Source organism: Candidatus Cloacimonadota bacterium, assembly GCA_012516855.1.
GTDB lineage: Bacteria > Cloacimonadota > Cloacimonadia > Cloacimonadales > Cloacimonadaceae > Syntrophosphaera.
Genome location: JAAYWB010000042.1, coordinates 1 through 44,250, shown reverse-complemented (window position 1 = coordinate 44,250; position 44,250 = coordinate 1). Strand labels below are relative to the sequence as shown.

Genomic DNA, 44,250 nt, shown 5'->3' with positions numbered 1-44,250 from the left:
CGAGCATCGACGCCAGCAAGGAATGATTATTCCAATGCCTCCTGTCGTCCATGCTCACTACGTTCGCTATACGCCAGGCTCCGGGGAAAATAGCGGTACAGCGACCGCCTGGACAGAGGTAGCAGCGCTCGGTTTGAACAATCCGGTTTGAAGAGAGCCGAATGAGAGCCCGAAAAAAGCAGCGGAGGAAGATATCCATCCGCTGCAATGTTAACAGGCCGGCAGGCAACTAAGCGCGCCAAGCCTGATTCATGTCCAGGTATTATTTCATCAGCAGCATTCTGCGGGTCTGGCTGGCTCCGGCGGTCTCCAGTTTGTAGAGATACACCCCCGAACTTACGGACTTTCCGGCTTCGTCGAGTCCGTTCCAGACAACGCTGTGCTTGCCGCCGGAAAGTTCTGAATCCACCAGGGTCCTGATCAGTTGGCCCTTGGTGTTATAGACGGCCAGGCGTGCCTGACCGCTTTGGGCGAGGCTGAAGGAAAGGGTGGTGCTGGGATTGAAGGGATTGGGATAATTCTGTTCCAGCGCGAAAGGCACGGCCACCGGATCGTTTGCGGCCACATAGCTGTCCGGGGCCAGGGTGGTGAATTTTATGGCCAGACCTGCCTGCAGGGGTGTGGCTGTGGGCGGATAGACGTTGCCGTGAGTGTAGCCGAGGCCAACTGTCTGGGTGTGGTTTTCGATGCCCACTGTGCAGTAATTGGTGGTGAGGCCGGGATTGTCCACGGTGTGGTACTGGACCACGATGTCGCCGTCACGGTCGGCCTGGGGATAGAGGATGATCTGGAATTTCTCCAGGGAGGCGTTTTCCATCAAGTCTATGTTGTATTGGTTGTAGGCGTCGTTCCATTGCACGATGTAGCGGTTGTTGGCGGCGTCGTGCCAGCGGATCAGGCGCATGTTGCTGAAGGTGTTGTCGCCGGTTTTCATGCCTTTGAGGTCGTCCCAATAGCCGGCGATCATGGCGTAAGGGCCCAGCGCGGCAGGGATGTAGCAGTTGTAGAAATCCACCATGTCGGTGGGCAGCAGCGAGATCCAGCCGTTTGAGCACATGGTTACGTGATTGTATTCGCGGCCGTAGAAGCGGAAACTGAAAGGCAGGTCAACCGTGAGTGAACCGTCGTCCATCACCTCCCAAACCGTCCCCTGCCCGCCCAGGGCGGGATCGGTCTCGATCCAGTTGTAAACCGGGGTTTGGGCAAAGCCGGCATCGAAGCTGTCATAGGCGAAATAGCCGTATTCGTCAGGTCCGGTGGGAGAAGTGGTGGCCGGCGTTCCGGCGGTGAGGCTATAGAAAGCGGTGTTGGAATATCCGTTTGAGCTCACCACCATTTTCATGGGCAGGTTGCGGCCATGCCAGGCTTCGGAGCCCACCGTGATATCGACGCTGAATGTCTTGGTCTCGCCGGGGCCGAAGTTGCCCAGGTTCGCGCTTCCGCCGTTCTCAAAGTTTGCCGCGCCGGTGAGGGAGACGCACTGCGCAAGGGCGTCGCTGAGGGGGCTGGCGCTGGTGTTCATCACCTGGAATTCCACGCTGGAGGTTCCGCCGATGGAAATGAGCCCGGAAGCGTTCAGGATGGTGAATTCCGCTCCGCCGCCATACATCTGGAACTGCTGTTCCAGGTTTGTCGCGGCGCTTTGCAGGGTGAAGGATATGTGCCGGCGGGGAACTATGTCCGCGTGGCCAGTGATGGTGAAATTGATCGATTGGGTTTCGCCGGCGGCCAGGGTGAAGGGGCTGTGGTTGTAGTCCACTGTCGCGTATTCGTCCGCGCTGATGTCAAGTTCATTCAGCGTGACTGGCGCGGCGGAGAAGTTTTTCAGCGTGACCTCAGCTTCGAAGACACTGTTTGGATTCAGGGTCTGCTGAGCCGCGTTGTTGGCGGTGATGCCGATCCCGGCGGGTTCGCTGGGGCTGAGGGTGCGCACCAGGGGCAGGAAATTCTCCTGCGACACCGTGATGGTCAGGTCTCCGCTCTGCTGAGGGTCAAGGGGCAGGATGGCGAAGCCGTTTTTCACCTGGGCGTGGGTGTAATTTATGCCATCACGGGTTCCGGTCACCATCGCGCCGAGGTTGGCCGGGGCGTTGATCCGGATGTGGGAGGCGCTGGGGGAGAAGGTCAGCCCGCCCTCGATCACGCTTTCCGGGATGCTTCCGGGCACCAGCACCCACATCTTGAGGCTGGGGTCCCCCTGGAGGTTGTAAACGTGGTAATAGAAGGCCACATACTGGTTGGGGCCGATTTCGTTGGGGAAATTCTTGTAAAGCTCGATCTTGCCCATCAGCACGCTGGAGCCGAAGCCGCGCACCCCATAGTCAAAGATGCTGCGAAAAGCGCCGCTGGAGATGGAGTTGTTCAGCCTGGTCTTGGTATGCAGGTCTGAGGGGCCAACAAAGGCCACGCAGCCGTTGGGCTGGGCCACGCTGCCCATCCGCATCCACTTTTCGCCAAAGCTGGGGTTCACGGAATTGGCGAAATCGCCTGTGTTGCAGACGATGGAAAAGACCACCGGCATGCGGGGGCCGTTGACCGTTGAATTGAGATCCGGATTGTGGAAGGAGGGGTAGTGCCAGCCGTTGGCGTCGCCCCAGCCCCGGTAGCTGACGAACTGCACGCCCTGGTTGATGGAAGCGGTGATGGAGGAGGTGCCCGGATAGGTGGGAGGGTAGAAAACGGTGTCCACAGCGGCGTATCCGTGATCCAGCATCTTGTCGCGCAGCCAGCGTGACATATGCACCGGGGAAACGGGCCGCAAGCCGCCTTCCGCGTAGTTTCCGGCCACTGCCAGACCGCGGGTCATCCAGGCGGTGTTGTTCATGAACGGAGTGCTTTCATAACTCACGGATTTGTTCGCCATGGTCAGGAATTCCGAGATGTCGTTGAAAGACATTCGGCCCACCAGCATCTCCGGGAAATAGTCATCGCCTTCCAGAAGCGTGTACTGGTGGTCATCGGCGTCGTTTTCCGCGTATTCCGGAGAGGGGTAAAATGCGGTGGGGATGGTGTAGGAACCCTGGCCCGTAACGTCGCCCAGCAGCAGCAGGTAATCGCAGTGATACTGCTGGTAGTGGTTTTGGATGAAGTTGCGGTAGTCGGTGAGGGTGCTGCCGATTTCGCCGGGATACGCCACGTAAACGTCAAATCCTTGCTGGCGTTTCCACTGCACGAAGCTGGTTTGGTAATTGGCCAGGTTGTCGTGGCTGAGAATCAGCATTTTGGGGCGGGCCACGGGCAAATCGCGCAGGTAGGAGGTGTCAAAGTTGTCCGCCAGTTCCCGGTAGGCGTCAATGAAGGCGGGAGAGACGCTTTGGGGCAGGGGGATGGGTTGTTGTCCGGCCAGGGAGAACTCCGCGTTCGTGAGGGTCCGGATGCTTTCTCCGTCGTCGATCTGGGTTTCGACGAGCACGGTGAAGCCGCGCATCTCGCGGAAGCTGAAGCTGTTGCCGACGCTCAGGGCGTCCAGGTTCCTGTTCTGTTCGCTGTAAAGGAAATTCCCGTTCCGGTCGAAAACCTTCCATTCCAGGCTCTGCACACTAAGCTCCACGCTTTGGAAGGGCAGGGCATAGGTGCGCGAAAGCAGGGTGGTTTCCGGAAACTCGGGATCATCGCTGTCAGTGGCTTCCAGAGGGGACAGACGCAGATTCTGCAGGCGCGCGGAGAGCCCGGAGGCGGTGGTTTGGCAAACATCCCCGGCTGCGGCGTAAAGCACGCCCAGGGAAAGCATTATGACTATCAATAAGTAATATCTCATTGGTATCCTCCCATGATACTGGTGATACCAGTATGCAAGTTTCATTCCGTAATCTCTCCGCTTTGATAATTAGGTGACATTTGGAAAGTTTCTTGCTTCAGTTATAATCTCTTAAAGAAGATAATTGGACAGATGATGAAAAAATCACTTGGATACACCCTGCTGCCCCTGCTGGCCGCGATAGCCCTTTTCAGTTGCGGGACCAACACCCCGTTGGTGCCCGGCGATAACGAGAGCATCCTGAGTTTCGGCTCCGACCAGTCTCTGGAAATTGTCACTTGGAACCTCCGCACCTTCCCCCTCGACCAGGCCAGCATCCAAACCATAGCCCAGATCATTCCCCAGATGCGGGCTGATATAATCGCCTTCCAGGAAATCATGGACAGCTCCGCTTTTCACGAACTCGCCAACCTGATACCGAACTACTCCGCCCATATCTATAACGCCACCAGCAGCTACCGCCTGGCTTATCTTTACGATACCCGGGTGGTCCGGGTAAACGACGTTTATACCATCTACGAGGGCCAAACCAATCCATTTCCCCGTGCGCCCTACGTCCTGGATTTCGACTTTCAGGGCCGGAACTTCAAAGTGATAAACAACCACCTGAAGGCTTATGGCGACAACTATATCGACGAATCCGACCCTTGGGACGAGGAATGCCGCCGCCGCCTGGCCTGCCAGATGCTGGACCAGTATATCGTGGAAAACCTCCCCAATGACAATGTGATCGTGGTGGGCGATATGAACGACCAGATCGCCGAACCGGAGGAATACAACGTGTTCCGGGTCTTTCTGGACAAACCGGAGGAATACCGCTTCGCGGACATGCACATCGCCCTGGCCCCTACTTATAACAATGTTTCCTACCCTCCCTACGTTTCCCACATCGACCACATCCTGGTCACCAACGAACTTTTCGACGCCCTCGACAATGCCAACAGCGTATGCCGCGTGATCCGCGTGGATGAATTCATGGGAAGCTGGCAAAATTACTTCAACCAGATTTCCGACCACCGGCCTTTGGGGGTGAAACTTTTTTTCTAAGGCTCTATTTGAAAGAGAGCCTTAAATGACCTTATCATGGAATCATGGGCCCAAAAATAACCTGTCCAGGGGAGGGTGCAACTCCTCCCTTTTTGTATAAATTCACAAATCAATCCAGTAGGGAGAAAGTAGGGAGAATGGCTTATAACGTACTCTGCATCAGGGTTTGGAGCCTATAGATTCACAATTCACAGCCCTCTATTACATAGAACTCCCCCAGGGGGGATGCAAATGGAATATATAATATAATATTATATAAAAGTATTAAATATATTATATATATGATATATCTATATTTCATAGAGATAGCTACTATCTTGCATATGCTATCTCTTGTTGCATCAGTCTGGATATAAGAGGGGCCGTATTTGTGAATCTATAGCCCTGAAACATATACTGGTAAAGGGTTTCAGGCTCATCTCCCTACTTTCTCCCTACTTTGGGATTTGTGAATTCATGGCCTTGTCCCACACCCACGTCATTCTGAGCTTGACCCGGAATCCAGTGTACATCCATTCATGGATCCCGGATCAATGTCACCTCGCGGGCTCGGTGACGTCCGGGATGACGTATATTCGGTTCTCCGGGCAATGCCTTTACGCGTCATTCCGGGCTTGACCCGGAATCCATACCAGCAGAATAGTCTATAAACCACCACCCAACCCCACACCCACGTCATTCCGGGCTTGCCCCGGAATCCAGACCGGGCGGAATAGCCCATAAACCACCACCCGACCCCACACCTACGTCATTCCGGGCCTGACCCGGAATCCAGTTTATCCATGATCCATTATCATTTTCCGCGATTTTCTGTGACGAATACCCCGTTTTGTTACCCACTATATATGGAGCCTTTGCCGTATCCCATTCACATCCTATTCATTTCCCGTTGAGTTCCTGCCTGTCAAACGGGAACTAAACGGGAGGCGAAAAAGAGGCGAGTGGGAAGGGGCAAAGGGCAAATCCAAAGCAAAGAAAGAGAGGCCCCGGACAAGCGGGGCCTCTGGCGGAAAAGGTTTTGAGATTATTGGGAAGGGGTCACTTCATCAGGACCATGCGTTTGCTTTGGACCTGGGTGCCGTCGCTGAGGCGATAGTGGTAGATGCCGGAGGAAACTCCGCGTCCCTGCTCATCGGTGCCGTCCCAGACGGCGATGTGGCTGCCCCTCTCCAGATGTCCGCTGGCCAGGGTTTTCACCTTTTGGCCGCGCATATTGAAGATTTCCAAAGTGTAGGATTTGGAGGGGTCGCTGATCTGGAAACCAATGCCGGTGCTGGGATTGAAGGGGTTGGGATGGTTTTGCAGCAGCCGGAAGGCTTCCAGGCCGGGAACCACGGGGTCGAGGCCGGTCACCGTTTCGTTGTTCAGTTTTTGGGCGTAGAGGCCGAGGATCTCGGTCTTGCCGCTGGAGCGCCCGTCCGCCCAGATCGCGTAGGCATCGTTGCCCAGGGTCACGATGATGGGATTGTATTGCATCTTGCCGGCGTCGGACAACACATCGCCGAAGGGCGAGGTCTGCACGAAGCTTCCGTCGGATTTGATATACTTGTAATAGATGTCGGATTCAATGTCGAAGTAATCCACCCAGGCTATCACCATCCCTCCGTTGTCAAAGCGGGCGAGGCCGGGGTTGGACTGGGTGCTGTCTTTCTGCACCACAAAGTTGCCGAGGTTGCCCCAGAGGGGTGATCCTGCCAGGGAATACTTCTGGGCGATGATGTCGTATTGGCCGCCGATGTTTTCGCACCAGGCAAAGACGATCTCGTTGCGGAAGCCGTCCTTGTCCACCAGGCTGGGCTTGTCCTGTTCACGCCCATAATCGGCCAGATTCACCCCCAGCGGGTCCCAGAGGCGTTCTCCGCCGGTGGAGAGGTGCTGCCCGTAATAGTTTTGGACAAAGTCACCGCGGGCGTCCTGCCACATCACGAAGATGCCCTGGTCGGTTTTTGTGGTGAGCGGGAAACGCTGGTTAGTGTCATAATTGGAATGGGTGGAGGCCATTTGCCCGGCTTCGGGCCAGCCATCCGCGGCGTTGCCGTCCAGGCCAACCTTTTTCACATACACGCTTTGGGTGAATTCGGAGGGTTTGTAGTTCTGCCAGGTGTAATAGTTTTCCTTGAGGTCGGTGATCACGCACTCGCTGTTCAGATCAGCGCCGGAGAGGGTGCTTACCATCACGCCGTCCGGACCCCACTGCTTCTGGTTGTTCTGGATCATCTGGCCATACACGTGATAGCGGTAGCTGGTGTTCACCTGGTCGTAGTTCGACCATCCCACATAGAAATTCCCGTCGAAATAGCTGATGCGGGGGTCTTTCTGGCTTAGCGGGTCCATTTCCGTCAGTTCCATCCCCGTGTCGCCCCACAGCCTGTTTCCGCTGGGATCGAGCAGTTGGAGGTAGATCTTTGGGTTGGGGTTGCGGTTGTCTTCCCAGGCTATGGCGATATGCCCGTCCGGGGTAACGGCCGCGCTGGGGGTGAGCTGGTTGTAGCCGGTGGAAAGGGTAACCGGCCGGCCGTTGGGTTCCAAAGCCACGCTGCCGTCGGGATTGAGGAACTGGAAATAGATCTGGTAGCCGAGGTTGGCGAAGCGGGTGTCCTGCCAGATAATCACGGTGTCGTTGGCCCGGGGCAGGAAGAGATAGTGGTCCAGCGGGGTGTCGCCGCTGAGGCCCCAGAAAACTTCCTCGCCGTTCAAGGCCAGTTGGGCGGTGCCGGCGGTGTTGTAAACCTGGTAGTAGATACCCACGCTGCCGTTGCGGATGTCCATCCAGTTGATGAAAACGTTGTCTCCCGCCACTTTCACCAGGGCGCTGCACTGCTGGTTGGGAGCGGAGCAGACGGGCTTGCCGTTTGCTTCCCAGAGGGCTGCTCCTGTCGCGGAAAGGTGCTGGGCATAGATGTCGTCGTTGGGTGTGTTGCCGTTGCGCAGGTCATCCCAAACGACGTAGCAACCGCCATTGCCATCGGAGGCCATGCGGGGTCCGACCTGGTCGAAATCCGCCACGCTGAGCGCCACGCCATTCGCATCCCAAAGCAAATTGCCCGAAGCGCTTACCTTCTGAGCGAAAAGGTCCGGATGCTGGTCGTTAAAGCGTTTGTCTTCCCAGATGATGATGACGGCGTTGTCGCTGGTGGCCACGATTCTGGGGTTTTGCTGCTGGGCGAAGACGGGGTTGCCGGAATCGCCATAAACGACGAAGGGATCAGGCCAGAGTAGTTGTCCGTTCAGATTCACTTTCTGGGCGTAGATATCGGGATCGGTGTTGCGCTGGTCCTGCCAGGTGAAAACGAAATCCCCTCCGGAGAGGGCGGCCATGCGCACTTTGCCCTGGTTGCCATCGGCATCGGAAAGCACCACCAGTTCAGGCCAGGCCATGGTGCCGTCGGGGTTGAAGCGTTTGAGGAAAATGTCTTCCGCGCCCACATAGCTGTGGGTGTAGGCTATCATCAGCCCACCCTGTCCGTCGGGCAGCATGGTGTTTTGTTCTTCGTCGCCGGTGCCGTTGGCAATGGGGATGCCATTCAAGTCCCAGACGGGGTTTCCGGAAGCGTCGATCCGCTGTCCGTAGAGGTCTTTGCTCGGGTTGCGTGAATCCGACCAGACGATGTAGGCGCCGCCAGCATTGTCTGGCTCCATGTTCAGCGCGATTTGGGTCTCCCCGGCGGTGCAGACGGGTTTTCCGCCCGCGGGCCAGAGCAGTTGGCCGTTGGCGTCGATTTTCTGGGCGTAAACGTTGCCGTCAAGGTCGTCCGAAAAGTCGATCCAGGCGATGATGAAATTGTTGTCCGAGGTCATGGTTATCACGGGATCTTCCTGGCGGTCCGGCTTGCCGTCGATCAACACAGGCTCGCCCCAGACCATGTTTCCGGCCGCGTCAACCTTCTGTGCCCAAAGGTCTCGCTCGCCCAGCTTGGTGTCAGACCAAACGTAAATGGCGCAGCCATCGGCGGTTTGAGTTCCGGTGCGGAACCATTCGATATTAACTCCCTGGCGGATGGGAACGGCGTCGTTCCAGACCAGGGAGGCGGTCAATGAAACTATGAATCCCAGTAAGAGGATGATCAGGACTGCATTTTTCACATGTCTCTCCTTGCTTGATGCTAAAATATGATAAGCCCTTCAGGGCCAGGTTTTTTGAATACGGTCATTCTGAAATATGCAATTATGCTTCCAAACGGCGAAAAACTGTTCGGCCGGCGACCACGGTTTCCTCCACAAGCCACTCGTGGCCCCAGAAGCAGAGCGCGGAGAGCAGGTCTTCATCCGGGAGCGCCGGGGAGGGTAGTCTCAGGAAACAGAGGTCCGCTTCCTTGCCTGGTTCAAGACTGCCGATCCGTTCCTCCAGGCCCAGCAGGGTGGCGTTGCCCAGGGTGATGTGGTGAAAAAGGCGTTCGGGTTTCAGGGAATGGGCGCTCTGGCGGAAATTGGCCATCTTGGCGTGGTAGAGCATGCTCAGGGCGGTCCCGGCCGCGACATCGCTGCCGATGCCGATCCGCAGCTTTTTGGCAGCCAGCGCCGGGTAGTTGAATTCGCCGCTTTTGAGGAAGAAATTGGAATCTGGACAGTGGGCAATTTTGCAGGCGTGGGCGGCCAGGATGTCCAGTTCGGCCTCGTCCAGATGAATGGCGTGGGCGAGGATTGTCTTGTCTGTGAGCAGTCCCAGACGTTCGTAAACCTGGGTGTAGGAGTCGGCTTCGAAGAGTTGGAGGACATGTTCAATCTCGCCGCGGTTTTCCGAAAGGTGGGTCTGAATCCAGGCACTTCTCGCGGAGGCAAAATCGGCTACGCGAGACATCAGTTCTTTAGAGCAGGAAAGCGCGAAACGCGGGGTGAAGACATATTCCAGCAGGGGGTTCCGGCCATGCCAGCGCTCAAACAGCTCCACGGAACGGGAAAAGGCGTAGTCCGTGGACTGGATCAGTTCCGGAGGGCCGTTGCTATCCATCATGGTCATACCGATGAAGGCCCTGGCGCCGGAGGACGCGGCACTGGCAAAGGCGGCTTCACAGGCTTCGGCGAAGGGCGCGGTGTAGATAACGGCGGTGGAGGTCCCGGCAGCGAAGAGGGCCTGGAAAAACTCGTCGGAGAGGGTTTTGGCGTAGGCGGGGTCCGCCGAACGGGCCTCTTCGGGGAAAACATGGCGTTCCAGCCAATTAAGCAACGAGGGTTCATAGGCGCCGCGGATTCGGTATTGGGAAAGGTGGACATGCACGTCGATGAAGCCGGGCAGGCAAAGCAGGTCACGGCGGTCTTCGCAATCTTTGTCCAGAGCGGGATCGAAGCGGCGGATGAAAGCTATTCCGTCCTCATCCCAGGCGATCACGTGGTCCCGGTAGATCACGGCGGCGTCGGGAGTGAGCGGGGTGAGCAGCTTGGTTCTAATCTTGCGCATGGATGATTTCCCTGATGGAGACGATTTCAGCATCGCCCAGTCCGAAATGCAGTTCCTGACTGCTTTGGGAGGAGGTGCCCTTAGCGGAGCTGAGCTCCCGCATCAGGCTGTATTCGCTGCCATCGGGGCGTTTCAGCTTCACTTCCACTCGGGTTCCGAAAGCGGGGGAGTTCGGATATTGGGAATATTCGGCGGGATCAGTGATCAGCACAACTTTTCCGTTGTCCCAGACAGGCTTAACGTAGAGGGCGCGGAATCCGTTATGGCTACGGTTGAAGAGGATTTTGGCGCCGTTGCCGCTGCCCACAACCAGATCGGTGAAGCCGTCCCGATCCAGATCCGCGGTGGCGTTGCCCCAACCGTTGAACACCCTCGCCCCGGCCAGGAAAGTTATGTCGGTGAAAGTGCCGTCGCCGTTGTTTTTATAGAGGTAGGAGCGGTCGTTTTGATAAACCGAGGTGATGAAGAGGTCCAGGAAACCGTCGTTGTCGGCGTCCAGCCAGAGGGGATCCGAGTGAAGTTCGTCGTAAGTGATGCCCGCTTCCCGCGTCACGTCTGTGAATTGCCAGTACCAGAGGGTGTCGACGCCGATCACTTTGTGGCATAAGCCAACGTTGCGAAGCAACTGGCTCACATCCGAAATCTCGATGTAGCGCGGATGGGCCAGGTTCGCGATGAAGAGGTCGAGGTCGCCGTCGTTGTCAAAATCCCCCCAGTCAGCGCCGATGCTGTGGCCGTACCAGCCATCCTTGTAACGTCCGCTCAGGCCGTCCCGGGCCGCCACATCCAAATAAAGGCTGTCGGCATGGTCCCAGCAGAAATTGCGGGTGAGGCGGTAATTGGTCACCAGGATTTCCTGCTCTCCGTCGTTGTCGTAATCAGCAGGCGCCACACCCCGTCCCGCCAAGCCCGGTTCCCTGGTGTAGCCGGGTGTTCGGAAACCCAGTTCCACGCTTTTGTCGCTGAAGTAGCCGCCATCGTTTTGCCAGAAAAAGTCAGGATATCCGGCCTGGACCTGCCAGGTTTCGTAGTTCGCGGTGTAAAGTGAGGGATAGCCTGTGCGGCCGGTGTCGATCCAGGCGGCGCCTTCGGTGGGAAAACGGTCATCGATCTCGCCGGCGCGCTCGTTTACCTTCACGAAGCGGCTGCCTTGCTGATTCTTCATCAGGGCTTCGCCGAGGCCTTCGGAGTTGTGGGAAATGGCCACGAAATCAAGCCAGCCGTCGAGGTTGAAATCTGCCCAAAGCCCACCGTTGGAATTGAGCCGGCTGATGTTCATGGAATCGCTCAGGGCCACGAAGTTCCGCCCCTGTTCATTCCGGTACAGGGCGTTGCCGTTGAAGAGCAGATCATTGTAGCCGTCGTTGTTATAGTCGCCGATGGCCACCCTGGTGTAGCGCTTATCCGGGAAAGGATGTTCCTCGAAAATGATGCCCCGGTAACCGGCCAGGGAACGCGCCCAGGTTATCAGCCCGGCCTCTATGCCCAGCTTCTGGCGTAGCTCTTCCAGGGCCGCAAGGCAGGCCTTGTCATACTTCCGGCGCGGCGAACCAAGTATCAGCGACCGCGTGAAGCTCCTGGCAGCCCGCAGAAGAAAGAAATCCTGGTTGGGCAACGCTTCGATCCTGCCCTGCCAATAGCTCAGTTCCGCCAGGTCGCCCCGGTCGTTGTTCGCGAAGGAAAGGGTCTGGATATCGCTGAGGAGCTGCTGGAAGGCGGGTCCGGCTGAGGGGATCAGCGCGGCGAGGTTTGTTTCGTCGCCATAGAGGTTGTGTTTGGCCAGGAGCGAGTAGTATTCAGCCTTGAGCCTGGTGAAGCGCAGCCGGGTGTTCCATTCTGCCGGGGTGAGAAGGTCATAAAGCACGCGCACCTTTTCTTCGCGTGAGTAGTCTTTCAGGGCGGAATCGAGCATGTAGGCCACCTGGTTGAGCAGCAGGGAGTTGTCCGGCCGGGAACGCCTGTAGGCTGGACTGAGCATGTAGATGGCGGAAATGTAAAGATGCAGGTCGGATTGGAATCCCTTTTCCTGGACGAGGGCTTCCATCTCGTCGTAGGCGCCGACGCTGGAAAGGTGGTAAAGCTTGTAGTAATAGGCCACCTGGCCCCACTCGGAGAGGGGATAGTCGCGTTCGAAAGTGTCAATGAGGGCCAAAGCCAGCGAATCGGAACTTTCCACACTGATCCGGTCGATCATTTCCCTGGCTAGGCTTTCTATCACTGGATTGTAGCCGCGAACATGGCGCAGCTCATGCAAAAAGTCTTCATCAGATGTCCCGTAGAGATGGTGGTCCAGTACGATTTGCTCGTCCGGTGAGGTGAATTCTTCCACCAGTTGCTGCCTCACTTTTTCGAAAGCAGCGTTGTCGATTTTGATTTGATCGGCAAGACGGAGCCATTCCAGCGCGTCAGCCAGGGAGTGATGGCCCAAAGCCAGCCGTTCGCGGCAGAGCAGTTCCAGTTCCGGTTCCTGGGTTCGTAGCGCGAATTCCAAAGCCAGGCGGACTTCCGTTTCAGGCCCGCAGATCAGTTCCTCCACCTTGCCGGAGTGCTTTCGCAATACTTCGAAGTTTTCGGTGGCCAGCAACCAGGAGAAATCCTCGGTGCTGATAGCGCCAAGCGCCGCAGCAAACAGCAGGACGAGGATAAGACAGTGTTTCATGGCTTATCCTTCAAAGTGGCGATGAGAGCGTTCATATCTTCAGCACTGAAGCGGTAGGTGGCGTTGCAGAAATGGCACTGGGGTTCGATTCCTTCCCGCATGGAGGAGAGTTCTTCTTCGCCAAGAAGCAGCAAAGCCCGTTCAAATCGTTCCCGCGAGCAGTTACATCTGTATTGGATGGGGCCAGCCGGCGTAAGCTCCAGCTCGCTTTCCTTCACCACAAAGCGCTTGAGGATATCCGGCAGGGAGAGGCCCATGTCCATCAGGTCTGAAACGTTGGGTGTCCGGCTCAGAGCGGCGGTCAGTTCGTCGGCAAGTTTGGGATCGGCATCCGGCATCTGCTGGATGATGAAGCCCCCGGAAGCCCGCACGGCGGCGGTTTTATCGATCAGCACGCCGAGGTTCACCACGGAGGGAATTTGCTCCGACTGATCGAAATAATGTGCCAGATTGAGCGCCAGTTCGCCTTCCGAGAGGACAGTGGTGCCGGTCACCGGTTTTTTGTTGGGAAAGCCGCGGATCACGCTCAAGGTGCCGGTTCCCAGTGCGCGTACGGGGAAAAGGTTTGCTTCGGCGTCGTCCAGCCACAGCCGGGGCTCCAAAGCGTAGCCACGCAGGTCGCCACTTCCGGAGCAGATCACCAGAGCACCTTTCAGCGGCCCGTCCCCATCTACCCGCAGCGAAACCTCGCCCTCAGCCAGTTTTAGGTCCATACTCAGCATCGCCACAGCAGGGATCATTTTGCCCAGCAGCAGCGTGTTCACCGGAGAAAGATCATGCAGGTCGCGTATCGTTTGGGCCGTTTGGGTGGACGACACAGCCAGCACCCGGAATTGCCCTGAAAAAGCGGTTCCCCGCCAAAGTTGGTCATTCATGTTGCATCCATTGGGTGGAGATTTCCGTGCCCGGGTAATAGTGTGAAAGTATCTGCAGATGGTCATCGCCGGCCCGGGCCATCCTCAAAGCCCCCACCTGGCACATTCCCACGCCGTGTCCCGAGCCCCGGCCTTTGATGGAGAGGGTTTCCGAGGGATAGATCCCCCCCCCGCCGTTGTCTGTTGTCACGAAACCGCCCTCAATGTAGAAAAAGGATGATTTAGCACCGCCAAAAGCCTGACGGATTCTGTATTCGCTGGTCAGTCGCACAGCTTTCTCACCGTGAAAGGTGATGTCTGTGATCCGCCCGGAAGCTCCGCGGCGGTTGATTACGAGATGGTCGATGTCAGCCAGTCCCACGTTTTTGGCCAGTTCTCTCCGCTTCAGTTGTCTGCTCCAGGCCAGAGCCGAAGCTTTCCAGGCGCTGTTGCCTTTTTCGGCTGTTTCCTCCAGGATCCAGCGCCTCGCGTCCGCTTCATCGGCAAGGTTCAAACCCGCGGCCGCCTCATCGCACAGCACTCCGCCGAGGTGAGGTAGGGGAGCCCCGTCCCAGATGGCTTTGGAGGAGTCGGTTCTGCCGCCGCAGCAGCTGTGGTAGGTGGCGTCGGCGATGCGGCCTTCACGGGTCAGAATCTCGCCTGCAGTTGAACTGGCGGCTAGGCGGACTGTCTCATTCTGCCTGTATTTGCCTTTGTAAACCTGGCAGTGGGTGGCGTTACAGAGATCGTAGCCGTCTTTTTTATGGCTGTTGCTCAGAAGCAGGCTCACGGCGTGGGTCCTGGCCGCCACCGCCTGGGCTTTCATTGCCTCCAGAGGCGCCTTGCTGCCGATCTCGTTGGCGATCACCCCGGCCACGTAATCTTCCAGAGGAAGCAGATGCGTTAGCACCAGCCTGCCCTCCACGCATTTCAGCAGGAATTCTCCGCTGAAGCCCAACTCATCCCCATTAAGGCAGAGGGGGTCCGCGGAACTGAGATGCAGCGGTGTTTCCAGATACCGGGCAGCCCCTTTGGCGCCTGTGACCCGGACCGTGGCATGAAGCAAGGGTATGCCCTGAACCTTCTCCTCGCTGACTCCGGCTTCCCGGGCGAATCTCAGCGCCGTCGCTTTGTCCGCGAAACTGTGTTCTGAATAGACCAGGTTTTCCCGCTTGATCACCAGGCTGGAATCCTCCCAGGCAAAGCTTTCCCTCAAAACTCCGTTGGAATCAGTGTCCCATGGTCTGCTGCTCTCCAGCCAGCTCCAACTGGATAGCGTGGCTGAGTTATCCAGGCTGATCCTGATGGGGGTATCGATACCGAGTGAGAGGGGTGATTCCCTTTCTGATACAACCACTTTGGTGGCTGCACTGCTTTCGGCTTCCAATTCGATGCTTGCCCCGGAACAGAGCAGCACCTCGATGTATAATTGTCCATTCCGGTACTCAGCAGCGGCCAAGCCTGTCAGCGATAAAGCCAGGCACAAAGCAAGCGCCACTTTAAATATCAGGGCAGTTCTCATTATTGTAGATCTATTTAACCACTGATCCAGGTGGACAGGCCTGGGCGGGGTGGACCAGCAGCAGGGCGTCCGGGGTGTTCACCGCCAGCACCATCCCCTGCGAAACGATGCCGCGGATGCTGTGGGGTTCCAGGTTCACCAGCATCAGCACTTGTTTTCCGGCTACGTCTTCAGCTTTGTAATGTTCGGCGATTCCAGCCACCAGTTCGCGCTGTTCGCTGCCGAGATCAACCTTCAGGCGCAGCAGCTTGTTGGTTTTGGGAACTGGGGCGGCTTCCAGGACTGTGGCCACACGGATGTCCAGGCGGTCGAAATCTTCATAGGAGATCTGGGCCTTGATGGGTTCTGCGTTATTGGGTTTTCCAGCCTTGGCAGCTTTCTCATGTAAGAGGGCGATTTCGGCCTCGATCGTGGCATCGTCCAGCTTGGCAAAGAGGGGCTTGGCTTCCCGCAGGATGTAGTCAGCGCTGAGATCCGGCTGTTCCCATTCTTGCAGAGGTTCCAGGCCCATCATATCGCGCAGGCGGTCCATTGAGACAGGCATAATGGGGAAGAGGGCCACGGAAACCAGCCTTAGCAGGGTGAGGCAGGTCCAGAGAGTTTCCTTCACCGCATCGGGATCGGTCTTGATCCCGGCCCAGGGCTTGCGTTCGTCGAAGAAGCGGTTGCCCAGGCGGGCGATTTCCATCACCAGCCGGGTGTTGGCTTTCACCTGATAGTCCTGGTAGCCGGAGTCGATTTGGTTGAACAAGGCTAAAGCCTCGTCCAGAACGGCTTTGGCGGCGGGACTTAGCTGCGGATGGGCGATTCTGCCCTCGAAGTTCTTGCCAGAGAAGGCGAAAACGCGGTTGGCCAGGTTGCCGAGCACATTGTTGAGTTCACCGTTCACCTTTTGCTGGAAATCGCGGAAGGAGAAGTCACTGTCTCCCTTTTCCGGAGCGATGCAGGCCAGATAGTAGCGTATGTATTCAGCGGGGAATTTGGCCGCGATTTCGTCAGCCCAGATAGCCCAGTTGTGGCTGGTGGAAAGTTTTTGCCCTTCCAGGTTCAGAAATTCGTTGGCGGGGATGTCATAAGGCAGGCAATAGCTTTGGTTTTGCCCCATAAGCACCGCTGGCCAGATGAGGGCGTGGAAGATGATGTTGTCTTTGCCGATGAAGTGGACCAGCCTGGTTTCGGGATCCAGCCAGTAGTCTTTCCAGCGCTCCGGCTGGCCTATGCGTTCTGCCCATTCCACGGTGGAGGAGATATAGCCAATGGGGGCCTCAAACCATACATAGAGCACTTTGTCGCCGGCATCGGCCAGAGGCACGGGCACGCCCCAGCTCAGGTCACGGGTGATGGGACGCTCCACCAGTCCCTGTTCCAGCAGGTTGAGCATGAAGTTGCGGACGTTTTCCTTCCAGTAGTCCTTTGTGGCGATCCAGCGTTCCAGATGCTCTTTGAAATCGTTCAATTGCAAATACCAGTGGGTGGTTTCACGAATTTCCGGTTTGTTCCCGCAGATTTTGCAACGGGGTTCGATGAGGGTGGTGGTTTCATAGATTTGGCCGCAAGCGTCGCATTGGTCGCCACGGGCGCCGGGGTCCTGGCAGCGGGGGCAAGTGCCTTCCACATAGCGATCAGGCAGATAGCGTTTGTCGTGTTTGCAATAGAATTGTCGCGTCACTCTGGGGATGACGTGTCCCTTGTCATAGAGGGCGCTGAAGAAATCCTGTGAAAGCTGGTAGTGGGCTGGCCGTGAGGTCCCGGAAAAGTTGTCGAATTCGATTTCCAGGGCGGCAAAAGCGTCCCGGATGGATTCGTGATAGCGTTTCACCACCTCGGCGGGGCTGACTCCTTCCTGGTCGGCGGAGATGGAAATCGGGGTGCCGTGTTCGTCTGTGCCGCAGATGTAGATAACATCCTCGTGATGCAGTTTCAGCCAGCGGACGAAGATGTCGGCAGGAAGATAGGCCCCGGCTACATGGCCGATATGGAGTTTGCCGTTGGCATAGGGAAGGGCGCTGGTCACCAGATATTTCATTTTTCTTCTCCAATGAAGGCCTGATGGAGTTTCAGGACGCAGGGGCGAGCCTGCTCCGAAGGCAGCATCAGTTCGATGGTCATGTCGCTGTGCTGAACACGGCGGATGCCGAAGGGGGCACAGAGTTCAAGGGTGCGGGCCAGCCAGCCGGGATCGAGGTTGATTCCCAAACCCACCAGGGTAACGTAACCGAAGCCGTCTTCCCAGGACAGCGCTTCAATATCATGTTGCCGCAGCAAATACTCCGCTTCGCCGCGGTATTTTTCCTCAATCATCAGCTCGATGCTGTTTTCGTCCACGGAGTATTTGAATATCTCGTTGTTCCAGTCCTGCAGCAGTTGCGTAAGTTTGGCGTCGCGGGCCAGTTCCAGGCGGATCAGGTTTTCCTTGTGCGCGATGGCCGTTATCTTGCGTTCTTCCATCATCTCTTCCTTGCTTGCTTTTTCTGTGTGGATCAGGGTTCCGGGCGCGAAACTGCGCGAATTTTTCACCTCGACTGGAATCTGGTATTTGCTGGCGAATTCCACCGCCCGGGGGTGCATCACTTTGGAGCCGTTATAGGCCAGCGCCAGCATCTGTTCATAGCCGATTTGTGGCAGCAGACGGGCTTCAGGAACCACCCGCGGATCGGCGGTGAAAACCCCGTCCACGTCGGTGAAAATCTCGCAGCACCCGGCTTGGAGGTAACAAGCCAAAGCCACCGCCGAGGTGTCAGAACCGCCCCGGCCCAGAGTGGTGATCTCCTTGGCCTGGCTAACGCCCTGAAAGCCTGCCACGATCACTATCTTGCCCCCGCTCAACTCCTGGTTGATGCGAAAGGCGTTCACGTTCAGGATGCGGGCATTGCCATGCTGGTTGTCCGTGATGATTCCGCTTTGTGATCCGGTGAACGAGATCGAGCCGAAACCTTCCTTTTGCAGGGCCAGCGACAGCAGCGACATACTTATCCGCTCACCGGCTGTGAGCAGCATATCCAGTTCGCGCCGGGAAGGGTGCTCCGAAATGCTGTAGGCAAGCTGCATCAGCTCGTCGGTGGTCTTGGCCATCGCCGAAACCACCAGCACCAGGGAATCTTCCGGACGCTTTTCCTGCGCTATCCTGCGGGCGATGTTCTGTATCAGGGCGGTGCTGCCCACGGAAGTACCGCCGAATTTTTTAACGATTATTGCCATAAACAAACACTAATTTCTCACTGGAAACGATTTGTCAAGACTTTTTCTGGCCCCACCGCCGATTCGCCTCAACCCCGTCACCACCATTGGCATTGCAAAGTGACAACGAAATCTGCAAATTGTGCAGCGAAAACTGCAAACTGTCGCATCGTAGGACATCCTTACTCATCCTTTCCAAGACCATTTTAGGTAGTTTCTGACAGGATTTCTGCAATTTAGATCACCGAAAACTTCAAATTCTGACACGAAATCTGCAAGCGCTAGATTGAGAAAGACCTTTGCACATAGGTAGTGCCAAACCTAGGGAAGAGTAGTGTTCTGCTCGGAAAGACCAATTATGCAAAGCTGTAATTAATTCTTGACAAATTAGATAGCCACATATATTGTTATCTTATCAAGAACAGGAGATTAACCATGCGCCAAGATAAGATGACCATGACAGACTACGACATTCAGAACCGACTGAGCCAGATAGAGCACTTTTTGCTTGAGTTCAAGGAGATGGTAAACTGGGACAAGGTAAAGAAGTATCTGGAGCCGCTTGATCCTCAGCGGACCAAGGTTGCCGGCAGAGATTCCTATGATCCAGTTAAGATGTTTAGGGTGATGTTGCTACAGGGCTGGTATGATCTTTCCGATCCTGAGATGGAGTTCTATCTTCGCACCAATCTTCTGTTCATGAACTTCTGTGACTTCAGCATAACCGAGAGTACCCCTGATCATTCGACAATCAGTCGTTGGCGCGACCGTTTGACAAAGTCCGGCTTGTATAAGACCGTGTTTGAGGGAATCATGGGCGAATTTCACGAGATGGGTTTGGAGGTCAAGAAAGGCAAGATGGTTGATGCGACCCTGATCACCTCGCAGGCCCGCCCTCGTAAGAAGGTTTACATAGAGACAGAGCCAACTGGCGATGAGGCACAGTCAGAAGAATCAACTCCCACCTTTGAAGCAACAGATGTGACAGTTGAGGAGTCAGTCGATCAAGATGCCCATTGGATGAAGAAGGGGAATCAATCGACCTATGGCTACAAGGGGCACGTATTGACTGACTCCAATGGAATCGTGGAGAACATCATCGTCACTCCTGCCAATGTGCATGACACAGTGATGTTTCCGGACTTGATCTTCAACACAGCTCTTGAGGAGGGAGACATCATTCATGCTGATAAGGGTTATCACAGCGAAGCCAATAAGGAACTGCTCAGAAACAATAATCTGGTGGATAAGATCATGCACAAACGCAAGCGGAATGAAGCCGAAGATGATGCCAACAAACAACGCAACAAGGCTATTTCTCAGCATCGCTACGTCATCGAGCGTACCTTTGGCTCGCTGAAGCGAAGCTATGGCTGGTCGAGGTCAAGATACCTGGGGCTGGAGAAAACGACTTGCTATCTCTACATGAGGTGCCTGGCCTACAACATCAAACGGGCAATGAAAATTCTTTCTCTAAGTCCTGCATAGGAGAGGTGCGTCCAGATTCTGTGAATTGGGTTTGAAAAAGGGCAATATTGGTTGGGTTTGGTACGAAACAGCAGGATAATTGGCGTTTCTCCCTCAATTCTTGTGAAAAATATCCTGAAGTTGTGGATAACTTTCCGATCTCTGCTTTGTCGTGTCAGCTTGGAACAATTACGCAAAGGTCTTTCATAGTTATTGCTTCTCCGTTTTGCATTGTCTAAACAACTCTACTACGTCATTCTTGGAAAGGAATCTTGAATTTGCGACTCGTTGGGGTGTTATCCACGACAGAAACACGTTTCTGTACTTTTTTTCTCCATACACATTACTTATTGGGAGAACATAACACTCTTTCTTAACTCTAGTAAGTCCGACTATGAATTCACAGATCTCATAATCCGCTATCTTGGTGGGGTCCTTGGGGATATCTCCATTATTAACACCCAGAAGAAACACATAGTCTGCTGCCAATCCTTTAGATCCTTGGTACGTAACAAACTGAATCGGATAAGAGCTGTTGGAAGAACTATCAGACTCCTCACCATCTACTTTCCTAAAATAGCGAACTATCTTTTCCTTTATGGGTACTCCAAAGACTACTTCTAAGTTCGCTTCAGCTGCAGCACTCTCTTGAGCTCCTATAAACTCTCTAATCAAATCTACATTAGCTTTGTGTTTTTGTTTGTATTCTTCGGGCAGTAAATCAATGAGGGGAGTGTTGTTTAATGAATTATTTAGGATTCTTCTATGCTCCTTAGGGGGGGTGATTTTGTCAGAAAGTAGCAGTAACCTCCACCCGATGTTTGATGTTTCATCATCTAAAAGAATTCTATATCCTTCGCATAATTGGTCAATTTCAATGTTATTGTTCTGTTTCGGCTCGATGTATTCTGCAATGTTCTGCATTTTGCTTCGGAATATATTCAAGTATTTTGTTGTGCCTATGACCAGTATGAGTGGCTCAATTCCATCTCTATTTCTATAATCGTCTAACTCATCTTGCAGAATAGCCGAGATATACATGTTTAGAAAGACTTCTGCTGCATTTACCGAGGCCATGTTCAATATCTGAAGCTTTGGATAGTTCTCATTTACAATTTCTTTCCCTGGCTCAAAAGCTCTAAACGACTTATTGATCCTATTTTGAAGATATCCCTTTTTAACAGCATTTTCCACAATGTCACTTACGGACTCTACTATGACCTTAGGACATCTACTGCAAAAAGGCAGTTCAAATTTGGTGTATTCTCCTGATCGATACAAGCTTCTGAGGCTGTCTCCCAAATCGTACTTGCCATTATAAATAGCTTGATCATCATCACCTACTATCAGGATCTTCCCATGACTTTCCAATTGCTTTATGAAGGCAACTTCCAAAGCACTAAAATCCTGATATTCATCTATCAATATATTATCATAATCTGGAATTATACTGGGAGTTATTGTTGCCTTCTTCAGAATACGATAAATTGAATCATTGAAGCTTATTGCTTTGTAGTATGTAGCTCTTTTCAAGTATAATTTGAACAGAGGATTTCTTTCATCTAGCTTATGGAACAACTCGTTGAAAATATCTTCCTTAACCCCAGTATCCTCACTAATAATTGCACCTAGCATACTTACCATGTACCAGTCAGGAAACTGTCGGTTGAAAATGCCCATACAGAACTTGTGCAAGGTACAAACCTTTGCAAGGTCACTCAATCTGCAGTTCAAGTCATTCACAAGGCGGTTAATGAAGGTAAGCACTAAGTTGTTTGGTGTTCCTGATTGTTTGAGAATGAGTTCAAATGTTGTAGTTTTTCCAGTCCCAGGTCCAGCTACAATGACTTTCTTGGCAGCGGTTGAATCGATTATTATCTGAGTATAGGCATGCCTGTCAATTTGTTGGTCACTTGATACTACAACAGTATTCATTGGATTTGTTACCAGTCCATGTTCATCATATTATCTACTTTATATTGTTCCCTTGAAATGAAGTCATTCGTGGTTTCGCTATCCCGGATTACCAATACGTACTCTTGTCTGGATTCTGGATCACATTTAATACTTAACCCTGATTTTATGATTGTAGTCGCATTAGGGTAAAGCTTCACCACAAGATTATCGAAACTATCCTTGATTTCTCTCATCTCAGAATATTGATGTTCAAGGTTCACGGGGAAGAATGGATAGTTCTGCGAACTCAGTGTATAATTACTGTATGACATGGGAATAAATCCAATATCCGGAATCAAGACATCACCGAAATAAGCTCTAGTTAGATAACCATGGGCTATTGGGTTTCGGACATACTTTATGAGTTGTGCGATTTTGTTCTTAATCTCTACATCCCCAGACATCAAGCTCATTAAAAGACTGTCAATCTTATCATAAATGCACTGGAATACAAAGCTCTTGATATCAATCCTAGAATTATAGCTATCCGAAAAGGGGTACAACAGAGTTAAAACATGCTCCATGTAACTAACAATATGAAGGGCATAGGAATTAATGAAGCAATCGGCTCTATGATCATTATGAGGCCAATCACTTCTATCGTTCAAATTATTCTCTATTTGATATTCCAAACATTCAAATGCTCTCTCAAACCTAATATAGTAGTTTGGGAGTATAACATTTCTTGCTGTTATACTTACTTCGGCATCTGCTATGAATTCACTTTGTGATTGAATTATCGCTTGCCTGATCTTAGTCTTGATCTCGGTATACACTTCATTATGATCGTCGGTCTCACTTTGATGAAATTCGAATGAGAATTTGTTAAGCACAAACGCGATCTCAATTTCTTTGTATTGCATGAACAGGATGAAAGCTACTTTTTCATGAGGTTTGTACCTTACTTTCATGCCAAGGAGGTGTTGAAATAAGTACAAAACCTCATATGGAGTAAATTCTTTTTCTTCCCGCATCACCATATTCAAGATTTCGTCTGAGGATTTAGTTGTTTGAGTAAAATCCTCCATTAACCTGTTAATTGTCGATTCGTTAGTACTCATAATCTCCATTCCACCTTTCTTCACGTTTTGTACCTGGGCGGTGTTTCACGCCCAGGTACTCCACGCATGTTAACTGCATATGCTATACAACATTACGAAGACCAACTACATGGCTAACCATAAGAGTGGCCATTCTCGGTCAAGGTAGTATTTCACCTAAGACCTTAGCCACTATACAGCTATCCATTGTAGGAGAGTTGCTATTATGTTTTGCATAATTCTCACCTCCTGTTTTATTTACTACGCGCGTAGCATGTTCTACTCAAACTCACTCAGGTCAAACTTGAGTGTGTTGCTATTCTCTTTGATGGTGCGCTGAGTGGCTTCATCGAAGCCTTCCAGGTTATCTGCTTTGATTTCTATCTGGATTGATGCAGATACTGCTGGTTTCTTGATCAGATGCATCACGATCTCATCTATGATAGTGGCAAAGTCTGTCTTGGCCCTGGTTGCATCGAGTTCTTTACGTCCATAATAGTGTAATCTGGTCTTAGGTTGGGTAGGTGGTGGTGTAGTGCCTCCAGTACCGGGTCCACCCTGACTACCAGGAGTACCCTGGCCTCCAGTACCAGCTCCGGGTGTAGAGCCATCTCCTTTTCCAACTAGTGTGTCACCTTCTGCTGTTTTTTGCTTATGCTCTGCGGCAATCCCAGGATCGATAAGGAGCAGTGAGCTATCATAGATAGGAGCGGTTGAGTTACCAAACGTGAATCCTATATACTGATCGTTATCATATCCATAGGCAAAGCCAAAGAACTCCTGGCTTGATGCGCCTGCGCTTATAGCAGCCTGGAATACACTATTGCTGCTCAAACGGGGCATATACAGATAGCAACACATGCTATGCCAGACATCCTGGGCTTTCATATGATGGGTACCATCCTTCCAGAACCATTTCTTGAGCAAATTGCTGAGATGGATGGGAGCCCACCCAGTAATCAGGTGTTCGTTTTCCTTGAGGACCTTCTCGACCTCAGCAGTTAAATTCTGAGCTGCAGCATTGATGGAAAGTGCCTCAAATCTATCTCCGGGTGCGTTACCCTGATCAGGGATCAGAAGCCACCGATAGGTATCACGAATCAGATGCTTAACTGCCTTTTCGGCATCTTCTTTTCCCGCTTTTGCCTGCCTTGTCTGGTACACATCGAGGTTGAGCTTCAGCATCTGGATATCCTTAAGAATCGAATCCCAAGCCAATAGGGTCAGGATCTGGTCTTTAAGTTTTCCTTGGTATTCACCATCAGCAGCCAGGAAGATTAAGCGATTCTGTCTCAGTCTTGGTTGTTCACCCCGATGAGTGAGGATATGTTTCGCACCTTCATAATCTGAGATGCCTTCCATAGCGAAACTTCCCCCGGAGCGCAGATAATACGCATCAGGAGGCAGCAAAACCAGCCTGAGAGAATAGTCATCAGGGATGTCTTCGCTGCGTGTGAAAACGTGCACTGCTTCGAATACACCATTGCTCAGTACTTTCTGCAATTGGTCCTTAATTACCGGGATCACATCATCCTTATCATTAAAACGACGTTTGCGATCCTCCATCTCTCGTCTGAGGTTAGGCCGGGTATCGAACCAGAATTGCTTTTTATCCGCATTGCTCAGATAGTGCAGTTTATCAACCAGCCTGTTCATGGCATCGCTAAACAAACCAATTACCTGGTCCGGCATCACAGAGCCCAACAGGATACGCTTATACTCAATACCTCTTGAGGTTTTAGCAGCATGCAGGGAGACCGCATGAGGTGCGCTGCCCAGGAAGATGGTGCGGGTCAGTTTCCTGCAAGCCTGAACCTGGCCAAACCTGGCTTCCGCATTCTCGATCAAATGAGGTTCCGACCTTGAACCGTCCACATCCTTTTCCAGCACAGGGTCCCATCCTTGAGGAAGATAATAAACCACCTCATTACGGACATCGGCATCATAAAGGGGCAGGTTACCCGGCATAATCAGGGGGTCTTTGTTGTTGTCTGTCCAGAGTTTATGGATTACCTTGGCCATCAGTTTCAATACACCCCTGGTTCTCTGGAAGCTTTCCAGGCTTGACCAATCGTCATAAAGCCGGTCAAAGATCTCCGGATGAATGGGATAGGCCTGCAGCATCCTCTGATAGTATCGGGTTTCCTGGGTTTCGTCGGGAAAGCTGTCCTTCTTTTCCAGATAGAAGTCAGTGAAAGTACGGCAAGTTTCTTCCATCCCATTCCTATCTGATATTTCTTTGAACAGCCTGCGTTTAACTATTTCAAAGGCTTCCTCTGTTGCCACGGGAGTCCAAATAGCCTGCACTCTGCCGAAGTAGCTTTTCAAAGCTGCCAGGGCATTGATCCCCAGCTGACTGCCAGCTTCCTTGTCCGACTCCGGCAAGGAAGCCAACATGATCGCATTTGGCACCACTTTCAGCGACTCCATCAGAGCCTGCATAAAGGACAGGTTTGAGTCATAACTGCCGCCAGGAAGACTTTTCCCAGATGCAAATTGCCTAACATAGGCCACCAGCTCATCGACTAGGATCACGCAGGGGGCATACTTGCTGATCAGGGGTATTAGAATCTCCTTGCCGGGGGAAGTACCATTGAGATCAGATTGTTTGACCATTTCATAAGCTTCAGGGCCGCCAAGCTGCCAGGCGAGTTCGCCCCACAATGTGTTTACACTTGTATTGCCGCGTTTTTTCACATCTCCTGGAGATAGCTGGTTGCCATCGATCACCACGATTTTCGCCTTAGGTAGCTCAGTTACACCCGCAGCATCAATAATGGGAGAGACCCCCTGCAACTCTGAAGCAGCTAGCTCACCTTTGGCTAGATGATAAACAGCCAGCATGGTATGGGTCTTGCCACCTCCAAAGGCAGTCTGCAATTGGATCACCGGCTCGCCGCCCTTGCCGCTTAGCCTCTGGATCACAGAGGTCAACAGCAGCCTCATACCTTCAGTTATGTATGTTCTTTGATAGAACAGAGCCGGGTTTTGGTATTCTTCGCTGGCTTTGCCCAGGTGAACCTGGGACAGGTCTGCGGCAAATTCTGATTGTTTGAAGGTGCCTTTCAGTACGTCTTGATGAGGAATTGCAATGTCTCGCCATGCTTTTATCATAATATCTCCTGATGCTTTTGCAGCGTTCCCATATTCGCAAGATTATTCATATCAATGAGTTTACCATGCTTGGCAAACAACTCGGAAGCTCTCGGAAGTTGATTTGTTCCGAGTTCAATCCAGGCAGCTTAGTTGTGCCCTCTTCCCTGGAAAGCAGATTTACTATTCTCAGCATGATAACTCCTCAGTCCTAGAACTCAGCCTCAATTTGACCACCCTCATCTGCACGTGCTTGCTTTTCGATGGAGAGCCAGGCTGTAACCAGATCGTTGTAAGGACGCGCATCTTCAGCCCAGCCTTTGCGTTCGCAAGTGGTATAGAGCAGGAAAGCCAGTTGGCGGGCTGTTTCGCAAATATGGGGGATAGCTTTAACGATCTCTGCGGCTGCGGATTCTCCCCTGGTTTGATGCAGACGGATGAGATGATGTAAAACCTCCCAGACTGGCATGCGGCTGTCTTTGGCGGGATTCCAGGTATCGGGATATTCTATTGGCCTCAGCAACTTAACCTTTCCACCTGCGGCTGCCAAGACACCGCTATCTCTGACGCCTTCAACTGAAACACCTTTGGCTCTGGCCAGAACATCTGCTTCACCATATACACCTTCACGCCAGCCATACTCGCTGAACCATTGCAGACAGAAACAGGTATCACTGTCCCAATCACCCTCCAATTCCTTGAAATAGTCGTCAATGGCTTTATTGATAAGAATGAGGGCAGTGCGGACAGTCATTGTAGAACCATCAGCCTCTAGAATGGACTTATACTTGGAAAATACTGCCATGCCCGGTCCTATGGCCGCTTGAGCGAGGTCAACTGGAGCAATTGGGCTTGATGTTTCACTTCCATTGATCATTGTATCCAGGGCTTCTGGGACATTTTGATTAAGCTCTTTCAAGAAGTCCTTTCGGTTTATTGATTCTGAATCAACCTTTCTCTTTCTACAGACCAAAATAATCGACGACGCAAGCATATTACTGCCGATCCCACTTACTTTATTAACAAGCTCAGTTCTAATTGGCCAAGTTCCCACAATAGCAAGATCAGAATTAATAACAGCTTCCAAGAACGTAACCCATCCTGTAGATGAACTTCCTGAGTTTGTTGTATCTGATTGTTTGAATGCATAGTAAATCGTTGCTGGATAGCCTCTATGAGACTGAACAAATATATTTCTCATAGCTTCAATCATCCCATACAAGAAGTAATTTTCCGCTTCAACTTTAGATGCATGCCTATATGGAGACGCAACAAGCTCTTTGTCTTTTGGAGTATTTATTGTTTTGAACAGATTAGGATAGATATGTTTTAACACAGGTCTCTGCCAAACGTAGAAGAAATCTGATAGATCTGCGTACATTATGTTATCATAGTAGGGGGGATCAGTTGAAACGATCTTGTCTTGTGATATGTTTTGTGTGCTAGCGTCAGCGACTTCTCCGTGTCCTTTGATCGTTATAGCAAAAGAATTCATCGCTTTCCAAACCCAACTTATCATCGATAACCAATTCCCAGAAGAACTAGAAAAAGGATTAGCCTCTACATAATCCCATACCATAGCAATGGCTTGTCTTCCAAATGTATTTCTAATAAGAGATTTACTGATGTGCCAACTGCAGGCGGTTGACCAATAGTCTGTGCATTTGTCTACTCCAAAACAAAGGTATAATGCGATAGTCGCTCTATATTTCTGGCTTTCGTTGACATTAAAACCGTTATTGCCAATTTCAGAGATAATATTATAAAAGCAGTTCAGAGCACTAAGTTGTCTGTTGGAGAAAATGTCTCCATACGTCTTCATGCCATAAAGGGGAAGTTGATCAGCACTTTTCCCAACTAATTCTTGTTCAGGTCTCCAGGTGGGAACCGCAGAATTGGCAAGTTTCTCCTGATACGCATCAGGGGATAGATAAACACGGGAGTTATTCCCTTCACATACGATCGCCATCAGTTTAGACCCCATTCTCCCTGCTTGTCCTTCAGCCTTGATGTAATTCCCATCAATTGGAGTATTCGAGAGAATGCAAATGAAGTTTGATGATCTACCTGCTGCCTTGGTGCCTTTCTTAACTGTCTCAAGATCACTCGGCATGCCAACACGGACTTTGAACTGGTATTTATCTTCATCAATTATTGGTTCGATCCAGGCCTCTTTCCCCTTCTTGTCAGATAACAGAAAAGTGGATGTAAGCGGCACATCCACATGGGAGTATAAGGGATTGGGGCTTTTCACTGTCCTTGCCCATATATACGCGATCACAGTAAGCTTCTTTCCCCTGTAAGGGGCCAGATCAGGGCGTTCGGAAACCATCTCGGGTGTGATTTTGATGGGGGGATAGAGGTGCCCGATGCGCTTGTAGGCTTCTTCCCGCACCCAATGTCCCCAACGACGCACGTCTTCAGCCAGGCCGGTCAAGCCTGGCCAAGTGTAGTTATTGGTTGTTGTCTGATCGTCACGTTTGGGAATGGGACCGATGGGACGGTGTCCCACAAACTTGGGTGGAATCTCGATCATGGCCTTGTTGATAAGCACTGCCACAGGGTTCAGGTCACTAGCCCATGCCTCCAATCCCAGGCGTTGGGCTTCCAGCGGGATGGAGCCGCCTCCGGTAAAGGGATCGTGGAAGGCTGGCAACTTATCGGGATTGAAGAGCTCTGCAGCCTGGGGATGGTCTTTGTTCAGTTCGCAGGTTACTTTCCAGCTTTTACGGATCTCAGCCCGGGCTTTCTCCAGCACTATCTCGTTGTTGGTATTCTCCCACTTCACCAGTTCCCGGATGATCTCAAACAGCTCTTCCCGCTTGCGGTTGGCATCCGCTTTGCGCTTGTAGCCTATCTGCAGTTCTTCATCCCAGCCGGGGTCATTGACCAATTGAGCAAAGAGCACCGCCCTGGCGGCAGCCAGAGGACGCCTTGCCCAGTATAGATGCAAGGTGGAGGGATGACCATGGCGTATGGATTTTTCACGAACACAGGCTTCATTGATCTCTTTGAGGGGCAGGGCCACTTCGATAAGCTTTCTGGGGGCTTTTATTTTATATTCACTCATTTCTTTCTCTTGGGCTTGAACTGTTTAGTAATCTGTTTTACTTCCTGCAGGGCTTCCACAAAGTGCTTTTCTGCTGCGGTCGGCTCTGAAAGCTGCTCATGATGCCATTTTTCATATTCCAGCCGGGCTTTCTGGATCGCGTCTTCGTGGGCGATGGAGCCGGCATGCACGAGAATATCCCTGCCGCTTAGCTTCAGGAACTCATCCAGCTTGGATATCCAATCTTTCATGTACATCGGAGTTCTGTTCAGGGCTTGAAGCTCGGCGAAGTCCAGATACATGCTCACAATTCTGTTCAGGAGATCCAGTTCTTCTTGGTTCAGGTAGTTCTTTGCTATTTCAGTATCTGCCTTACGGAGCTGGGTTCCCGGCCAGTTGGTGAGCCCCATATTGGCTTTGCCGGCATCAGCCCGCTGATAGATGATCTCGGCGGCAGTATGGCCATGACTCGCCCAGTGCATCTTGTTTTGGATGACCTTGAAAAACTCACGCGATAGATCTGACCTGGGATCATAGTCTATGCTGGTAGCATAGATATCCAGGACCTTGCGCCAGAAGACTTTTTCTGAGGAGCGGATATCCCTGATCCGGGCCAGAAGTTCATCAAAATAGGAACCGCCTCCGGCCTCTTTGAGCAGTTCATCATTCATGGTGAAACCCTTGATCAGGTATTCCTTGAGCCGCTCAGTAGCCCAGATGCGGAATCGTGTGGCGATCTGGGATTTGATCCTATATCCCACACTGATAACCATATCGAGATTGTAGTGCATGGTATGGTAGCTTTTACCATCGGAGGCAGTTATTAAAAAATCCTTAATAACTGCGTCTGGCTCTAGCTCACCCTCTGTGAGGATGTTGCGAATATGGATATTGATGTTAGCAACAGTGGTCTGATACAACTCTGCCAGTTGCTTTTGACTCAGCCAGATGGTTTCATCCAATAGCTTGGTTTCAATGTGTACGCTTCCATCCTGATTGGTGTAGATCAGGAATCTTGGTTCCGCTGTTTTAAGTTCCTTCTTCATAATCCCTCCTTTTTTGATGCTTTCTTGAGTAAACTGGCGATATCGAGATTGATGCTGGTTACAGCCCAGTCAGGTTCTTGAGTGAAGGGTTTACGAATGTAGTATGGCCCCTCATAACTATCTCCATCAACAATCACCAGTGCTAAGATGAATTTGTCAGCCTGGTTTAGCCCATACAGGATCTCATTTCTGGTAACGGTGATGGTGCTTTGGCCTTTTACCCGGCCTTTTACCTCAATGTGCCTGGTTTCCGGCATTTTACCATCTATGGGAGCTGGGATGCTGGTGACGTCCCAGCCGCAATTGAGGTCAGAGACATCAAAAACTTCACAACCATTTGACTTTTCGTGGTCCATCACAACCTGCATGGCTTTTAGCTCGATCTGCTTCCTGGCTTCGGCATCTGCGGTCCAGGTGTCCTCCCCGTTCAATTGTGCCAGTAAACCAGCAGGGATGATCAGCGCGCCTCCGATCACGACCGGAGTCTCCGAGACTACATGGCGCATCTCGTTGAGCTCTTTGGTGCGGGATTTGAGGCGGTTATCCAGCTCATCGATGATGCGGCTGACATTATCGATGTTGATCCGGGTCTTTTTACCCGCAGCCTGGTCATCCTGAAGCTTGATCTTGCGGTCGGACCAATAGTTGATCTGGGTCACCAGCCTCTGATGAACAGCTTCAAGGGTCTTGGTGACCTGTCTTTCCCTCCGATGCATCACTTCCGAAAAATGCTCCGGGGCAAGGTAGGTGGTGGCATACGCCAGAGCCTGGCTTTCCAGTTCGGATGAAACCCACTGGGCTGCCAGCAGATGTTTTATCAGAATGAAGTCACTATCTGAAATGGGCTCCAGATCTAGATGGGGTGCCCACCCCGCGTTGCTGATCGCTCCCTGTTCATCGATTTGGACAAACTGCAAACGACGTGAGATGCACCTATCCCGGTTGACCCCTTCTTTTACTGAGTGTTCTATGATCAGCATGGCTTTGGGATCTATGCTATCATCATGAGGGGCTACAAGAATTGCTCCCTGTCTCAGCTTGTTGCGGTGATCCTCCAGCATGATATCTGTGATCGACATCATCAGCGGGTGCCCAGGATGGATGAAACTGGCCATGGGTGCTTCCCGGTTGGGCAATCTCACAAAGGGTTTATCGAAACAGATGCGTTCGTATTTCTGAGTGACCGGATTGATGTTTCTGCGGTTACGGCCTGAAATCTGGCGGTCCCGTTCACGAATCTGGGCCGGAACATAGGAGATTTCCCAACGCTCGCCCTCGCTACGGACCTGGCGAATGTTGCCTTTTAACTGGCTGAAAGCCTGCAAGAAAAAGGATTTAATGAAATAGGGCTGGAGTTTTCGTGCTTCAGCTTTCTCCATTTCGGCTTTCACGGCAAAGAGACGGTTTTCATCGATAACCTCTTCACACAGGGCATTGCGGCTGATGATCTCTCTGATGTGCTCGGTATCGAGAACGCCTTCCACCACTTGAAACAGCCTGGACCTGACCTCAGGGTCATCCCCATAGCGGATCGCTTCGATCAGCAGGTCTTTGAGGCTTGTTTCTTCAAATACGTCTCCCAGAATATCAAAAACTCTGCCGCCCAAGGCGGCTCTTTGGGCTTCCAGCTTGGTGAAGAGGGTTTGAAACACGTCACCTTCCCGGGTCTCATCCGCCACCATATTCCAGAGATGGCAAACCTCAGTCTGGCCGATGCGGTGAATACGTCCAAAGCGTTGCTCGATCCGGTTGGGATTCCAGGGCAAGTCATAATTAACCATCAGGTTGGCATTCTGAAGGTTTACGCCTTCACCGGCAGCATCGGTGGCGAGGAGTATCCTGACTCGGGGATGGTTTTTAAATTGCTCCTGGGCTTTACGCCTTTCCTCTCTTTTAATGCCGCCATGGATGGTGATGATCGCCTCCTGGCTGCCAAGTAAGCCACTGAGCCGCTCATACAGGTAATTCAAGGTGTCACGATGCTCAGTAAAAATGATCAACTTGCGAAAACTGCCATTGGCATCCCTAAAATGCGGGTTATTCTCAAATAGACTGGAAAGCTCTTCCCATTTACGGTCAAAGCCTGAGTCACGTAGTGCTTTGGCCTGTTCATTGAGACGCTTGAGGGTATTGGTCTCTGATTCCAGTTCCTGGATGGTCTGAGCTGTGGTAGCGCTGTCCACCAGCTCTTCTTCATTTTCTTCCCGTTCTTCAGTATCCCAGTCCTCATCATCAAAATCATCCGGCAGCTCAATTCTTTTTTCTTTTTGCTGTCTGATCAGTTCGCCTCTCTGAATGAGCTTTTCTTCCTCCAGCCTGCGATTGAGCTTGTCCAATCTTCTTTTCAGAGATTGGTATATAGCCTCAGGGCTGGATGCGAGGCGCCTTTGCAGGATGGTGAGGGCAAAGCCGACAGTGTTTTTTTGTTTCCCGGTCAGACGATCAGCTTTGTTCATTTCTTCCCGCACATACTCTGTGACAGCAAGATATAGCTCTGCCTCGGGATCAGACAGCTTATAGGTCACAGAATAAGCCTTCCTCTCTGGGAAAAGGCGGGTGCCATCGAATTTGAGGAGATCTTCCTTCACCATACGGCGCAGGAGATCCGAGATATCAATCGAATGAGCGCTGTCTCTGGTTTTCCCATAGAAACGATCAGAATCGAGCAAAGCAAGAAAGGTTTGGAAGTCCTCATCCTTGCCCTTGTGGGGAGTAGCTGTCATCAGCAAGAGGTGCTGGGTGGTAGCGCCCACTTCTTCAGCCAGCCTGTAGCGTTTTGTTTTCTTGAGTTCATTGCCGAACCAGGAGGCTGAGCATTTGTGAGCTTCGTCTATTACCACCAGGTCCCAGTAGCTTTGTTTGATCTTCTCAACTAGATCCTCGTCACGGGAGATCATGTCGATCCTGGCTATCATATAGTCATAGTCTTCAAAGGGATTACCGCCCCTGGATTGCTGTTGTAAATCACGTGAGAAAATACAGAAATCAAGGCCGAACTTCTCGTACATTTCATCCTGCCACTGTTCTACCAAGGAACCCGGAGCAATAACCAGTATTCGCCTGGCATCAGCCCGCATGATGAGTTCCCTCATATACAGTCCTGCCATTATAGTTTTCCCTGCTCCCGGATCATCAGCAAGTATATAACGCAGGGGTTGCCTGGGAAGCAGTGATTCGTAAACTGCTGTGATCTGATGCGGGAGGGGCTCAACATTGGATGTGTGAACAGCCATCATAGGATCAAACAGATATGCCAGGTTAATCCGGTTTGCTTCTACTGCGAGCTTGAACTCAGCGCCAGGAGCATCGAATGTCCAGGGCCTACCAGCCACTGCAATGGAAAGGTTTTCCTCATCAGAACGATATATCAAGCGCTCTCGAAGAGAACTATCGCTTTTCTTATAATAAACGGTGTATGCATCTCCACCAATAGGTTCACTGGTAACAATGCGCACTACTTCCCCCGGTTCAATGCCCTGAATCAGGGCTCCTGCCTTAATGTCTTCTAATCTCATCATCCTGATTCCTTAAAAAGAACTAGATGATCCGCCTAACACTCTCAAGGTCTGATCAGTTGCCTCTTTCAAGCGTTTAGTCGCATCATTAATTTCGGCCATTCCACGCCAAAAGTCAAACAATCATATTAGCTTCTTCTGTCAATGAGAAAATCCTTTCCCATCCTAGCAGAAAGGATCATCCGTGTTTGATTCTCATTGAACTTTGAATTGTGTTAGATATTGGTTTCTGATCCAGACCAGCGATTCTCCGATGATGAATACATTACCAAACTATGTTTTTTAGCGATCAGATAGCCTAACAAAATGCTTCATGAAAGACGATGTGAGCTCAAAAATAAACTCAATCTCAAGCTCCATGACCCTGTCGTCATGCTTGATATAGGTGTTTTGATACTTGGTATAGTACTCCACGAGTTTCTGAAACATATTGGCGAATTCTTTCGATCCTCCCTTCGAGATAACCATTGACCCAACTTCATTGATTTGGTTCTCCAATGACTTAGAATTTCCAAAGATTTCTTGCAGTAGCAATTCAAGAGACAGCCTTAGGTCATCAAGAGAATTCCTAAGAAACACGCCATTATTGAATTTGTCCAAGGCATACAAGTAGTTTTGCTTTGACTTTGCATAAGGTTCCAGCCAGTGCTTGGTTTCTTCAATCAGTATCTCGTTGATGCACTCAGAACCCTGAAACAAACCGCCATATCTTGATATTAGTTTGATCTTCAAGTCTTTGATCTTCGGATCATCAGACCACTTATCTAGTTCACACAACTCTTTGATAATTACGTATTGTTGCTCTGGCTTGAAAGCCTGGAGATTTTTTAGGAGTGCCGTTCGCTTGTTTGGACTATCGAAAAAAGGATAGGTACCATAAGGTATATCAACGTTGTAGTCTACAGCGTATGCTGCGCAGTATTCTGCAATATTTGAACCGGTCAAACCTGCATTTGTGTCTGCGAGAATATCGCAAGCGTGGGACAAGAATGTGATTGGTATCATAGTCTCCTCATTATTACTAACCTTGATGACAGATTCAATCGCAGAATAGATATTGCGGGACGATAGTTCTCATCATTCCGCATCCTTTGGCGGATAAATCTTAACGATAGTTGGTGTTGCTTGGATGTCAGCAGCTCTGTAAATTGGGTAAATTGGAGTACTGCCAACCATAATTGGAGATCCGTTCCAAGCTGCTTCTGGGATGATTCCCCTTGAATGCGCTAGCAGATTGATCATCCAGACTTCATCATCTTGAAAATAGTCTCCCATTTCCTTGGCATTGATGAAGCCAAGATACATCAATATCACGGGTATTCCTAGAGAAGCGAGTTTCCAGGCAAAGGCAAAACGATTAGACAACTGATAGCATTGGTTGATGCTAATAGCAAAGCCTTTGGAGGTATAAGCAGCGTTAAGACCATCATTAGCATCGATTATTGCTTTCTCAATGCTTTGATGATTTGCAGTACTATTATCATTTGCTCCTTTTTTTAACGTTTTGCCGGCACTATCCAACTCGCTTATGTGAGCTTTAGCTTCTACAATGATAAGAGCTTTTGCTTGATTGTTTAGTGTACAAGAACTAACTATATCCCAATTAGGGGTATTTCCGCCTAGCTTTGGTTTCAACCACCACTCATCTTTGACAATGGTTTTTACATGTTCAAAGCCGAGATCTGGAAAGTGTTTATCAAAGAAAGGCTTCGCTACCTGGCTTGTAAGAATAAGTTCTTTTGGACATGAGAATCCCTTCGGGAAGTACTCATCTTCGGCTGTAATCTCTACTTGCAACGGCCGACAAATATCCTCCAAAAGTTTACGTGCTTTTCCCGACTCCAACTCAGTAGCAAGTAAGCATCTATACCTGCTGCCCTTCATCCTCTTAGAATTTTCGGACATGTCAATCTCCTTGGTATCTATTATGGTTATGGTTGCATTTCAATGGTAACAAATCCTGCCTCTTCCATACGCCTGATATCATACTGGCATCGTGGCTGCCCGTCAATATCCTGAACAACCGGAACCGGTATGCCCTTCGGGATCAAAGCGTAATTGTGTCTTGATGTTATTTCTTCTTTGAAGGTATTGATCAAGGTATCGCCTATCTCTGCTGCTAACGAACACATGTAGTCCTCGCTGGAAAGGCACGAGAAATCTACATTCATCAAGATGGCTTCACGTAGGGTCTTTGCCCCAGCCGGGATCGATCCACAAAGTTCCTTTATCTTCTCTTCCGGCACTTTCATTGTTTTCAGAACTTCGGAATAGATACTTCTTGGCGTCCAGGGATCATACTCAGTAAAGTGAACAAGATCATAATCGAGAAGTTGCTGGCGAAGATGCTCCAACACATCTGCAGACTTATGATCCATCAAAGAGACCGTTATGTGCCTGCTACGGGGCTTGAATTTGATCCTCAATGTGGGAGAGTAACTGCTTAGCAAACCAACCACCCTGGGAGCTGATAAATCGATCTCAGCAATAGGTATATAGCCATCTGTTACATCGATTTTATCGGCAATTTCCAGGGTGTTCTTTGTAAGCTCAGGTGGAAATCCTTTTAGCGCTTTCATCTCCTTGGGGGACTTGAAGTAGTACTCATTGCAAGCAAAGCGTTTGGCTTCAGGATGAGCGAAATCCAAGCCCTTTCTGATGCAATTCAGGGAATCGATGGCGAGGGAGTCACTACGATCCATATAGTGACAGTCATTGGTGAGAACCACAGGTATCTTGGTTTGATAAGCCAGATTCAGCAGTTTATTCATGGCCACCGCTTCAGATGGTAGCCCGTGGTTCTGGATCTCGTAAAAGTAATCTTCGCCAAAAACCTCATAATACCAATCCGAAACCTGCCTTGCCTGTTCGTCTTTTCCTTCCAGAAGCAAGGTGCAAATCTCTCCTACCACACTGAAGGAAAGGCAGATCAGATTCTGGGAATGCTCCCTTAACTGCCTTTTCGTGATCTTGGGAGCTTGCGGATCATGTTCATGAGCCTGAGTAATCAGACGGCAGAGATTCTCATAGCCGGAGCCGTTCTTGGCTAGCAGGATCACAGAAAAGACCCTGCCGTCTCCAAGATCATTTTGAACTGCTATCTCCAGACCGATGATCGGCTTGATGCCTGCCTTGATGCACTGATGCCATAAGCGGGAAGCCCCAGCCACACTATTGCGATCCGTGATCGCCACAGCCGGCATTTTATACTGCACCGCTCTCTGCACCAGATCATCGATTGTACAGGCTCCATCCAGCCAGCTATACTCGCTGTGAGTGTGTAAGTGAACAAAACTCATCTATCCTCCTGAATCGATTCTCGACATAATCAACTAAGACTTGCGTCCAATGTTGCTATTATGTTCCTTGCCTCAAAAGAGACTGCGTCACACTCGGCAGTGCTTAGCTTACTTTCCAAGTTGTTCTTGATCCGAGTGATTCTCTGTTCATCTTGTTTTTCACAGTATTCTAAGGCTACGATTGCCCACAATAGGCCATGCCTGTAGTCTCTCGTGCTAATGGCGTAAAGTCTCGATAACTCGAACATTGCTTTGAAATGGCCGTTGAATGATGCTTCTCGAAGGTATTTCTCGGCAGAAGCATAGTCAGGCTCAGGTAGACTAAAATAGACCAAGCCGAGATTGTATTGAGCATCTTTGTTTCCTTGCTCGGCCGAGAGGACCAGAAAGCTTATTCCTTTGTTCACATCGGGCACAACAATCCTGCCCTCAAGGAATATGGTACCAAGGTCATAATGTGCAAGGTCTAGTCCCTGATCTGAGGCTTTTTGCAGCAAATCCAGACCCTTAGTTATGTCCTGTTCTATGAACTGACCATCGATTAGCATCTTTGCCAGAACATATAGAGCCAGAGCTACTCCCTGGTCTGCTGATTTACCGAACCATTTGATAGCTTCAGATGTGTTCTTCTGAGTTCCAATTCCATTGGCATAAGCATAGGCTACGTTATACTGAGCTATACCATGCCCCTGTTTAGCTGCTCGGAGATACCATTCTAATGCTTGTATGTAATCCTGCTCTACTCCGATACCATCGTAGTAAGCATCTCCTAACTGGTTTTGGGAGTCTGCATTACCGGAATTGGCTGCCGATATTATCTCATCTATCCTATTCATGGATTTTCCTAGGGAATTGACCTAAGCAATTCAATACTTATATTCAAGTGATTTTTGAAATACTCTGAGTCTAAATGATCCCGATAACTTAGCAATAGAGGTCGGATTCTTTCGTGAGATTGTTTTCCACCAAACCATTGCTTATGCCATGTATAAGGATCTCTTTGATTCGATAGAAGAGCCTCGAAAGCTGCTTTGAATTGGGCTTGCTTTCCCGCCAATTGATGACAAACTGCTTCTGTATAATATTGCGCCAAGCCCTCAACTACATATTTATACCTCTGCCCGGGTTGATCCAATATTTGTCCTCTGTACCCATTTATATCATACCCGGCCATGGTGTAAGCATGGGCAAGTTCATGAGCCAGAACCACAAAAGCCAAATCTTCAGCTTCAACGCAAAGCAGAATAGAGTGATAGGCGATCACCTGAGCGTAAAGCTTAATCATGTGTTCAGTGTATGAGAAAACTCCGAGAATGTCAGAGATGCCAAAATCTCCATCATCTAAACGTAGCACTTCTTTTTGAATAGCCTCTAATTGGGCTTGGGCCTTACCACTAAGTTCCTTGCTTTCGAATTCTATGCCTTTCTCGAATACATTGCCAGTTCCAATTCTGCCTAGAATGAAAGTCCATACTTGAAATTGATCATCAGTTCTCAAATCGTTCTCTATTAGATCAGTAGGAAACACAACGATGGTTTCTTTTCCACTTCTCTTAATAGGTGTTTCATCGAAGTTTTCGTTACATAGGTATTGATATTTGTGCTTATTGGCTAGCCTTAGCCCGGTTAAATCCTTGAGCCTGGATTCAATCAGGCTAATCCGTTTATCTCTTGCTTTGGAGACCGCCTTTACCCTTCGATTAAATTCACTATTGGATATCATATCAACCTCACTTAGCTGGTTTGTTGTACACGTATACCGTGATGCCTTCCTCTCCATTGACTTTGTCTGCAAGGGCATCTACATCCTTGTCTTTACGAAGATAACAGAGAAGTATTTCTTCATTCTTATATGGCTCCCAATCATGCTTTGTGTAATAATTTGCCGGTGCTAGCACGATTTTCTTAATGTCTCGAGTAAGTTTAAACTCATCGAGAAATAGCTGTTCTTTTATTGCTTTTTCAACATCATTCAAGATCGGAATCAGCATTGATTCATACCGATTGATCTGCGCGATTACTTCAGGTATTTCATCCCTAGCATCACCGGTTTTCAACTCAATAATGTATGGATTGTGATCCTTATCATAACCAAACAAATCGATCCTGTTTCCACTTTTAGTATTGGTTGCCAAAGGCATTTCGTAGGCTGCTAGTCTGATTTTTCTGGTAAATCCTCTAGCTAAAGCTAAGTTAAGCGATCCTGCCATATACAACCCGTTTCTAATTCTCTCTTCATCACCTATCGGGGGCTGGACTACCCCGTGCATCGTGAATAATCGGAATTTTTCATTTCTCGGAACCATTTTATCCTCCATTGAGTATTCATTTAGTTTAACTAAGTACTTTGTTTTTAGATTCCTACAGTGTTTTTGCACCTCAGGGCTTTCCATCCTAGACCACTGCTCCCATAATTCATTAAAGCTCAAGAAGTGAAAATGCACATCAGTCGCTTGTGAGACAAGATCCGAAAACTCTTTCAGCTCTTTCATATGCAGATCAAAGGGGTGGATATCCATCCAATCTTCGTTTTCCGGATGCCAATATAGATACAGCAGATGCTTCTCTTTCTGCCCGGAGTTCAGCACACCGAAGTAGTGACGGATGATTTGGACAGCATCAAAGAACCTGTATTTACATTCGCCCTTTTCGTTTGTAACATGATCAATAGCCTTCACCCAAGGATTATTTCGATCCATAGTTGCAGCAAGTCTCTTGTATGCTGGGTGAAGACTTGCTTTCTCGGTTCTCTCGCCCAGATACTCGCAAAACTTACACTCAATAGCAAGAATTGCATCATCAGATTCTAACCAAACATCCAGATTTGGATGCTTCTTAGCTTTGGGGATGGCAGTGTGGGCAATATGCTCAAATTCCAATTTGTCAAAACCCGTCATTTGCTTAGTTCCGAGATCAACTATTAGCTCACTCAGGCGGGTTTTCCATGGTGCAAATGTGCTAACCGCTAGTGATGCTGAGGATGAGATTGAATTGAATTTTGGGGCAGATCCTGATGAATTGCTCAGTTCTCCTCCATCTCCACGGATGAGATCGCAGCAGAACATTTCAGTAGTGATGCCGTCTATCACGCTGTGTGCAAAGTTTGCACAATACACATGTTTCAGATCCACGCCATGTGGGATGGTTTGAATCATCTCGCCATTGATCTGTTTCATGATCAGGGCAGCTTCCACCATTTTCCGATTTATCGTTCTTTCAGGTTTCATTTTACCTCCTAAAACCCTATGCTTTTATTCACTTGATTTGCCCAAGGCTGTTCCAGATCTGCGTATTTCAGAAGATCATGCTGGCTGAGACGCTTGGATTTACCTGTCCGACCAATCGCTTCAACACAGGCGTTTTGCACCACTAGTGCGATCTGTGCACCGCTGAACTGATATTTCTGCGCCAATTGCTCAACATCGATATCCGCTGATCCTGGAATCTCTTTCCTCAGATACATACTCCACAGTTTTCGCCTGCTTTCAATGTCCGGTAGTCTGAATCTGAACTTGAGATCAAAGCGGCGAAAGAAGGCCTCATCGAGGTTGGACTCAAGGTTTGTGGTGAGGATCAGGATGCCAGGAAAGGTCTCCAATTCCTCCAGAATGATGCTCTGGATTGAATTCTCAATTGTGCTGCAGGTTGAAGTGCTGGCTATTCTTTCATGGATCAGTTGATCAGCTTCGTTGAGTAGGAACACAGGCGCATTGCTGTCCTTTGAAGCCATCTCCCGCATCTCGCTAAAAGCTTTCTTAATCAACTTCTCGGTTTCACCATAATACTTGTTTCGCAGTTCTGGCACATTGAGCGTGATCAAGTCTTTACGAAGCTCTTTGGCTATTGCTCCTGCCGTATAAGTCTTGCCGGTTCCGGGAGCACCATAGAGCAAAAGCACTACACCTTGTTTACTGCTTTCAACCATCAATCCCCATTTTTCCAGGTCTCTGCGTTTATAAGACTTGCACTTTGTGATTATTTGGGAAATCAGCTGCTTATCCGATTCGGGAATTATCACATCACCCAGAGTCTGCTTGGGCTGACACTTTTGAAAGTATGGGCTAAGCTTTATCGCCACATCTTCAGAGGTTTTTGACCTATAGCCCAGCGTTTTAAGTGTTTCATGCGGAATACCTATAGTGTTTACCTGGGCTCGGTGGAAGCGTTGTTCTCTGCTGATAAGCCCAGAAGATATCAAGACGGAATCATCGCTAAGGAGTTGTTGCTGTAGCCACCTGAATCTGGGATCTGGGGCCAGGGAGAGAGCCAGATCAGCCTCCGTTATTCTGTCATCACAACATAGTTGGTGATACATAACCAAAAGTACGATGTACAACTGGTCTTCGCTTAGGCTATGTTGGCGTATGAGTTCTTTTATGCCCAGGGTGTCAGGAGCAGCCAGTATTCTGTCTTTGAGCAGATGCAAGCAAGCCGATAGAATCGGATACTCCAGTATAGGAGACCTGCTGCCCAATTCGCCAAAGCTATTGTAGCAGAGATTAAAAACCAGTCTCAAGTCACTCATGAAGTCCTTATCATCCTGCCAGCTTTCTTTTATGATCAGTTCCAGGTCTTCTCTTATATCCCTTCCCAATATCCTCAGGATGAGGTCTTTGCTGAGAGTGTATTCGGCAGATTGCAGGATCATAGGGTTAAGATAGTAGTTCCCCTCAATCCTCTCATCAAAGCAGATGATATTGCGTTCTAAGAGCCCGGTAACGTATTTCAGGCATGCAGTCACTTGATAACGCCTAATCTTGGCACTGGCGCAGATGCCAGCCCAGCTACTACTCCTGCCAGGCAGTTCGAGATGAAACTGCCAAAGATCGGCTATCACCATCACATCTTGCTTCGTGAGGCTGTAGCTCTCAAACAGGGGATGCTTTATCAACTGGTGTATATGTTTGTTTAGTAGCTTCGCCTTGGGCTTTGCTATGGGAGCCATGTCTTGAGCTTGAGTTGAATCTATCTGATCATCTTGGTCAAAGACTTGCTCCGGTGCTTTCAATTCAATCAGCTTGTGCAGGATTTCTACTGGTTCTATACCCTCGATCTTCATTCATCTACCCCCTATAATGAATCCCAGTTTGTTAAGCCATGAATGTTGTATATTTTCTGATACTCGGTCCGTCCGGCTAATATCAGATCAGTGATAGCCAGAAAATGCCTCTTCACGTCCGCATTCCCTATTTGTTCAAGTAAAACATCTCGCTCGTCTATTGTCATTTTTGCGTAGCGGGTTGCTGATTTAAAGTAATTAGCTCTGCGAGCAGAGTCATCAGGTCCTCTGGTAGTGTCGATTTGCATCCTGCCACGAGATGTTGTGAAACCGAAACACTCCATTACAATCTTGATCATATAGCCGATCATCTGTTTACGGGGCATTACTCTATCCTTATTATCAGAGTATTTATTCTGAAACAGGGGGCCCAGGATCTCTGCCGCAGTTCTTTTTATCTCAGTAACCGAGATCATCTTGATGATGTTCTCCCTGGCGGTGATTAGTTCCCATATTTTCTGAGCATCCGGATAGCTGGCAACACCCTCAAGCATCGCAGAAAGGCGCGGACTGAACAAATGCAGGGGATAAGGATATTCTCTGCTGATCACGAAGGGAAAACGTTTACCCAGATATAAGCGCTCAGCTCTTTGTTTTACCTCGGATAAATCCCCAATAGCATATGCCTCCGCGGCTCTTCCGATCACGCTCAACTTATCAAGTTTTAGATCATTTATCATCTTATTACCTCTTGGAGGTCACGTAATAATATTATGTTATACCTGTCAATGAGAATTTTACTTCAACTCTCATTAACAATCTACCCTGCAATGTCTATCTATATTGCATAACAAGCAGATATGGATGGCAAAATTTCATGCCTTAACCGATGATTCACCTTCCACAACCTCATGTATATAATAGTTTATTAGTCATAATGTGGAGTCCCAAATAACTCACTAAATGAATAATCGCAATCGTGATAACAAAAGATACTTGACCGGATTGAAAAGATGAGAGGTAGTGTCTCAAAGGTTGGTGTAAATTGGAGTCAGCCAGATGAAGAAAAAGGTTGAGCCGGATCCCACTCATTGTTTTGATGGTTTTAATCCAATAACTAAAGAACAAGGAGAAGATCATGACTCAACCGAAGAGAAAGAAAGATGAAAGAGCTGAATTGGTCAAGTTATTTCGCACAGTTTTACCGGGAGACTTTGTTAAGGTGTTGGAAAGCGGCATTCAGAGTATCATTGATGCTGAGCTCACCGCCAGATTGGGAGCAGAGCCTTATCAGCGAGTGGAAAGTAGGACTAACTACCGCAATGGCTACCGTGAGCGTAAAGAGCCTCTCAGCACAGGATTGGGGCCTATAAGCGTGAGTATTCCGAAGCTCCGTAGCGGCAACTTCTACCCTTCGATTTTGGAACAATACCAGCGGGTGGACAGGGCTTTGATCAGTATTGTCAGCGAGGCCTACTTTGCCGGAGTTTCTACTCGAAAGATGAACAAGTTGTTTGTGGACTTGGGTTTGGAAAACATAGATCGCAGCTTTGTCAGCCGCTGCGCTGCTCAGATCGATGAAGAAGTGGAGATATGGAAGAATAGACAGCTTGATAGTCGCTACGCGTATATCTGGCTGGACGCGATCTACACCAAGATCAGAACTGAGGGCAGGGTTAATTCTACAGCAGTGTTGATAGCGATTGGGGTTAGAGAGGATGGGCATCGTGATGTGCTGGGTCTTCACCTGGGGAATCGTGAAAGCTACTATAACTGGAAAGGCTTTCTGCAAAGCTTAAAGGCTCGTGGTCTTGAGAGGTCGGAACTTTGGATCAGCGATGAACATGATGGACTGATCAAGTCAATAGAGGAGTGTTTCCCGGGACAGCTCAGACAACGCTGTATTGTCCACTGGATGCGAAATGCTCAGAGCAAAGTATCCAAGACTGATTTGCTGTGGCTGCTGCCGCTAACAAAAGACCTGGTAGGTTCCCGGACTAAAGAGTCCTTTGAATTGGCCTGGAAAGAGCTTAACAGGGCAGCCCAGTCTAAAGGCAAAGACAATCTATTGGATTGGCTGGATAGCACTTACCATGAGATATCGGTCTATCTTGATTTCCCTGCAGCACATTGGAGCAGAATCAAGTGTACCAATTCGCTGGAGCGCTTGAATGAGGAGCTCAGACGCAGAGAGAAATGCATCCGGATATTCCCTGATGAAAAGAGTTGCCTGCGGCTGTTTGGTGCGATCCTGCAAGGCTATTCGGAGGACTGGATAAGCGGGAAGCTATATCTTTCGGAACCAATGGAAAGAATCAAAGACACCATGAAAAAGCCCATACCATTTGAGGCAACGCGCGACGGGCTGGAGCCCT

The 44,250-nt window shown here is 50.1% G+C and carries 25 protein-coding genes; 3 read left to right on the top strand and 22 right to left on the bottom strand.

Annotated features, from left to right (window positions below; all coding sequences use genetic code 11):
• Positions 1–262: 262 nt before the first annotated feature.
• A complete protein-coding gene (locus tag GX466_03975) occupies positions 263–3,757 on the bottom strand; it encodes a T9SS type A sorting domain-containing protein (GenBank protein NLH93363.1) in 3,495 nt (1,164 codons plus the stop codon).
• A gap of 135 nt (positions 3,758–3,892) precedes the next feature.
• Between GX466_03975 and GX466_03970 the strand changes: the two genes are divergently transcribed.
• On the top strand, positions 3,893–4,804 hold the full coding sequence (locus GX466_03970; GenBank protein NLH93362.1) for a hypothetical protein: 912 nt from the start codon (positions 3,893–3,895) through the stop codon (positions 4,802–4,804).
• Between the two features lie 1,038 nt (positions 4,805–5,842).
• Here the strand turns inward: GX466_03970 and GX466_03965 are convergent.
• The 7 genes from GX466_03965 to GX466_03935 form a co-directional block, all read right to left on the bottom strand.
• Positions 5,843–8,887, bottom strand: a complete 3,045-nt coding sequence (locus tag GX466_03965; protein ID NLH93361.1) for a T9SS type A sorting domain-containing protein — start codon at positions 8,885–8,887, stop codon at positions 5,843–5,845.
• 82 nt (positions 8,888–8,969) lie between these two features.
• A complete protein-coding gene (locus GX466_03960; GenBank protein ID NLH93360.1) occupies positions 8,970–10,199 on the bottom strand; it encodes an amidohydrolase family protein in 1,230 nt (409 codons plus the stop codon).
• The gene (locus GX466_03955) at positions 10,186–12,858 is read right to left on the bottom strand and encodes a CRTAC1 family protein (GenBank protein ID NLH93359.1); all 2,673 of its coding nucleotides are present in this window, start codon (positions 12,856–12,858) and stop codon (positions 10,186–10,188) included. The genes GX466_03960 and GX466_03955 overlap by 14 nt, the downstream gene beginning before the upstream one ends.
• Positions 12,855–13,733 carry an Hsp33 family molecular chaperone HslO gene (locus GX466_03950; protein NLH93358.1) on the bottom strand — a complete coding sequence of 293 codons (879 nt, stop codon included), beginning with the start codon at positions 13,731–13,733 and terminating at the stop codon, positions 12,855–12,857. The genes GX466_03955 and GX466_03950 overlap by 4 nt, the downstream gene beginning before the upstream one ends.
• The gene (locus GX466_03945; GenBank protein ID NLH93357.1) at positions 13,726–15,234 is read right to left on the bottom strand and encodes a SpoIID/LytB domain-containing protein; all 1,509 of its coding nucleotides are present in this window, start codon (positions 15,232–15,234) and stop codon (positions 13,726–13,728) included. The genes GX466_03950 and GX466_03945 overlap by 8 nt, the downstream gene beginning before the upstream one ends.
• A gap of 10 nt (positions 15,235–15,244) precedes the next feature.
• A complete protein-coding gene (gene metG, locus GX466_03940; protein ID NLH93356.1) occupies positions 15,245–17,260 on the bottom strand; it encodes a methionine--tRNA ligase in 2,016 nt (671 codons plus the stop codon).
• Positions 17,257–18,432, bottom strand: a complete 1,176-nt coding sequence (locus GX466_03935) for an aspartate kinase (GenBank protein ID NLH93355.1) — start codon at positions 18,430–18,432, stop codon at positions 17,257–17,259. Before GX466_03935 ends, metG begins: the two co-directional genes overlap by 4 nt.
• 414 nt (positions 18,433–18,846) lie before the next feature.
• Between GX466_03935 and GX466_03930 the strand changes: the two genes are divergently transcribed.
• The gene (locus GX466_03930) at positions 18,847–19,899 is read left to right on the top strand and encodes an IS5 family transposase (GenBank protein ID NLH93354.1); all 1,053 of its coding nucleotides are present in this window, start codon (positions 18,847–18,849) and stop codon (positions 19,897–19,899) included.
• A gap of 189 nt (positions 19,900–20,088) precedes the next feature.
• Here the strand turns inward: GX466_03930 and GX466_03925 are convergent, their stop codons facing one another.
• From GX466_03925 to GX466_03860, 14 genes are all read right to left on the bottom strand, one after another.
• Positions 20,089–21,813, bottom strand: a complete 1,725-nt coding sequence (locus GX466_03925; GenBank protein NLH93353.1) for an ATP-dependent helicase — start codon at positions 21,811–21,813, stop codon at positions 20,089–20,091.
• A gap of 8 nt (positions 21,814–21,821) precedes the next feature.
• Positions 21,822–22,895: a hypothetical protein gene (locus tag GX466_03920; GenBank protein NLH93352.1), complete on the bottom strand. Its 1,074-nt coding sequence runs from the start codon at positions 22,893–22,895 to the stop codon at positions 21,822–21,824.
• A gap of 258 nt (positions 22,896–23,153) precedes the next feature.
• A complete protein-coding gene (locus GX466_03915; protein ID NLH93351.1) occupies positions 23,154–25,991 on the bottom strand; it encodes an ATP-binding protein in 2,838 nt (945 codons plus the stop codon).
• Between the two features lie 187 nt (positions 25,992–26,178).
• Entirely contained in the window at positions 26,179–29,037 is a 2,859-nt protein-coding gene (locus GX466_03910; protein NLH93350.1) for a DUF1156 domain-containing protein, read from the bottom strand.
• Entirely contained in the window at positions 29,034–30,062 is a 1,029-nt protein-coding gene (locus GX466_03905) for a virulence RhuM family protein (GenBank protein NLH93349.1), read from the bottom strand. Before GX466_03905 ends, GX466_03910 begins: the two co-directional genes overlap by 4 nt.
• Entirely contained in the window at positions 30,059–33,580 is a 3,522-nt protein-coding gene (locus GX466_03900) for a DUF3883 domain-containing protein (GenBank protein ID NLH93348.1), read from the bottom strand. Before GX466_03900 ends, GX466_03905 begins: the two co-directional genes overlap by 4 nt.
• Before the next feature lie 279 nt (positions 33,581–33,859).
• A complete protein-coding gene (locus GX466_03895; protein ID NLH93347.1) occupies positions 33,860–34,582 on the bottom strand; it encodes a hypothetical protein in 723 nt (240 codons plus the stop codon).
• 72 nt (positions 34,583–34,654) lie between these two features.
• Positions 34,655–35,482, bottom strand: coding sequence for a hypothetical protein (locus GX466_03890; GenBank protein ID NLH93346.1), 828 nt, complete (start codon positions 35,480–35,482; stop codon positions 34,655–34,657).
• A 26-nt stretch (positions 35,483–35,508) separates the two neighbouring features.
• Positions 35,509–36,876 carry a PHP domain-containing protein gene (locus GX466_03885; protein NLH93345.1) on the bottom strand — a complete coding sequence of 456 codons (1,368 nt, stop codon included), beginning with the start codon at positions 36,874–36,876 and terminating at the stop codon, positions 35,509–35,511.
• Between the two features lie 29 nt (positions 36,877–36,905).
• Positions 36,906–37,712 (bottom strand): sel1 repeat family protein, encoded by an 807-nt coding sequence (locus GX466_03880; GenBank protein ID NLH93344.1) that lies wholly within the window; start codon positions 37,710–37,712, stop codon positions 36,906–36,908.
• An 8-nt stretch (positions 37,713–37,720) separates the two neighbouring features.
• Positions 37,721–38,599 (bottom strand): hypothetical protein, encoded by an 879-nt coding sequence (locus GX466_03875; protein NLH93343.1) that lies wholly within the window; start codon positions 38,597–38,599, stop codon positions 37,721–37,723.
• A 7-nt stretch (positions 38,600–38,606) separates the two neighbouring features.
• A complete protein-coding gene (locus GX466_03870) occupies positions 38,607–40,103 on the bottom strand; it encodes a hypothetical protein (GenBank protein NLH93342.1) in 1,497 nt (498 codons plus the stop codon).
• An 8-nt stretch (positions 40,104–40,111) separates the two neighbouring features.
• On the bottom strand, positions 40,112–41,935 hold the full coding sequence (locus GX466_03865; GenBank protein NLH93341.1) for an ATP-binding protein: 1,824 nt from the start codon (positions 41,933–41,935) through the stop codon (positions 40,112–40,114).
• An 11-nt stretch (positions 41,936–41,946) separates the two neighbouring features.
• Positions 41,947–42,615 (bottom strand): hypothetical protein, encoded by a 669-nt coding sequence (locus tag GX466_03860; GenBank protein ID NLH93340.1) that lies wholly within the window; start codon positions 42,613–42,615, stop codon positions 41,947–41,949.
• 398 nt (positions 42,616–43,013) lie between these two features.
• On the opposite strand from GX466_03860, the gene GX466_03855 reads away from it, so the two are divergent.
• Positions 43,014–44,250: IS256 family transposase (locus GX466_03855; protein NLH93339.1), on the top strand; the 1,237-nt coding region annotated here is incomplete at its 3' end.

Excerpts from the sequence above, each read along its gene's own strand:
- GX466_03870 (NLH93342.1), bottom strand. The coding sequence starts at position 40,103 with ATGAAACCTGAAAGAACGATAAATCGGAAAATGGTGGAAGCTGCCCTG.
- GX466_03950 (NLH93358.1), bottom strand. The coding sequence starts at position 13,733 with ATGAATGACCAACTTTGGCGGGGAACCGCTTTTTCAGGGCAATTCCGG.
- GX466_03930 (NLH93354.1), top strand. The coding sequence starts at position 18,847 with ATGCGCCAAGATAAGATGACCATGACAGACTACGACATTCAGAACCGA.
- GX466_03905 (NLH93349.1), bottom strand. The coding sequence starts at position 30,062 with ATGAAGAAGGAACTTAAAACAGCGGAACCAAGATTCCTGATCTACACC.
- GX466_03955 (NLH93359.1), bottom strand. The coding sequence starts at position 12,858 with ATGAAACACTGTCTTATCCTCGTCCTGCTGTTTGCTGCGGCGCTTGGC.
- GX466_03960 (NLH93360.1), bottom strand. The coding sequence starts at position 10,199 with ATGCGCAAGATTAGAACCAAGCTGCTCACCCCGCTCACTCCCGACGCC.
- GX466_03910 (NLH93350.1), bottom strand. The coding sequence starts at position 29,037 with ATGAGTGAATATAAAATAAAAGCCCCCAGAAAGCTTATCGAAGTGGCC.
- GX466_03945 (NLH93357.1), bottom strand. The coding sequence starts at position 15,234 with ATGAGAACTGCCCTGATATTTAAAGTGGCGCTTGCTTTGTGCCTGGCT.
- GX466_03895 (NLH93347.1), bottom strand. The coding sequence starts at position 34,582 with ATGATACCAATCACATTCTTGTCCCACGCTTGCGATATTCTCGCAGAC.
- GX466_03890 (NLH93346.1), bottom strand. The coding sequence starts at position 35,482 with ATGTCCGAAAATTCTAAGAGGATGAAGGGCAGCAGGTATAGATGCTTA.
- GX466_03885 (NLH93345.1), bottom strand. The coding sequence starts at position 36,876 with ATGAGTTTTGTTCACTTACACACTCACAGCGAGTATAGCTGGCTGGAT.
- GX466_03920 (NLH93352.1), bottom strand. The coding sequence starts at position 22,895 with ATGAGTACTAACGAATCGACAATTAACAGGTTAATGGAGGATTTTACT.
- GX466_03975 (NLH93363.1), bottom strand. The coding sequence starts at position 3,757 with ATGAGATATTACTTATTGATAGTCATAATGCTTTCCCTGGGCGTGCTT.
- GX466_03865 (NLH93341.1), bottom strand. The coding sequence starts at position 41,935 with ATGAAGATCGAGGGTATAGAACCAGTAGAAATCCTGCACAAGCTGATT.
- GX466_03900 (NLH93348.1), bottom strand. The coding sequence starts at position 33,580 with ATGATGAGATTAGAAGACATTAAGGCAGGAGCCCTGATTCAGGGCATT.
- GX466_03935 (NLH93355.1), bottom strand. The coding sequence starts at position 18,432 with ATGGCAATAATCGTTAAAAAATTCGGCGGTACTTCCGTGGGCAGCACC.
- GX466_03880 (NLH93344.1), bottom strand. The coding sequence starts at position 37,712 with ATGAATAGGATAGATGAGATAATATCGGCAGCCAATTCCGGTAATGCA.
- GX466_03970 (NLH93362.1), top strand. The coding sequence starts at position 3,893 with ATGAAAAAATCACTTGGATACACCCTGCTGCCCCTGCTGGCCGCGATA.
- GX466_03875 (NLH93343.1), bottom strand. The coding sequence starts at position 38,599 with ATGATATCCAATAGTGAATTTAATCGAAGGGTAAAGGCGGTCTCCAAA.
- metG (NLH93356.1), bottom strand. The coding sequence starts at position 17,260 with ATGAAATATCTGGTGACCAGCGCCCTTCCCTATGCCAACGGCAAACTC.
- GX466_03860 (NLH93340.1), bottom strand. The coding sequence starts at position 42,615 with ATGATAAATGATCTAAAACTTGATAAGTTGAGCGTGATCGGAAGAGCC.
- GX466_03925 (NLH93353.1), bottom strand. The coding sequence starts at position 21,813 with ATGAATACTGTTGTAGTATCAAGTGACCAACAAATTGACAGGCATGCC.